Origin of the sequence: Pseudomonas putida, assembly GCF_028682395.1 — a bacterium.
GTDB lineage: Bacteria > Pseudomonadota > Gammaproteobacteria > Pseudomonadales > Pseudomonadaceae > Aquipseudomonas > Aquipseudomonas putida_AB.
Genome location: NZ_JANHLC010000011.1, coordinates 113,472 through 169,195, shown reverse-complemented (window position 1 = coordinate 169,195; position 55,724 = coordinate 113,472). Strand labels below are relative to the sequence as shown.

The following is a 55,724-nucleotide window of genomic DNA, read 5'->3' as shown; positions in this document are numbered from 1 at the left end:
GTAGGTGCCACTATTCAGAAGGACAACCAGAACGGCTATGACTGGGGAGGCTTGAATACCCGCCGTGACGGCTCGTTCTATCCGCTTTCGCGTTCCACCAACCTCAACGGCCAGTGGGCCCATCTGGATCGCAACAACTACACGCTGTTCAGCGATGTTACGCACAGCTTCGACAATGGGTGGAAGTTGACCCTGGCCATGAATGCGATCTGGTCGGACGCCGACTTCCTCTCCGCGTATCCGAATCGGGTATCGGGTGACAACTATCGCATGACCGTCTCCCAGGCGGACTACGAAGATACCCAGTTCGCGCTGGACCTCTATGCTACCGGTCCCTTCGAGCTGTTTGGCCGCAAGCACCAGTTGATGCTCGGGGCCAACAGTCGCAAGGACGAGTTCGACGCGGTGATCAAGAGCGCCACCAACAACCCGACGATCAACATCACCGACTTCGACCACAGCGCTCTGCCCAACCCCATCCTCAATGCAATTGGCTCGGACTATAACTACACGCGCAAGGAGCGTGGCCTGTATGGCGCCTCGCGCTTCAGCCTTACGGATGACCTGAGCCTGATCGTCGGTACGCGGGTGAGTTGGTCGGACTACAAAGTGGCCAGCCCCTTCACCAATGATCAATATCGCGAGAATGGCCGGCTGGTGCCGTATGCCGGGCTGGTATTGGACCTGGACAAGCATCACACCTGGTACGCCAGCTACACCGAGATCTACAAGACCCAGAGTTACTACGGGGTCGGCAATACCCTGCTTGACCCAATTGAAGGCGAAAACTACGAAACGGGCATCAAGGGGGAGTACTTCGATGGCCGCCTAAACACCTCGCTGGCCATTTTTCAGACCAACCTGGAGAACATGCCTGAGGCATTGTCGGTGTTGCCCACCTGTGGCGTGACCGGGACAAGCAAGTGCTATGAAACCGGCGCGAAAGTGCGTAACCGCGGCTTTGAACTGGAGATTTCCGGAGAGCCGTTGGAGAACTGGAACGTCAGCGCTGGCTACACCTACAGCGATCCCGAGTATGTGGCCGGCAGTAGCAAAGGCTCGGACTACTACCGCAAGATCCCGCGTCGCCTGCTCAAGGTGTCGACGGACTACCGCTTGCCCGGTGTCCTCGACCAATGGCGTGTGGGTGGCGACGTATATGCCCAGAGCCGCACTGCTGCCGATGTGACTGGATACGCTATCGAACAAGGTGGCTACGCGTTGCTCAACCTGCATGCCAATTATCAAATCAACCAACAGTTCAGCGTGCAGTACAACCTCAATAACGTCCTGGATAAGGTCTACTACCAGTCCTTGCCAACGTCCAACAACTTCGGTGGCCTGTACTATGGCGATCCGCGCAATTTTGCGCTCACGTTACGCTACCAGTACTGATGCAAGGGCCAGGGGGTGACGCCTCGGGGATATCCCGCTCGTGTGACCTTGCCCGGCCAGCGTGTGCCAGAAGCCTTCATTCGCTTCCAGATCAAGAGGCCGTGAGTCGGTAGAAGTACCGACCAGCCGCGCAATGACCGTTCAAATGCTCGGCAAGAAACCAGCGCACGTGCTCGGTTCGCCTGGTCCAGGGGGGGGGCGCAAGGTTTGAGATGGCTTTTCAAGCGCGCATTAAAAAGCCGGCTTGTGGCCGGCTTCTCGGGGACTGGCTTGGCTTATTTTTGGTAAGCCGCGCCAGCCTTCAAAACGTACATCCAGATTCTGGCGTCTGGCTGCGGGACTTGGCAGGCAGTGGCTTGCGTCGTCGGGGCGATCCGGCCTGCGCTGGGCAGGGGGAGGCCAAATGTGCCGCGCAGCATACGGGATTTGACTTCGCTTGCCCAGTAAAAAGGCCTGCCAAAGCCCCTTTTTGGGGCGTCGACGCTTAGATAAACGGCACTGGCGGGCGTCGTCGGTTGAGTGTCGACCACCAGAACACCCACCCCAATATCCGTACCCGTTGCCTGTCCAGCTGTTCGGCGCTGCAGATTTCGTCGGGGTACTCGGCGCTGTTGTGGCTGCGCAACCGTAGTCCCGAACCGGGTAGGCGATAGAGGTATTTCACCCGGAGCATGCCGTCCTGTTCGAGGGCGTAGATTTCGCCGTCCACAATCTGGGTCAGGCTGCGATCCAGGGCAATGGTGGAGCCGTCCTGGATTTTCTCCGCCATGCTGTTGCCGACCATGGGCGCGCAAATGGCCTGGTCGGGCTCGACGCCCATGACCTGCAGTACGCGCAAGGGCAGGCGTACACGCGCATGGGGGGCGGTGCTGATGCGGGTCTGCCTGGCGTCGGCACTGATAGCGACTTCCTGGAGCAGTTGTACTTCGACGTCGTTGCTATCGGCGCTGGTCGGAAGATAGTGCTGGCGGGGAGTCATGATCTTGTAGCTGTGAGAGGGGGTGGAGGGATCGGCTGGCTGCTGGGTGCTACCTGGGTGTTTCGCACCCTCGCCAGTGCGCAGCCACCGGCTGTTGACGCTCAACAGTTCGGCAATTTCATCCAGGCGTGCCATGGGGATGCCGCGCTTGAACCAGTTATTGACATGCTGAGGCGTAACGCGCCGATTGGCAGCGAAGTCCGAAGCGGATAATTGGCACTCCCTTAGAAGCGCTCTTAAGCGGTCACCAGATGTTTTCATGGCGAAACAGTCTACTGAGGCATCATCGCCGTTTAAATAAACGATGCGTTCAATATTCATGGCTATTCGACTAATTTTCTTTGTATTTCGGACCACTTGCCTACAAAGTTCAGGATGACGATCCGCTTTTAGCCGAAGTAAACATGAGGTTTATTTCTGGCGCTTGGCCATGAAAAAGCCCCGAGAGATCGGGGCTTTTTATGTTGCAAGTGTTTGCAGGCTATTGCGATCAGCCTTTGTAAGCAGCAACCGACTTCATGATCTCGGCGCGAGCCGCTTCAGCGTCGCCCCAACCGTCGATCTTCACCCATTTGCCTTTTTCGAGATCCTTGTAGTTCTCGAAGAAGTGCTTGATCTGTTCCAGCAGCAGGGCTGGCAGGTCGGTGTACTCTTTGACGTCGACATACAGCTGGGACAGCTTGTCATGCGGAACCGCGATCACTTTGGCATCGCCGCCGCCGTCATCGGTCATGTTCAGGATGCCGACCGGGCGAGCGCGGATAACCGAGCCTGGTGCTACCGGGTACGGGGTCACCACCAGCACGTCGAGGGGGTCGCCATCGTCGGCCAGAGTGTTGGGGATAAAACCGTAGTTAGCCGGGTAGAACATCGGGGTGGCCATGAAACGGTCAACGAACAGGCAGTCGCTGTCTTTATCGATTTCGTACTTGATCGGCGCGTGGTTGGCCGGAATCTCGATTGCGACGTAGATGTCGTTTGGCAGGTCTTTGCCAGCCGGAATCTTGCTGTAGCTCATTGGGCGGTGCCCCCGTAGTTGACCAAATAAATTGGCCGGATTGGCCGAAAAGTGGGCGCGATTATAGGCACATTCGGACAACGATGCTACGTGCCACCCGGAGGATAGACCTTAGTCGGATACCTGGTAGGCCGGGTGGCTCGCCTGTAATCGCTGCAGCCTGGCCAGCGGGTCCTGGCGATAGAACTGCTGCAGTTGTCGATAAACCTGCGGGAAGGTTTCGTAGAGTAAATCGGGGGCACTAAAGAAGTATTCGCTGGTGACAGCAAAGAATTCCGCCGGGTTTTCCGCGGCATAGGGATCGATGGTGGTCTGGGCGTCAGGGTTGGCGTCCAGTTGACGGTTCATCTCATCATAGGCGCTCTGCATCACCTGGGCCCATTCGCTGACGCGCATATCGCTGTGCAGGGGCGGCAGGCCATTGGCGTCACCATTGAGCATGTCGAGTTTATGCGCCAGTTCGTGAATCACCAGGTTGTAGCCATCCCAGCCGCCGCTGGCGAGTACGCCGGGCCAGGCCAGGATAACCGGACCTTGTTGCCAGGCTTCGCCACTGTGTTCGCCACTCCATTCATGCTCCACACCAGTGGCATCGCGATGGCGCTGGGGGCTGATGAAATCGTCGGGGTACAGCACGATTTCATGGAAGCCCTGGTACCAGTTCAGGTCACCCAAATGCAGCAGCGGTAGTTGTGCCTGGGCGGCCAGCAGCAAGCGTTCCTCCTGGTGCAGTTCAACACCGGGCAGGGGGCTCAGGTACTTGCTGTCGAGAAACAACACGCTGCTTTCGCGCAGCCACTGGTCTTCGTCTGCGCTCAGCCCGTCCAGAAAGCTCAGGCGATGGCGTACGCGCGCCCAGGTCTCATCGCAAACCGGATGGCGCGCCAGGATTCGGCGCCGGCGCCAGGCGCTCAGTGACCACATGATCGAAGGCCGCTCGACTCAGGCTTTGCTGGCCGATCGTCCGAGCCGGCTACGCACGAGCCCGACAATCATCGGTACCAGCGACAACAGGATGATGCCGACCACCAGCAATGACAGGTTCTTTTTGATAAAGGGGACGTTGCCGAAGTAGTAGCCGAGGGTCACCAGGCCGCCCACCCAGAGAATGGTGCCGAACACGCTGAACATGAAGAAGCGCGGGTAGGGCATTTTCGCAATACCGGCCACAAAGGGGGCAAAGGTCCGCAGGATGGGCAGGAAACGCGCCATGGTCACGGTCTTGCCACCATGACGATCATAGAAATCATGGGTCTGCTGCAGGTAGTCGCGGCGGAAGATCTTCGAGTTGGGATTGCTGAACAATCGCTCGCCGGCTGTTCGTCCGATCACATAGTTGGTGCTGTCGCCAAGAATGGCCGCGATCATCAGCAGGCCGCCCAGCAGCACCGGGTCCATGCCGCCACCGGCGGCTACGGCGCCGGCAATGAACAGCAGGGAATCACCGGGCAGGAACGGCATGATCACCAAGCCGGTCTCGCAAAAAATCACCAGAAACAGAATGGCGTAGATCCATGGCCCGTAATTGGTTACCAGCAAATCGAGGTACACATCGAGATGCAGGATCAGATCTAGCGGGTTGAAATCCATGTATGGCACCTGTGTCGGCGACCCGGCTCGGCAGGCCTGTGCAGAAGGGAATAGACAAAAAGCTGGCAAATAATTGCGAACTTTCTTATAGATTTTCAGAGCTTGGCATTATACGGGGCGGAGCCGGGTGTGTTTGCAGAGTTTGTAGCGAGGGATTTCGAATAGGCGCGTGCGCGGCCTGCATGTGCAGACCGGCCGGGTAACGGGTTTACTCGTCGCTGATGGGCAGTACGTAGTTCTTGAATTCGCTGTCTTCGCGAAAACCTATGGATTCATAGGTTTTCTGGGCGACCAGATTATCGCTGCTGGTGGAAACGCGCATGCGCACCGCGTGGGTTTCACGAGCCATTTTCTTGGCCGTCTTGATCAGATGGTCGGCAACGAGCATGCGCCGGGCATCTTCAGCCACGTAGATATCGTTGAGGATCCACACACGCTTGAGCGACAGCGAGGAAAAGCTCGGGTACAGCTGGCAGAAGCCCAAGATCCGGCTGTCGTCGTCATCCGGCAGGGCCAGATAGATCACCGACTCTTTGCGGCGCAGGCGCTTCTCCAGAAAGCTGCGGGATGAGTCCGGCAGTGGCAGCGCGCCATAGAACTCGCGGTATTTGATGAACAACGGGGTCAACAGGTCCAGGTGCTCCAGGGTCGCTTGAGTAATCCGCATCGATAAGCCTCAACTTCAAATGGATGTGACGGCAAGCGGTTCACTCTGGCAGCCGTGGGTCAGATGCTGCCTAAAGCGGCGAAAAAGCGCAATCATCATGGATTTCAATGATCCCTGGGGCCAAGCAGGAAGTTGCCGGCCGGTGAGTCCAGCGCAGCGCTTTCCAGGGTTTGCACTTGTGCCTCGTCCTTGAGGTTGACCCCGGACAGCTGGCGGCGACAGGCCTCGCGCATCAGGTAAAGCAGGCGGTGGGCGGCCATGCCGTAGCTCAGGCCTTCCAGGCGTACATTGGAAATACAGTTGCGATAGGCATCGGTCAGCCCGACCCGTGGCGTGTAGGTGAAATACAGGCCCAGGCTGTCCGGCGAGCTGAGCCCCGGGCGTTCACCAATCAGGATAACGGTCATTTTTGCCCCGAGTAGCTCGCCCACTTCATCGGCCACCGCGACCCGGCCCTGTTGCACCAGGATCACGGGTGAGCGGGTCCAGCCTTCGGCAGCGATCTGTTCCTCCAGGCGCCCGAGAAACGGCAGGGTATGCCGATTTACCGCCAATGCCGACAAACCATCGGCCACCACAATGGCGAGGTCGACGCCGCCGGGGTTGCTCCGGGCATGGGCGCGCAGTTGTTCGGCCGAGTCGTCACTGAGCCTGCGTCCCAGGTCGGGGCGTTGCAGATAGCTGTGCCGATCGCTGGCAGCGCTGTGCAGCAGCAGGCTGGCATGCCCGCGCTCGGCCAGTTGGCAACTGATGCCGGCGTGATCGAAGGGCAGGTGCACTGCATCGCGAGCCTGGGCGTGGGCGTACTGAAAATCCAGCTGGGCCTGGGTGGGCAGGCTGGTGCCGGTGCGCCCCAGGGCGATGCGTGCCGGGGTCAGGCGGCGTAGTTCCAGCCAAGGGTTGCTGCTGTCGGTGGGGGTCTTGTCCATTACCTGTCCCTTATCCCAGTTGCGCCAGGGCCTGGCGAAAAGCCGGCGGCAGATTGTCGCCAAACCGCACCCGGCCATCGGCCTGGGTGAAGATGCCGGTCCTGGCCAGCCATTGCTCGAACTCCGGCGCCGGCTTGAGCCCCAGGGTCTGGCGGGCATAAAGCGCGTCGTGGAAGGAGGTAGTCTGGTAGTTGAGCATGATGTCGTCGGAGCCGGGGATGCCCATGATGAAGTTGATTCCGGCCACGCCCAGCAGGGTCAGCAGGGTGTCCATGTCGTCCTGGTCGGCTTCGGCGTGGTTGGTGTAGCAGATGTCGCAGCCCATGGGCACGCCGAGCAATTTGCCGCAGAAGTGGTCTTCCAGACCGGCGCGGATGATCTGCTTGCCGTTGTAGAGGTATTCCGGGCCGATAAAGCCGACCACGGTGTTGACCAGAAACGGCTTGAAGTGGCGGGCGACCGCATAGGCACGGGTTTCGCAGGTTTGTTGGTCGACGCCGTGATGGGCGTTGGCCGACAGCGCGCTGCCCTGGCCGGTTTCGAAATACATCAGGTTCTGTCCAAGAGTGCCGCGGTTCAGGCTCAGGCCTGCGTCGTAGCCTTCTTGCAGGACATTGAGGTTGATGCCGAAACTGGCGTTTGCCGCTTCGGTGCCGGCAATCGACTGGAACACCAGGTCCAGGGGCACGCCACGGTTGATCGCTTCGATCGAGGTGGTGACATGGGTCAGCACGCAGGCCTGGGTCGGAATGTCATAGCGCTGGATAATCGCATCGAGCATTTCCAGCAAGGCGCAGATCGAGGAGAGGCTGTCGGTCGCCGGGTTGATGCCGATCATGGCATCGCCGTTGCCGTAGAGCAGGCCGTCGAGAATGCTGGCCGCAATACCCGCCGGCTCGTCCGTGGGGTGGTTGGGCTGCAGACGCGTGGACAGGCGACCGCGCTGGCCCAGGGTGCCGCGAAAACGGGTGATCACGCGGATCTTCTGGGCCACCAGCACCAGGTCCTGAACGCGCATGATTTTCGAGACCGCGGCGGCCATTTCCGGCGTCAGCCCTGGCGCCAGGGCGCGCAGGCTCTGTTCGTCGGCGGCGTCGCTGAGCAGCCAGTCACGAAAGCCGCCCACGGTCAGGTGGCTGACGGTGGCGAAGGCCTGGCGATCATGGGTGTCGATGATCAGTCGGGTGACTTCATCGGTTTCATAGGGGATCAGGGCTTCTTCGAGAAAGTGCTTGAGCGGGATATTGGCCAGGGCCATCTGGGCCGCGACCCGCTCGCCATCGTTGAGGGCGGCGACGCCGGCCAGAAAGTCACCCGAGCGGGCCGGGCTGGCCTTGGCCATGACGTCCTTGAGGTCGTCGAAGCGGTAGGTTTGCGCGCCGACGGTGTGTGCAAAACTTGCCATACAGATTCTCCGGAACGACGCGGGTCGGGCCCGCGTCGGGGTTTTCAGCGCTTAGTGCAAAGCCTCTTCGGCTTTCTGGATAGCCGCGAATTCTTCTTCCGGCGTGCCCGCTACCAAGTGATGCCGACTGTAGAAAGCAAAGTAAGCAATTAATACTCCATAGATGATCGCGGCGCCAATCACTACCCGCGGGTCCACCAGAAAGCCCGCCACGACAGCAATACAGGCCAGCACCAGGGCCACGCCGGAGGTCAGCACGCCGCCCGGGGTGCGATAGGGTCGCTCCATTTTGGGGCGGCGTACGCGCAGGGTGATATGCGCGGCCATCATCAGCACATAGGAGATGGTCGCGCCAAAGACCGCCACCAGAATCAGCAGGTCGCCCTGGCCCGTCAGCGACAGGCCGAAGCCGATGATGCCGGGAATGATCAGGGCCAGGACCGGCGCCTTGCTCTTGTTGGTCTGGGACAGTTTGCGCGGCAGGTAACCGGCCCGCGACAGCGCGAATATCTGCCGCGAATAGGCGTAGATGATCGAGAAAAAGCTGGCGATCAACCCGGCCAGGCCGACCAGGTTGACGAAGCTGCCCATCCAGGTCGAGCCGCCGTAGGTTTTGCTCAGCGCTTCGACCAGCGGGTTACCCGAGCTCATCAGGGCGTTGGCGCCCGCGCCACCCGGGCCGATCACCAGGATCAGCAGGGCAAAGCTGACCAGGACCAGCATGGCGCCGATCAGGCCGCGCGGCAGGTCCCGTTTGGGGTTCTTGGTTTCTTCGGCGGCCAGGGGCACGCCTTCGACTGCGAGGAAAAACCAGATGGCGTAAGGGATCGCGGCCCACACGCCGACATAGCCGAATGGCAGGAAGCTGCTGGCACCCTTGGCCTCGCTCACGGGGATGTCGAACAGATTGGCGACGCTGAAGTGCGGCACCATCGCCACCAGAAACACGCCGAGGGCAATGGCCGCGATAGCGGTGATGACGAACATCAGTTTCAGGGCTTCACCGACACCGAAGATATGGATGCCGATAAAGACAATGTAGAAGGCCAGGTAGATCATCCACCCACCTATGCCGAACAGCGACTCACAGTAGGCGCCGATAAACACCGCGATGGCGGCCGGTGCAATGGCGTACTCGATCAGGATCGCGGTGCCCGTCAGAAAACCGCCCCAGGGCCCGAAAGCGCTGCGCGCAAAGCCGTAGCCGCCACCGGCGGTGGGGATCATCGAGGACAGTTCGGCCAGGGAGAAACACATGCACAGGTACATGGTCGCCATCAGCAATGTGGCCAGGAACATCCCGCCCCAGCCACCCTGGGCCAGGCCGAAGTTCCAGCCGGCATAGTCACCGGAGATCACGTAGGCGACGCCGAGGCCGACCAGCAGCACCCAGCCGGCGGCGCCTTTTTTCAGTTCGCGTTGTTGGAAGTATTCGGAGCCGACTTTTTCGAAGTCGACCGAGGAGGCCGCTGACTCGAGGCCAGAGTGATCGCTTGGCATGGGTGTTCACCTGTTATGTTTTTTATTGTTTTTGGAACATTGAGGTGGAGCATCGCGAGCCACCTCGCTCCTACAGGTTGTGCATGTGCAGGAACGAGCTGGCTCACGATCAATCGCCGAGCCTTAGAAGAAGCCCAGCGGGTTGATGTCGTAGCTGACCAGCAGGTTTTTGGTCTGCTGATAATGGTTGAGCATCATTTTGTGGGTTTCACGGCCCACCCCGGACTTCTTGTAGCCACCGAACGCGGCATGTGCCGGGTACAGGTGGTAGCAGTTGGTCCAGACACGACCGGCCTTGATGGCGCGGCCCATGCGGTAGGCGCGGTTGATGTCGCGAGTCCACAGCCCGGCGCCCAGGCCGAACTCGGTGTCGTTGGCGATGGCCAGGGCTTCGGCTTCGTCCTTGAAGGTGGTGATGCTCACCACCGGCCCGAAGATTTCTTCCTGGAACACGCGCATTTTATTGGTGCCCTTGAGCAGGGTCGGCTGGATGTAATAGCCGCTGGCCAGGTCGCCCTGGAGCTTTTCCACCTTGCCGCCTGTCAGCAGCTGGGCGCCTTCGTTCTTGGCGATCTCCAGGTAGGACAGGATCTTGTCGAACTGCTGCTCGGAGGCCTGGGCGCCGACCATGGTGTCGGTGTCCAGCGGGTCGCCACGCTTGATCTGCTCGACCTTTTTCATCACCACTTTCATGAAGTCGTCGTAGATCGACTCCTCCACCAGGGCCCGGGACGGGCAGGTGCAGACCTCGCCCTGGTTGAAGAACGCCAGGACCAAACCTTCGGCCGCCTTTTCGATAAAGCTCGGTTCGGCCTTCATGATGTCGGCAAAAAAGATATTCGGCGATTTGCCGCCCAGCTCCACGGTTGACGGGATGATGTTCTCGGCGGCGCATTTCATGATGTGCGAGCCGACCGGGGTCGAGCCGGTAAAGGCGATCTTGGCGATACGCTTGCTGGTGGCCAGGGCTTCGCCGGCCTCCTTGCCGAAGCCTTGCACCACGTTCAGGACGCCGGGCGGTAGCAGGTCGCCGATCAATTCCATCAGCACGCTGATGCCCAGCGGCGTCTGCTCGGCCGGCTTGAGGACCACGCAGTTGCCGGCCGCCAGGGCTGGGGCGAGTTTCCAGGCGGCCATCAGCAGCGGGAAATTCCACGGGATGATCTGGCCGACCACGCCCAGCGGCTCATGGATGTGATACGCCACGGTGTTGCCGTCGATCTCTGCCGCACTGCCTTCCTGGGCGCGCAGGCATCCGGCGAAGTAGCGGAAGTGGTCGGCGGCGAGGGGAATGTCGGCGTTCAGGGTTTCGCGCACGGCTTTGCCGTTGTCCCAGGTTTCGGTGATCGCCAGGACTTCCAGGTTCTGTTCGATACGGTCGGCGATTTTCAGAAGCACCAGCGCGCGTGCCTGGGCCGACGTGCTGCCCCAGGCATCGGCCGCAGCATGGGCGGCGTCGAGGGCTTTTTCGATGTCTTCGGCGCTGGAGCGTGGGAATTCGGCGATGGGCTGGCCGTTGACCGGTGAGGTATTGGTGAAGTACTGGCCTTTGACCGGTGCCACGAACTCGCCGCCAATGTAGTTGCCATAGCGGTTCTTGAACGAAACGATGGCGCCTTCGGTACCAGGATGGGCGTAACGCATGGTGGGTATCTCCTTGGCTCTTGTGCTTGTGTGGAGGGGCGCTGTCGCGCCGGTACTAGCGTAGAGCAAAGGTCGGGCCAGTGCGTTGCAGCCCAGTCAAATCAAGGCCTTGGGCAAGCGTGAAGGAAGGCGGGGGCCGGGTGTGTGACAAGGCTGGCACAGGGCGGGGTGACAGTTTGTACCGTTCTCGATGCAGTCCGTGACCGGTGGGTCGCATCAGGATTGCAATGCTTCTTTGGCTGGAGGATGCTGGCTCGATTCGCTACTTAAGTAGTGGTTATCGCCAGGTTGCGCTCATCCGGTTCCGGTTTCGGACAGGCGCGTGACCCACGGGAGAAGAATAAGAATGCACAGCAATCATTTGAGCCGGCATGCCCAACAAGTGCTGACTGTGGCCCAGGGCAAGCCCCATCTGCACGGCCCGGGCAGCGATCCGTCGATTGCCCGCTCCTGGCTCCGCTGTCTGCAGGACTACCACTTGGACCCGGCGCTGGCCGTGGCACCGACGGTACTGGAGCACGACCGCTTGCTGGAAAGCCGCGAGCGGCTGCAGCAGGTGCTGCAGATTGCCGGCAATGAAATGAACAGTCTCCATCAGCAGCTCTGCGGCGCAGGCCATGCGGTACTGCTGACGGATGCACGGGGGGTGATCCTCAATTGCGTCACGGCGCCCAGCGAACGACAGATTTTCGAGCGGGCCGGGCTCTGGCTCGGGGCCGACTGGAGCGAGGCCTGCGAAGGTACCAACGGGATCGGCACCTGCCTGGTCGAGCGGCAATCGCTGACCATCCATCAGGATGAACATTTTCGCGGACGGCATACCGGGCTGACCTGTTCGGCCAGCCCGGTATTCGACCCCCACGGCGAGCTACTGGCGGTGCTGGATGTGTCTTCGGCACGCCAGGACGTTTCGCGCCAAAGCCAGTTCCACACCATGGCCCTGGTCAATCTGTCGGCGAAGATGATCGAGAGCTGCTACTTCCTGCGTCATTTCGAGCATCAATGGTTGCTGCGCTTTCATTTGCAGGCCGAGTCCGTGGGCCTGTTCAGCGAGGGCTTGCTGGCCTTCGACGGCGACGGTCGGGTGCGGGCCCTGAATCAAAGTGCCCTGAATCTGCTGGGGCTCAGGCGCGATGCCTTGCTCGGACAACCGGTCGACGCCTTGTTCGCCTGTTCCCTGGATGAGTTGCTGGCGCGCGCCAGCGCCCAGGCCACGGCCAGTTGGCCATTGCTGACACGTGAGGGGCGGCGCCTGTTTGCCGCGCTGCGCGGGCAGCCGCGCAGTGTGCCAGCGGTAGTGTTGCCGCCGCCGAGTGCGCCCGAGCCAAAGGTGCCGGGCATCTGCCTGCTCGACCCGGCCTTGCAGGCGGTTTTTCACAAGTCGCTGCGGGTGTTTGAGCGCGATGTACCGCTGCTGGTCAATGGCGAGACGGGCTCCGGCAAGGAGGCCTTTGCCCGGGCGGTGCACCTGGCGAGCCAGCGCTCGCGCAACGCCTTTGTCGCGCTCAATTGCGCGGCGATTCCTGAAAGCCTGATCGAAAGCGAGTTGTTCGGTTATCGCGGGGGCAGCTTTACCGGGGCGCGCAAGGAAGGCATGCGTGGCAAGTTGCAGCAGGCCGATGGTGGCACCCTGTTTCTCGATGAAATCGGTGACATGCCCCTGGCGTTGCAGACCCGCCTGCTGCGGGTGCTGGAGGATCGCCAAGTGGTGCCCATCGGCGGCGAAGCCCAGGCGGTGGATGTGCGCATCATTAGCGCGACGCACCGCAATCTGCTGGAGCGGGTCGCGGATGGCAGCTTTCGCGAGGACCTGTACTACCGCCTCAATGGCCTGGAAGTCGGTTTACCTGCGCTGCGCGAGCGCAGTGATAAAGCCCAGTTGCTGGATTTTCTGTTGAGTGAAGAGGCGCAGGGCCAGCCGTTGACGATCAGCCCTGACGCACGTACGGCATTGCTGGCGTTCAGTTGGCCGGGCAATGTCCGCCAATTGCGCACGATGTTGCGGACCCTGGCGGCGCTCTGCGAGAACGGGTTAATTGACCTTGAAGACCTGCCGTCGGTCGTCAACCGGGCCCGTCCGGTGCCGAGTCTCGACGAGGCTCCTCAGCATCCGCTCGACGATGCCGAGCGCCAGGCGTTGCTGGCCGTGCTGGAACAGCAGCGTTGGCATATAAGCCATGCGGCGGAGCAGTTGGGCATCAGCCGCAACACCCTCTATAGAAAGCTGCGCAAGCATGGTCTCAATCGCCAACCGGCCAGGGCTGGCGTGTAGCCGTCGCCGCCAGGCTGTCAGGCTGCTGCGACAGCTAAAGGGTGCGATTTTTTCTACCCTGGGCTAACCTGCGGCCATGTTTTACGAGGTCGACCATGCATATTCATATTCTCGGTATTTGCGGCACTTTTATGGGCTCCCTGGCGGTTCTGGCCAAGGAACTCGGCCATCGGGTGACTGGCTCCGATGCCAATGTCTATCCGCCCATGAGCACTCAGTTGGAGGCCCAGGGCATCGCGCTGACCCAGGGCTACGATCCCGCCCAGTTCGAGCCGACGCCGGATCTGGTGGTGATCGGCAATGCGCTGTCGCGCGGTAATCCGGCCGTCGAATACGTACTCAACAAGGGCCTGCCCTATGTGTCCGGCCCGCAGTGGTTGGCGGACCATGTGCTGCAAGGCCGCTGGGTGCTGGCCGTCGCCGGGACCCATGGCAAGACCACCACCAGCAGCATGCTGGCCTGGGTGCTGGAACATGCCGGCATGAGCCCGGGCTTCCTGATCGGTGGCGTGCCCCAGAACTTTGCAGTCTCGGCGCGCCTGGGTGACACGCCGTTTTTCGTGGTCGAGGCCGATGAGTACGACAGCGCGTTTTTCGACAAGCGTTCGAAGTTTGTCCACTACCGTCCACGCACTGCGATCCTGAATAACCTCGAGTTCGACCATGCGGATATCTTCCCCGATCTGCCGGCCATCGAACGGCAATTCCATCATCTGGTGCGTACCATTCCCAGCGAAGGCCTGGTGATTCACCCGACCACCGAGCCGGCCTTGCAGCGCGTGATTGAAATGGGCTGCTGGACGCCGGTGCAGACCACTGGTGCGGGCGGCCAATGGCAGGCCCGGCTGCTGAGCGACGATGGCTCGCGCTTTGAGGTGTCGTTCGAAGGCGTCGTGCAGGGCGTGGTTGACTGGGCGATGACCGGCCAGCATAACGTCGCCAATGCCCTGGCGACCCTGGCCGCTGCGCGTCATGTTGGCGTCGTGCCGGCTATGGGGATTACCGGGCTCAGTGCTTTTAAAAGTGTGAAGCGGCGGATGGAAAAAGTCGCCGAAGTGCGGGGCGTGACGATCTACGATGACTTTGCCCACCACCCCACAGCCATTGCCACGACCCTGGATGGTTTGCGCAAGAATGTTGGCGGCGCCCCGGTGATTGCGATTATCGAGCCGCGCTCCAACTCCATGAAGCTAGGTGCGCACCGTGACGGCTTGCCGCAAAGCGTGGTCCAGGCCGATCAGGTGATCTGGTATGCACCGGCCAACCTGGGCTGGGACTTGGCCGCCACGGCGGCCGAATGCTCGGTGCCAGCGCTGGTCTGCGATTCGCTGGACGCGATTATCGCTCGGGTCAAGGATCTGGCCACGCCGGGGACCCAGGTGGTGATCATGAGCAACGGCGGTTTTGGCGGCCTGCACGGCAAGCTGGCCGAGGCCCTGACATGAGCGGGCCACAACGCATCACCCTGGCGATGACGGGCGCTTCCGGCGCGCATTACGGTTTGCGCCTGCTCGACTGCTTGGTACGGGAAGATCGCGAGGTGCACTTCCTGATCTCCAAGGCTGCGCAGTTGGTGATGGCCACTGAAACCGATGTCAGCCTGCCGGCCAGATCCCAGGCGATGCAGACCTTCCTGACCGAATACACCGGTGCGGCGGCTGGGCAGATCAAGGTCTATGGCAAGGAAGACTGGATGTCCCCGGTTGCTTCGGGCTCGGGTTCGCCTGCGGCGATGGTGGTGGTGCCGTGTTCCACCGGCACCCTGTCGGCGATTGCCATGGGGCTCTGCAATAACCTGATCGAGCGGGCGGCGGATGTCACGCTCAAGGAGCGCCGGCAACTGATCCTGGTGCCGCGCGAAACGCCGTATTCGAGCATCCATCTGGAAAATATGCTGAAGCTGTCGAATATGGGTGTGACTATCCTGCCGGCCTCGCCGGGCTTTTATCACCAGCCACAAACCATCGACGACCTGGTCGACTTTGTCGTGGCCCGGATCCTCAATCTGCTGGATATCCCCCAGGACATGCTTCCCCGCTGGGGCGAGCATCATATCGGCGGCGATGAATAGGCTGCTGCTCGTTCTATGGCTGGCGCTGCAACTGGGCGGCTGTGCCAGCGTGCGCACTCTGGATGCGGCAAAGCCGGGTGCGCCGGTGGTATACGCCGGGACTCGGCTCGACTGGTATGCCTTGCAGGGCGGTTGCTGTGCGATGGATCGCTTCGGTGCCCTGGCGCCGCGCTATCCGGGGCTGGACCTGCCGGCCAGCGCGTTGCTCGACACCTTGCTGCTGCCGCTGTCCGCGCTGACCGTGCTCGGGGTGGGCTTTCAGGCCACCGGTGGCTTCTAGGGGTTACTTCCCCAGCCGGCGCAGTTCATCCGACTCGACAATCCGCACGCCATCCTGCTCTTCCAGGGCCAGGCGCCACAGGGCTCGCGCCAGGTGGCAGGCCTCGATACCGCGATATTTGCCGGGGATCAGCTTAGATAGGGGGCCCGCCAGTTGTTCACCCAGGCGCGGCTCGATACGCTCGCCCAGTAGCAACGAGGGGCGGGCGATGGTCAGTTGCGGCCAGCCTTGTTGCTTGAGCGACTCTTCCATCTCGCCCTTGACCCGGTTGTAGAACACCTTGGATTTGGGGTCGGCATCGATGGCGCTGACGACGATCAGGTGCCGGGCGCCCATTTCCCGGGCGCGCTTGGCAAAGGCCACGACCATATCGTGATCGACTGCGCGGAAGGCTTCCTGCGAGCCGGCCTGCTTGATGGTGGTGCCCAGGCAGCAATAGGCGATATCCACCCGGCCGCTCAGTTGCGGCAAAAACACCTGGGGATCGCCGACCGGGTTTTCCAGGTGCGGGTGTTCGGCCAGCGGCCGGCGTGAGGGTGCCAGTACGCGGCTGACAGTGGGCTCATTGAGCAGGCGGTCGAGCAGGTGCTCGCCGGTCAGGCCGGTGGCACCGGCTAGCAGGATGTGTTGGGGCGTCAAATACATAATGGCTCTCCCTCTCCCTTATTAGGCTCAAGCTTAGTCGCTTCTAACTGCCCTGCTGGACGAAGTCGCGCTTTCCAAAGCCTTTCGAGCCTGTTGCTGGCGTAATAGTTTCCAGCGCGCCAGAACGCCCTTGGGTGCCCAGATCTGCGGTTCGGACGCTTCGTAGTTATCGGCCAGTTCACGCTCGGCGACATGGGCCTTGGCGAGGTTGAAGGCGTGCGCCAGGTCGTCCGTTTCATTCAGCGCCTGGGCGAACAGGGCGTCGCCGAAGTAGGTGAAATCGGCTTCTTCGGAGCAGCCGAAGGAGACCCGGTCGGCCCGCGAGGCGGTCATGATCAGGGTTCGCTCGTCTTTGAGCGCTGGAATAAAACCGCCGGAGTAGCAGGCCGAGATCACGATGATTTTGTCGCGGTTCTTCAGGGGCGCGAGCACGATGGCCAGTTCATCGGCTGGCAGGTCAGCCAGTTCCAGGCGGGGTTGATCGAGCACCAGTTGGTGGTCGTGGCTGCCATGGCTGGTCAGGTAGATAAACAACAGGTCTTCCGGGCCGCTGCGCTCGGCCAGGGTCTGGGCGGCGCGGCGCAGGTTCTCGCGGGTGGCCATGGGGCGGTCGAGCAGGTGATCGCGATGGTTGACCAGGCCGATCTGGCCGTAGGCCCCAAAACGGCTGGCGAGCATAGTGTTCACATAGTCGGCCTCGCGCAGGAACACGCTCTGCTTGCCATCGCCAGCAAGCACCAGGCTGTACAGTTCGATGGCCGGGGTCGACGGTGCAATGGCCGCCAGGGCTTTTTCCAGCAGCGGGCCTTGCGCCAGCAGCCCCAGTTCCAGCGGGTCGGGCAACAATCTGCCATCAGCGTCGCGAACCCGCAGGCCATTGACCCAGTAGCCGCTTTGTACTTGGCCGTCGGGCAGGGTCAAGGTGCCATGCCCCTGGTAGATATCGGCTTCGAAGCCGCCGCTATAGACGCTGCCATCGCCCAGGCTCAGGCGGCCCTGGCCGTGGAAGCGCCAGTCGCTGAACTGGCCGCGGTAGTGGCTGCCATCGGCGCCGATCAGTTCGCCCGGGCCATTGAGTGCGCCTTCGCGGAATTGACCGATCCAGACGTCGCCGTCGGCGTTTTCATAGCGGCCCTTGCCATGCAGTTGGTTGTGCTTGAAGGCGCCCACGTATTGATCGCCTTCGGCGCTGACAAATAGCCCCTGGCCTTCAAGCTGGCCATTGACGAAATGGCCGCTGAACTGGTTGCCGCTGGCATCGCTGCGCTGGCCCTGGCCATTGGCTTTGCCATTGGCGAACGCGCCCTGATACTGGCTGCCATCGGCTTGTTCGAGGCGCCCGAGCCCGGCGTAGCGGTCGGCGTGGAAGCCGCCGCGGTAGGTCATGCCGCCTTCTTTCAGCGTGCCTTCACCTTCGCGCAGGCCTTTTTTGAAGCCACCGGTGTAGGTGCTGTCGCGGGTGGTCAGGGTGCCGCGGCCATCGAACAGGCCGTTCTCGAAGCCGCCGATATACACCTCGCCATTGCTGCCATGCCATTCGCCCTGGCCGTGCCACTGACCATTGGCAAACTGCCCGGCGTACCAACTGCCATTGGGGTAGTCGATGCGTCCGTGCCCTTGCAGTACGCCATTGACCAATTCGCCACGATAGCGGCCGCCATCGGGCAGGCGTGCATCCGGCGGCAACAGCGATTCGCCATCACCGCAGGCGGTCAGCAACAGGGTCAGCACTAGGGGGGCGAGTGGGCGCATGGCTAGATCCGGATCGAACAGGGTGCCGAGTATGCCGCAGCCATGTGTCGCTTATATAGAGTGGCGCGCCACGGCCGTAGCTGTTTTGCGCCAGGCAGGGCTCAGACGAAGCAGAGCGAGAGCGGTTCGGCGATATAGGCGGGCTTGTCCTGGCCTTCGATTTCCAGGGTTGCGGTGACCTTGAGCAGCCATTGGCCGGGTTTCTTTTCGTTGACCTCGGTGAGTGCGACCTTGAGCCGAACCCGTGAGTCGACTTTGACCGGCTGGATAAAACGCACGCTGTCCAGGCCGTAATTGACCACCATCTTCAGGCCTTCGGGCAGGACCAGGATGTCTTCCATCAGCTTGGGGATCAGCGACAGGGACAGGAAGCCATGGGCGATGGTGCCGCCAAAGGGGGTCTTTGCGGCTTTTACCGGGTCGACGTGGATGAACTGATAATCGCCTGTGGCTTCAGCGAACAGATTGATGCGGTCCTGATCGATGGTGAGCCATTCGGAACGTCCGAGTTCCTTGCCGACATAATCATTGAGCTGCGCTACGGGTACATAGGGCATGGGTACTCTCCTGGGTTCATCGCTGTTGTCGTTGTTGTTATGCACAGCCGGGCCAAGGGCCTGGTCCGGGAACCGGCCTAGGCGCTGCACTGAATGTCTCTGCGTATCGGTGCGCGTGCGAATGGGCTGCAAGCGTGTGAGGCACAATAGGCCTCGCGCTCGCGGTGTAGCTTCGCTTTGCCGAACCGTCGCTGGAAAACATTGCGTACAGAGCCTAGATCACCATGGCCGCAGGTAAAGGGTCAAGCTCGCATGGTTGTGGCGAATGCCCGCCCATAGGCCTGGGCGTGTTTATAATGGCCGCGCCAATTTGGAGGGGACGTCTGATGTTGCTTCGCGGCTTGACCTGGCTGGTGCTGTTTCAATTACTCGGCACGGCCATCAATCATCTGTTTCTGGCGATATTGCCGGGGCCGATCATCGGCCTGGTGCTCTTGCTGGGCTTTCTGATTCTGCGCGGCGAGGTCGGCGCGCCCCTGAGCGAAGCCGCCAGCAGCCTGTTGCGTTACCTGCCGTTGCTGCTGGTGCCGCCGGCGGTAGGGGTGATGGTCTACGCGGCCGATATCGCCGCCGATTTCTGGGCGATTGCCGGGGCGCTGGTGCTGTCGTTGCTGTTGTCCATGGCTTTTGTCGGGTTGCTGATGGAGAGAATGATGCGGCGCCAGGCCCGGCGGGAGCCCAAGCCATGACGTTCGATTGGCAAGGCGCCTGGACGGCGGTTATTCACCATCCCTTGTTTGGCATCGGGATCACCCTGGGTGCCTATCAACTGGTGCTCGCGGCATTCGAAAAGACCCGCTGGATCTTCCTGCAGCCGGTACTGGTTTCGATGTTGCTGGTGATTGGCGTGCTGCTCGGCTGCGGCCTGACCTATGGGGAGTACCGCAAGAGCACGGAGATCCTGAGTATCCTGCTCGGCCCGGCCACGGTCGCCTTGGCCGTGCCGCTGTACCTGAACCTGCGGCGGATTCGGCAATTGTTCTGGCCGATCTTTACTACGCTGGTGGTGGGTGGGGTGGTGGCCACCGGGCTGTGTGTCCTGCTCGGCTGGTGGTTCGGTGCCGAACACAGGATGCTGATGACCATGGCGCCCAAGTCGGTGACTTCGCCGATCGCCATGCTGGTCGCCGAGCAGATTGGCGGCGTGGCGGCGCTGGCGGCGGTCTTTGTATTGATCACCGGGGTGATCGGGGCCATTTTCGGCCCAGGCCTGCTGCGGCGTCTCGGGGTGCACAGCCCGGAGGCGCGCGGCATGGCCCTGGGCATGACCGCCCATGCGGTGGGTACTTCGGTGGCCCTGCAGGAAAGCGAGGAGTGCGGTGCGTTTGCAGCCCTGGCCATGAGCCTGATGGGGGTGGGTACCGCTGTTTTGTTGCCGTTGGCCGTGACGTTGCTGGTTTAAGGAAGGCTTTATGACCCTGGCGTTGTTTCCCCTGAATGCGGTGCTGTTTCCCGGTTGTACCCTGGACCTGCAGATTTTCGAGGCACGCTATCTGGATATGATCAGCCGTTGCATGAAGCAGGATTGCGGTTTTGGCGTGGTCTGTATTTTCGACGGCGAGGAGGTCGGTGTGGCGCCTGATGGCTACGCGTTGATTGGCTGCGAGGCGCTGATCCGTGATTTCCAGCAGCAGGAAAACGGTCTGTTGGGGATTCGGGTCCAGGGCGGTCGGCGTTTTCGGGTCATCAATGCCGAGGCGCAGCGCGACCAACTGCTGATGGCCGACGTCGAGTGGCTGGATGACCTGCCCGAACTGCCATTGCAGGAAGAGGATGCCGACCTGGTCGCCTTGCTCAAGGCATTGGCCGAGCACCCGATGGTCGCGGCGCTTGATATGGACACCGAAGCCAATAGCCAGCAGGCGCTGGCCCATCAATTGGCCTACCTGTTGCCCTTTGCCGAGGAAGACAAGGTCGAGTTGCTGCAACTGGACGATCCGCAGGAATGCCTGGATGCGATCCAGGCCTTGCTCGATGAACTGCAGGGCGAGCCCGGCCTGCCCTGATGCCCGCGGATGCGGCGCGCCTACCTAGTAGGCGTACCGCAGCAAGTGGTGAGGCAGGTGATGCAGGGCGAAGTAGGCGTAAAGCGCAATGCACGCCGGCAGAATCAACCACCAGACCTTGGCCGGTAGCGGTTCGAGCGGCATAAAGCGGTGGCTCAGGGTCAGGCTGATGGCCAGAATACCGATGGCCAGAAGTGCGCCAGCCAGGATATCAGTGGGCCAATGGGCGCCAAGGTAGACCCGCGACAGGGCAATCGCCGCCGCCGGCAGGCAGCCGAACAGCAGCCAGGTCAGGCGCATCCGTGGCGGTTGGCCGCGCCCAGCCAGCACCGCGAGCATCAGGCAAAACGCAAAAGCCCCCGAACTGTGCCCGCTGGGCATGCTGAAGCTGGTCAGCGGGTCGCTCAGGACTTCGGGGCGAACCCGGGCAAAGAGCATCTTCGTCAGGGTATTGGCCACTGCCGTACCCGCCAACGTGGTGCCGACAAACACCGCGTGGCGCCACAGCCGGCAAAGAAACAGCAGGCAGGTCAGCAGCAGGGCAACGCAAAACTGCGTACGAAACTCGCCCAGGCTGGTAATGACGACTGCCGCATAGTCCATGCTCGGGCTGCGATGTTCCTGGACCAGGGCCATGACCCCCTGATCGAACTGCTTGAGGTAGGGGTAGCCGATAAACAGGGCAACCAGCAGCGCCAGGCTGAGCCCGGCGATCAGTTGGGTGGTGCGTGGGTGACGACGCAGGCCGCTATTGATACTCAGGCCCAGCAGCGCAGCCAGGCCGATGGCCACGATGGCGGCTTGGGGCCAGAATCCCTCCGGTAACGGCAGGCGCAAGGCGGCTCCCGTTGCCCAGCCCGGCAGCAGATACGCCACCGACCAGCCGGCCCCGGCGAGAAGACTGACCGCGAGAAAGCGTGGAAATGGCATGTCGCACATGCCCGCTACCATCGGCAGCATGGGGCGTAAAGGGCCGATAAAACGACCGATCAGCAGGCTGACAATGCCGTAGCGCTGGAAATAGGCCTCGGCCCCGGCCATCCATTGCGGATGGCTGCGCAGGCCAGGCAATCGTCGGATGCCTTGGTGGAAGCGTCGGCCCAGGCCGTAGGAAATCAGATCGCCGAGCAAGCCGCCGAGCATGCCCAGCAGCAGCGTCTCGCCCAGGGGCAGGGCGCCGCTGCCGGCCATTACCGCAATGGCAAACAGCAGAATGGTGCCCGGTACGATGATTCCGGCTATGGCCATGCATTCGACGCAGGCCACGATAAATACGGCGAGGCCCAGCCATTGTGGGTTGGCTGTCAGCCAGCCGGTCACGCTATCGAGCCAGGGGCCCATATGTCGATGTCCTTGCTTGGTTCAATGGGGGGCGCCGGCGTCTGTTGTGTGTACGGCGCTGGCAGGTAACGGGGGTATCTGACCTGTCCGGGGGACATTTGTCGTCAATAAGTGCGCTGTTCTCTAGAGAGAAATCGCGCGTTCTTGTTTCAAGATGTTAGAAGGTAATCACGTCCTTCGACCTGACCCCGGCGCAGCGGATTGCGAGTGCAGTACGGTGCGTAGTCGGCATCGACAAAGCGGTACATCAGGTGTTCATCGCGCCCGCTCGGAATGCCCAGGCGGGTGGTCTGGATGATCTGAGACGGCGAGGGGCCGATATCCTCGACCAGGAGCCGGTCCGGGTCGAAGCGCTGGGCATCCCAGTCCGGTACTTTCAAGCCGAGCGCCTTGCACAGCAGGGTCTGGCCGGCGCACAGCCGCTGCTGCGGGCGCGGCGTGCCGTCGGCAGCGGGGTTGTTCAGGGTCATTCTGGCCAGGCTGGCCGGCCCGGATAGCGCATCGATCCAGGGGTAGGCCGACTTGATCAGGACCGCATTGCCCGGGCCCTGGGCACTGAAGTTCAGCGAATCGCCGCCGCGGGCGTAGTACATGTAGATATGCCCGCCGTCGAGAAACAGTGCCCGGCGCTTGTGTGTGTAGCCCAATGACGCATGGCTGCCTTTCTCTTCGCAGTAATAGGCCTCGGTCTCGATGATCCGTGCGGCCAGCCACAGGTCGCCGACCCGATGCCGGATCACCTTGCCCAGCAGTTCGCGCGCCAGCTGTTGGGCATCACGGTCGAAAAAGTGACAGGGCAGGGCGATGGGCGGGGCGGCTGGCAGGATGTCGGGCATGGGCGCGGTGGCTAAAAGCGGCTGAGCGGGCGGCGATCATACCAACAAGCACCTTAATCGTGACTGAACGCCGACTATTTGCGGCCGATTTCGACCATCCGCCTGCCACCGCTGTGCGCGGGCGGGCGTCACGGCTATAATCGGCCGCTTTCCCCTCCGCCAAGACCACTGAGACCATGACTGAGTCCGTTCTTGACTACATGACCCGCCTGGGTCGCGCTGCTCGCGACGCGTCCCGCGTGATCGGCCGCGCCAGCACCGCGCAGAAAAACCGCGCCCTGCATGCCGCCGCCGACGCCCTGGATAGCGCCCGCGCCGAATTGACCGCTGCCAATGAGCTGGACCTGGCCGCTGCCCGGGCCAATGGCTTGGAGCCGGCCATGGTCGAGCGCCTGGCGCTGACCCCGGCTCGTATCGACGGCATGATCGTCGGTCTGCGTCAGGTGGCGACCCTGCCGGACCCGGTGGGCGCCATTCGCGACATGAGCTATCGGCCGTCGGGTATCCAGATCGGCAAGATGCGCGTGCCGCTGGGCGTGGTGGGGATCATCTACGAGTCGCGGCCCAATGTGACCATCGATGCTGCGAGCCTGTGCCTGAAGTCCGGCAATGCGACCATCCTGCGCGGTGGTTCCGAGGCCATTCATTCCAACCGGGCCATTGCCACCTGTATCCAGCGTGGCCTGGCCGAGGCAGGTCTGCCGCCCGCCGTGGTGCAGGTGGTGGAAGTCACCGACCGTGCCGCCGTCGGCGCGTTGATCACCATGCCCGAGTATGTCGATGTCATCGTGCCGCGCGGCGGCAAGGGCCTGATCGAACGGGTCAGTCGCGATGCGCGGGTGCCGGTGATCAAGCATCTGGACGGCATCTGCCACGTCTATGTCAGCGCCCATGCGGACCTGGCCAAGGCCCGGAGCATTGCCTTCAATGCCAAGACCTATCGTTATGGCATCTGTGGGGCCATGGAGACCTTGCTGGTCGACCAGGCCGTCGCGGCAGCGTTCCTGCCGGCCATGGTCGAACAGTTTCGCGCCAAGGGTGTCGAATTGCGTGGCTGTGAGCGTACCCAGGCCCTCGTCGAGGTGTTGGCGGCCAGCGAAGAAGACTGGCAGACCGAGTATCTGGCACCGATCTTGTCGATTCGCGTGGTCGACGGGCTGGAGCAGGCGGTCGAGCATATCAACCACTACGGCTCGCACCACACCGACGCGATTGTGACGCAGGACCTGGGTGAGTCGCGCACATTCACCATCGATGTCGACTCCAGTTCGGTCATGGTCAATGCGCCGACCTGCTTCGCCGATGGATTTGAATACGGATTGGGTGCCGAGATCGGCATTTCTACTGATAAGCTGCACGCCCGCGGACCGGTCGGCCTGGAAGGCCTGACCTGCGAGAAATACGTGGTGATCGGCGATGGTCAGTTGCGCGGCCAGGAGCCGGCCTGACTTGAGCGAGCAACGTCTGTCTGCCGCTGTGGCCCCTGGCGCTGTTCCACCTCGACGCATTGGCGTTCTGGGTGGGACCTTCGACCCGGTGCATATCGGCCATTTGCGCGGGGCGCTGGAAGTTGCGGAATTGATGGGCCTCGATGAGCTGCGCCTGACACCCAGTGCCAGGCCGCCGCATCGGGAAGCGCCGCAGGTATCGGCTGTCGACCGTCTGGCGATGGTCGAATGCGCGGTGGCGGGGGTCGTGCCGTTGGTGGTGGACGATCGCGAGCTGCAACGGGACAAGCCGTCCTACACTATCGACACTCTGGAACTGATGCGGGCCGAGTTGGCCGCCGAGGACCGGTTGTTTCTGTTATTGGGCTGGGACGCATTTTGCGGCCTGCCAACATGGCACCGCTGGGAAGAGCTGCTCCAGCATTGTCATATCCTGGTGCTGCAACGCCCGGATGCCGACAGCGAGCCGCCGGATGCCTTGCGCAACCTGCTGGCCGCACGGTCGGTCAGTGATCCGCTCGCCCTGCAGGGGCCGGGCGGGCAGATTACATTTGTCTGGCAGACGCCCCTCGCGGTGTCGGCTACCCAGATCCGCAACCTGCTGGCCAGCGGGAAGTCGGTGCGTTTTCTGGTGCCGGACGCAGTACTGGCCTACATCGATGCGCACGGGCTTTACCGTGCGTCGAACTGAAGGAATGCATCAGGCCCAGGCCTGGAAGCGCTCCAAACATACGAGTTGAACGAGTTTTATATGAAGAACCAAGTAATGAAGGGCGAAGATCTGGTCAAAGTGGCGGTAGCCGCTCTGGAAGACGTCAAGGCCCAGGACGTCCTGGTTATCGACGTGCGTGACAAGCAAAGCATCACCGATTACATGATCATCGCGACCGGTACCTCGAACCGCCAGATCAGCGCGATGCTGGAAAAGGTCCGTGAGATGGTCAAGGCCCAGGGCGTTCGCCCGTTGGGTGAAGAAGGTAAAGGCGACAGCGATTGGGTTCTGCTGGACCTGGACGACGTGATCGTTCACATGATGACGGCCTCGGCTCGTCAGTTCTACGACCTTGAGCGTCTGTGGCAGGGTGCCGAGCAGAGCCGCGCCGAAAGCGCTGCGCACCACAGCCCGGAAAATAGCCATGCGCATTTCGACAAGCTCAACAAAGACCAGCAGTAAGAGGTCGTTGTGCGTCTGCGCCTGATCGCTGTGGGTTCGCGTATGCCCAAGTGGGTGGAAGAAGGCTGGCATGAATATGCCAAGCGTCTGCCCGCCGAGCTGGCATTGGAACTGGTGGAAATTCCGCTCAATACCCGTGGCAAGAACGCCGACGTAGCGCGCTTTATCCGTCAGGAAGGCGAGGCGATGCTGGCCAAGGTGGGCCCCGGCGAGCGGATCGTCACGCTCGAGGTCCATGGCAAGCCGTGGAGTACCGAGCAGTTGGCGGTCGAGCTGGATCGCTGGCGGCTGGATTCGCGTACGGTCAACTTCATGGTCGGTGGCCCCGAGGGGCTGGCGCCGGAAGTGTGCGCGCGCGCTGAGCAGCGCTGGTCGCTGTCACCGTTGACGCTGCCGCATCCGCTGGTGCGGATTCTGATCGGCGAGCAGCTGTATCGCGCCTGGACAGTGCTGTCCGGGCACCCTTACCACAAATAAGCCTGCCTGAATGACCCAGCCGATTCGCCTCAAGGACCACGAGAAAGACGCACGTCTGGTGCGCAGCCGGGTCGTGGTCGGGGCATGCGTGGTGGTGGCCCTTATTGGCGTGCTGATCGCACGGCTCTACTATCTGCAGGTGATCCAGTACGAGTACCACTCGACGCTGTCGGAAAACAATCGGGTCCATGTGCAATCGATTCCACCGACGCGCGGCTTGATTTTCGACCGCAATGGCGTGGTGATTGCCGATAACCGCCCAAGTTTCAGTCTGAGCATGACGCGTGAGCGTTCCGGTGACTGGCAGCAGGTGCTCGACGTGATCGTCGAGGTGCTGCAACTGACGCCCGAAGACCGTGCCTTGTTCGAGAAACGCATGCGCCAGGGGCGGCGCCCCTTCGAGCCGGTACCGATCCTGTTCGAGCTGAGCGAGGAGCAGATTGCCCGGATTGCGGTCAATCAGTTCCGCCTGCCAGGCGTGGAGGTGGTGGCCCAGTTGGTACGTCACTACCCCCAGGGCGCGCATTTCGCGCACTCGGTGGGGTATATGGGGCGGATCAACGAAAAGGAAAAGCAGACCCTCGACCCGGTCAATTACAGCGGTACCCACCATATCGGCAAGACCGGCATCGAACGCTTCTATGAGGCGGAATTGCACGGCAAGGTCGGTTACGAAGAAGTGGAGACCAACGCGCGGGGCCGGGTGCTGCGGGTGCTCAAACGCACCGATCCGACGCCGGGCAAGGATATTGTCCTCAGCCTCGATATCAAGTTGCAGGAAGCGGCCGAACTGGCGCTGGGCGGGCGTCGTGGCGCCGTGGTGGCGTTGAATCCGAAGACCGGTGAAGTGCTGGCGATGGTCAGCCAGCCGAGCTTCGACCCCAACCTGTTTGTGACCGGCATCAGCTTCAAGGCCTATGCCGAGCTACGTGACTCCATCGATCGGCCGCTGTTCAACCGGGTCTTGCGCGGCCTCTATCCGCCCGGCTCGACCATCAAACCGGCGGTGGCGATTGCCGGTCTCGATGCGGGCGTGGTAACGGCCAGCAGCCGGGTCTTCGACCCCGGTTACTACATGCTGCCCAACTATGACCATAAGTATCGTAACTGGAACCGTACCGGGGACGGTTATGTCGATCTGGACACGGCGATCATGCGGTCCAACGACACCTATTTCTACGACCTGGCGCACAAGCTGGGGATCGACCGGCTGTCCAGCTACATGAACAAGTTCGGCCTGGGGCAGAAGGTCTCCCTGGACATGTTCGAAGAGTCACCGGGGCTGATGCCATCACGCGAGTGGAAGCGGGCCACGCGCAAGCAGGCCTGGTACCCCGGCGAGACGCTGATCCTCGGGATCGGTCAGGGCTATATGCAAGCTACGCCGCTGCAACTGGCCCAGGCTACGGCGCTGGTCGCCAACAAAGGGGTGTGGAACCGTCCGCACCTGGCCAAATCCATCGAAGGCGAGCAGCCGGTCGACGATAACCCGATTCCCAATATCGTCCTGCGCAACCCTGCCGACTGGAACCGCGTGACCCACGGCATGGAGCAGGTGATGCACGGTGCCCGTGGCACGGCGCGCAAAGCGGCCATTGGCGCGCAGTACCTGATTGCCGGCAAGAGCGGTACGGCCCAGGTGGTCGCGATCAAGCAGGGCGAGAAATATGACCGTTCCAAGGTTCAGGAGCGCCATCGCGACCACGCCCTGTTTGTCGGCTTCGCTCCGGCCGAGAACCCGCAAATCGTGGTCTCGGTGATGGTCGAGAACGGCGAGTCCGGTTCGGGTGTCGCCGCGCCGGTGGTTCGCCAGGTCATGGATGCCTGGCTGCTCGATGCCAATGGTCGCCTCAAGGCGGAATACGCCAGCCCAACCACCGTGGAGGCTACGCCTTGATCAGTAATTTCGACCGCATCCTGTCCAGCGAGGATGTGATGCGGCGCCGGGCCACCCTGTTGCAGCGCCTGCACATCGACGGCCCTTTGCTGGTCCTGCTGCTGATTCTGGCCGCAGGCAGCCTGTTCGTCCTGTACTCGGCCAGTGGCAAGAGCTGGGACCTGCTGCTCAAACAGGCGACTTCGTTCGGTATCGGCCTGGTTTCGATGGTGATCATTGCCCAGCTCGAACCCCGCTTTATGGCGCGCTGGGTGCCGCTGGCCTATGTGTGCGGGGTGATCCTGCTGGTGGTGGTGGACGTCATGGGGCACAACGCCATGGGGGCCACGCGCTGGATCAATATTCCCGGGGTCATTCGCTTTCAGCCCTCGGAATTCATGAAGATCATCATGCCGGCGACCATCGCCTGGTACCTGGCCAAGCGCACCCTGCCACCCCAGCTCAAGCATGTGGGAATCAGCCTGATGCTGATCGGCATCCCGTTTATCCTGATTGTGCGCCAGCCGGACCTGGGCACCGCGCTGCTGATCCTGGCCGGCGGCGCCTTCGTGCTGTTTATGGGCGGGCTGCGCTGGCGCTGGATCCTCAGTGTGCTGGCGGCGGCCGTGCCGGTCGCGGTGGCGATGTGGGTTTTCGTCATGCACGACTACCAGAAGCAGCGCGTGCTGACCTTCCTCGATCCGGAAAGTGATCCGTTGGGCACGGGTTGGAACATTATCCAATCCAAGGCCGCCATCGGTTCCGGCGGGGTTTTCGGCAAGGGCTGGCTGCTGGGCACCCAGTCGCACCTGGATTTCCTGCCGGAAAGCCATACCGACTTCATTATTGCGGTTATGGGCGAGGAGTTCGGCCTGGTGGGCATCTGCGCCCTGTTGCTGATCTATCTATTGCTGATCGGCCGCGGGCTGGTGATCACCGCCCAGGCTCAGACCCTGTTCGGCAAACTGCTGGCCGGTGCGCTGACCATGACGTTTTTTGTTTATGTTTTCGTCAACATCGGTATGGTCAGTGGCCTGCTGCCGGTGGTGGGCGTGCCATTGCCATTCATTAGCTATGGCGGAACTTCGCTGGTGACGCTGCTGTCAGCGTTTGGGGTTTTGATGTCGATCCATACCCATCGTAAGTGGATCGCACAGGTTTGATTAAGGTGAACAATTCAATGCAGGTTATGCGTGGCTGGGCGGCCCGATATGTCCCCTGGGTCGGTCTGGTAGGCATCCTCGGCTCGGCCCAACAGGCCCTGGGCGGTGATTACGATGGCTCGCCCCAGGTGGCCGAGTTCGTCGGGGAAATGACCCGCGACTATGGTTTCGCCGGGGAACAGTTGATGGGCGTGTTCCGTGAGGCCCAGCGCAAGCAGGCGATTCTCGACGCCATCTCGCGTCCGGCCGAACGGGTCAAACCCTGGAAGGACTATCGCCCGATCTTTATCAGCGACGCGCGCATTGCCCGCGGCGTGGATTTCTGGCGTCAGCACGAAGCGGTGCTGGCCCGTGCCGAGCAGGAATACGGTGTGCCGGCTCAGGTGATCGTCTCGATCATTGGCGTCGAAACCTTTTACGGGCGTAATACTGGCAACTATCGGGTGATCGACGCCTTATCGACCCTGGGTTTCGATTACCCGCCACGGGCCGAGTTCTTCCGCAAGGAGTTGCGCGAGTTCCTCCTGCTGGCGCGTGAAGAGCAGGTCGATCCGCTGACGCTCAAGGGGTCCTACGCCGGGGCGATGGGCCTGCCGCAATTTATGCCGAGCAGCTTTCGCGCCTATGCCGTGGACTTCGACGGTGATGGCCACATCAATATCTGGAACAATGCCGACGATGCGATCGGCAGCGTTGCCAGCTACTTCAAGCGCCATGGCTGGGTGGCCGGCGAGCCGGTCGTCAGCCTGGCCAGCATCCGTGGTGATCGAGTCGACGAAGGGCTGAGCCCGGGAATCGAGCCGGTCAAGACCGTCGGGGAGTTGCGGGCGCTGGGCTGGTCGAGTCATGATGCGCTGCGCGATGATCTGCCGGTTACGGCGTTTCGCCTGGAAGGCGAAAATGGCCCCGAGTACTGGCTGGGCTTGAAGAACTTCTATGCGATCACGCGATATAACCGCAGCGTGATGTACGCCATGGCGGTACATCAACTGTCCGATCTGCTGGTTCAAGCACGGGGCGCCAAGTAATGCGGGCTTTACCGATTCACCCAACATTCAAGCTGCTGGCCTATGGCGCCCTGGCGCTACTGGTGGTCAGTTGCTCCACCAGCCGTGCGCCGCAGTCGTCCAACACGGTACGCAGCACGCCGGGCCTGGATATCAACCGGGCCCACAAGGATGGCGCGCCCTGGTGGGACGTCGATGTCTCGCGTATCCCGGACGCCACGCCGACCCTGCACACTGGCCCCTACAAGGCCAACCCCTACACCGTGCTGGGCAAGACCTATTTCCCGATCCAGGAATCCAAGCGCTATGTCGCCTCTGGCACAGCGTCTTGGTATGGCACCAAGTTCCACGGGCAGAACACCGCCAACGGCGAAGTCTATGACCTGTACGGCATGAGTGCTGCGCACAAGACCCTGCCGTTGCCCAGCTATGTGCGGGTAACCAATCTGGACAACAACCGCAGCGTGATTCTGCGGGTCAACGACCGTGGTCCGTTCTATTCCGATCGAATCATCGACCTTTCCTACGCGGCGGCCAAGAAGCTTGGTTACGCTGAGACTGGCACCGCCCGGGTCAAGGTCGAGGGGATCGATCCACAGGAGTGGTGGGCCCAGCGTGGTCGTCCGGCGCCGCTGATGCTCAATGAGCCGAAAGTGGCCCAGACCGCTCCGGTCATTACGGCGTCCGCCGGCACCGTCGAGCAATGGACGCCACCACCGCAGCAACACGCTGCGGCCGTCGTGCCGACGCAGTTCGAGGCAAAAAAAAACGCTTCTGCACCAGCATCTGGCCAGTATCTCCAGGTGGGCGCGTTCGCCAACCCGGACGCTGCGGAGCTGTTGAGATCGAAGTTGAGCGGTATGGTGAGCGCGCCGGTCTTTATCAGCTCGATCGTACGCAATCAGCAGACGCTGCATCGGGTCCGCCTGGGGCCGATCGGCACGCCGGGTGAGATCCAGCAAGTGCAGGACAGCGTACGTCTGGCCAATCTGGGCCAGCCGAGCGTGGTGTCTGCCGAGTAAAGGGATAGACGGCCGGTCGCGTACGCGCGGCGGGCCTGGGTTGCTGGCTTGTCAAAGAACAAGAGCCCGGTCAAGGGCGTGGGGCGAGCAACTGCATGCGCGACAGTCTGGCGACGGACTGTCAGATTAGTTTTGCCCGCGAGGGCAAGTTTCCATTAGCAACTTCGAGAGACGGATGAACATCACCACTTTTGCCAAACGCCTGTGCCTGCTTGTCCCCCTGCTCATTGCGCCTGCCGCCTGGGCCGCCGAAATGATGCCGTCGCCGCCGCAATTGGCCGCCAAGTCCTATGTATTGATGGACGCCAGCAGTGGCAACATTCTGGTCGAAAACAATGGTGACCAGCGCTTGCCACCGGCCAGCCTGACCAAACTGATGACCGCCTACATCGCGACCCTGGAAATCCGTCGCGGCCAGATTGGCGAGAACGACCCGGTGACCGTCAGTGAAAACGCCTGGCGTACCGGTGGTTCGCGGATGTTCATCAAGGTCGGCACCCAGGTCAGCGTCAGTGACCTGCTGCACGGGATCATCATCCAGTCCGGCAACGATGCCAGCGTAGCCATCGCGGAACACATCGCCGGCAGCGAAGATGCCTTCGCCGACATGATGAACAAGACCGCTGGCGAACTGGGCATGGGCAACAGCCACTTCATGAACCCGACCGGCCTGCCGAATCCGGAACACTACTCGTCGGCTCACGATATGGCGGTACTGGCTCGCGCGATCATTCACGAAGATCCAGCCCACTATGCGATCTACTCGCAGAAGGAGTTCTTCTGGAACGGCATCAAGCAACCTAACCGCAACCTGCTGTTGTGGCGCGACAAGACCGTCGATGGTCTGAAAACCGGCCACACCGACGAAGCCGGCTACTGCATGGTGTCCTCGGCCGTACGTGATGGCATGCGCCTGATCGCGGTGGTCTTCGGTACCGTCAGTGAACAGGCGCGCGCCGCCGAAACCCAGAAGCTGCTGACCTACGGTTTCCGCTTCTTCGAAACCCAGACCTTCTATCAGAAAGGTGCCGAACTGGCTCAGGCTCAGGTCTGGAAAGGTTCGACCCATCAAGTCAAGGCCGGCCTGGCTGAAGACCTGACCATGACCCTGCCGAAGGGCCAGCTCAAGAAGCTCGCTGCCAGCATGACCATGAACCCGCAACTGGTCGCGCCTATCGCCAAGGGCGACGTGATCGGCAAGGTGGAAGTCAAACTGGACGACAAGGTGGTGCACAGCGCTGACCTGATCGCCCTGGAAACCGTTGAAGAAGGTGGTTTCCTGCGCCGTGCGTGGGATAGCATCCGCCTGTTCTTCTTCGGCCTGTTCAACTGATATTTCGACCGCTACGCTCTGGGCTTGTACATCGAGCCCGGGGCGTATCCCGTCGCCACGGCTTACGAGGCCGTTACCGCCATGACAGATACTGACGTTAAGTCGCACAAGATTGAATTTCCCGTCGATGACTACCCGATCAAGGTCATCGGCAATACCGGTGTCGGCTTCAAGGACACGGTTATCGAGATCATTGCCAAGTACGCCACGCTGGATATCAGCACGCTGGCCGAGCGCTTGAGCAGCAATGGCAAGTACACCACGGTGCAACTGCACATCACGGCCACCGGCGAAGACCAACTGCGCGATATCAACAGTGCCCTGCGTGCGACCGGTATCGTGCACATGGTGCTCTGATGCCAGGCGTGCTCGGTTTTCGCGAGCTTGGCCTGCAGGCCTATGAGCCTGTCTGGCAAGCCATGCAGCGCTTTACCGACACGCGCGGGCGCGAGGCTGGCGACGAGGTCTGGCTGGTGCAGCACCCGCCGGTGTTTACCCAGGGGCAGGCCGGTAAAGCCGAGCATCTACTACTTCCGGGTGATATTGCGGTGGTCAAGGTCGATCGCGGTGGCCAAGTGACTTATCATGGCCCCGGTCAACTGGTCGCTTATCTGCTGCTGGACGTGCGTCGTCTAGGCTTTGGCGTTCGCGACCTGGTTACCCGCATGGAGCACTGCCTGATCGAGCTGCTGGCCGAGTATGGCGTCAGTGCCGCGGCCAAGGCCGATGCGCCGGGGGTTTATGTGGATGGCGCGAAGATCGCCTCCCTGGGGCTGCGGATTCGCAATGGCTGCTCCTTCCACGGCCTGGCCCTGAATGTCGACATGGACCTGGAACCGTTCCGACGGATTAACCCCTGCGGCTATGCCGGGCTGGCAATGACCCAGCTGAGCGACCATACAGGGCCGATTGAATTTGCCGAGGTAAGTGCCCGACTGCGTGCGCAGCTCGTCAAACACCTCGACTATGCTGAGCAGACGACCCTTACGGGCGGAATCGATTGATATGACTACTGCGCAAGACGCTGTGCAAACCCTGATCCCGACGCTCGATATTTCCGAGCGCGTGGCCGCCGCCCAGGCTCGTCCCAAAGTCGAAGCCGGCGTGAAGCTGCGTGGCGCCGAGAAGGTCGCGCGGATCCCGGTGAAGATCATCCCGACCACCGAGCTGCCGAAGAAACCCGACTGGATTCGCGTGCGTATCCCGGTTTCGCCGGAAGTCGACCGTATCAAGCAACTGCTGCGCAAGCACAAGCTGCACAGCGTCTGCGAAGAGGCCTCCTGCCCGAACCTGGGCGAGTGCTTCTCCGGCGGTACTGCCACGTTCATGATCATGGGTGATATCTGCACCCGTCGCTGCCCGTTCTGCGATGTGGGCCATGGTCGTCCGAAGCCTCTGGATATCAACGAACCCAAGAGCCTGGCCGTCGCCATTGCCGACCTGCGCCTCAAGTACGTGGTCATCACCTCGGTGGACCGCGACGACCTGCGTGATGGCGGTGCCCAGCATTTTGCCGACTGCATCCGCGAAATCCGCCTGTTGTCGCCGAATGTCCAACTCGAAACCCTGGTGCCCGACTATCGTGGCCGGATGGATATCGCGTTGGAAATCACCGCTGCCGAGCCGCCGGATGTGTTCAACCACAACCTGGAAACCGTGCCGCGCCTGTACAAGGCCGCGCGTCCGGGTTCGGATTACCAGTGGTCGCTGACCTTGCTGCAACGCTTCAAGCAGATGATGCCTCACATACCGACCAAGTCCGGGCTCATGCTCGGCCTGGGCGAGACCGACGAGGAAGTCATCGAAGTGATGAAGCGCATGCGTGAGCACGATATCGACATGCTGACCTTGGGCCAGTACCTGCAACCTTCGCGCAATCACTTGCCGGTGCAGCGTTTTGTCCATCCGGACACCTTCGCCTGGTTCGCCGAGGAAGGCTACAAGATGGGCTTCAAGAACGTCGCCTCCGGCCCGCTGGTACGTTCCTCGTACCATGCCGACGAGCAGGCGAAGCTGGCCAAGGCAGGCCTGGTCGGTGCGTGAGGCATTGCGTCCTCCGTATTCAGGCTTCACCTATCAATCGCCAGTCGCGCCACTTCCGTCCGCGGGCGGGGTGATCGGTCTGATCGCCCCGGCTGGCCCGGCCGACCTGGACCTTGCCAGGGCGCATCAATGGATGGGCGAGCGTGGCCTGACGTTGCGCGTCTTCCCAGGGGTCAGCCAGCGCGACGGTTATCTGGCAGGCAGCGATGCCATTCGCCTGGCCGATCTGCATGCGGCCTTTGCCGACCCTGCCATTGACGCCATTTTCTGCCTTCGCGGCGGTTATGGCTGTCCGCGATTGCTGGATGGCATCGATTTCGAGCTGCTCAAAGCCAACCCGAAACCCTTTGTCGGCTACAGCGATATCACGGCGTTGCACCTGGCGATCAGCCGTTACGCAGGGTTTGTGACCTTCCATGGGCCGCTGCTCAATGCGGACTTGCTGGGTGACAAGCTAGCCCCCACCGAGTCGTCTTTGCTGAGCCTGCTGACCGGCCAGGCCGACGCTGACGCGATACTGCACCATCCCCAGGCTTACCGTTTGACTACATTGGCCCCGGGCAGTGCCAGCGGGCGTCTGTTGGGCGGCAACCTGGCGCTGATCTGCGCGCTGCTTGGCACACCCTATGCGCTGGACAGCGAAGGCACGATCCTGTTTATCGAGGACGTCAACGAGCCGCTCTATCGAGTGGACCGACTGTTGACACAGTTGCGCCTGGCAGGCGCCTTGACGGGCCTGAGGGGCGTGCTGATAGGGGATTTTGCCGGTATCGAGACAGATGCGCTGATGCGGCTGATGAAGCAGGAACTGGCGCCTCTGGGCATTCCGGTTCTGGCGGGCTGGCGCAGCGGGCATTGCGACCCGAACCTGAGCCTGCCCTTGGGGGCTCAGGTTGAGCTCGATGCCGACCGTCAGCAATTGCGCCTTAAGCAAGCCATCACGCACCCTGTTCTGTAAGCGCGAGCTTAAGCGATTCGGATGTCGCCCAAGCCCGCGCCTACCGGCGCGCCTGAGTGATTTAGCGGTCGCGCAGGCTCTGCAGCAGTTTCTGCGTAGGGTAACCGTCTGCCGGCCAGCCCTGGGCTTGCTGGGCGCTGCGAATCGCCTTGCGGGTATTGGCGCCAATGATCCCGTCGGGATTGCCGGCGTCGTAATTGCGCGCGCTAAGCAGGGTTTGCAATTCGATGCGTTCGGAACGGCTCAGGGGTAGTTCATCCTTCGGCCAACTGCCGCGGATCAGGCCGGCGCCGCCAAAACGCTCGGACAGCAAGCCGATGGCCAGGGCATAGGACGACGAATTGTTGTACTTGAGAATCGCCCGGAAATTGTCCAGCAGTAGAAATGCCGGGCCGCGGTAACCCGCGGGCAGCAGCAGGGTCGCTGACTGTTGCTCGACGCCGGTGGGCAGGCGTACGCCAGCCGGTAGCGTAACGCCGCTCTGTAGCCATTCGGCCACGCTTTTGCGGGTGGCGCCATCAGCCAGGGCATAGTCGAAGTTCGCCGGGAGGCGGGCCTCAAAGCCCCAGGGTTGGCCTTTCTGCCAGCCCGAACTCTTCAGGTAATGGGCCGTGGAGGCGAGGGCGTCGGGTGCGCTGTTCCAGATATCACGTCGGCCATCGCCGTCAAAATCCACGGCATGGGTGTTATAGGTCGTCGGGATAAACTGCGTCTGACCCATGGCGCCCGCCCAGGAGCCGAGCATTTTCTCGGGTTCGATATCTCCGTGCTGAAGAATTTCCAGCGCGGCCAGCAATTGGCTGTGCGCAAAGGCTGGACGGCGGCCTTCGTAGGCCAGGGTTGCCAGTGAGCGGATAACCGATTTATCACCTTGGAACTGACCGAACGCACTTTCCATGCCCCAGACGGCGACCAGGGTCTGGCGGTCGACGCCATACCGCTGTTCGATCTGTTGCAGGGTGCCCTCGTACTGGTTGAGTAGCGCCTGACCCTTGCGCACGCGCAAGGCGGACAGCGCGCCATCGAGGTACTCCCAGACCGGACGGCTGAATTCGGGTTGGCTGCGGTCGGCCTTGATCACGCCCATATCCGGGATGACACCCGCGAATGCGCGGTCGAACAGGGCGGGCTGAATACCGGCTTTCAAGGCTTCAGTGCGAAAGGCGGCGCGCCATTGTTCGAAGCTCTGTTCAGGTTGGGTATCGACGGTAACCGGGGTTGGCAGCGGGCTGGCGGCAGGCGCGGCCTGGGGGATCGTCGGGAGGCCAACGGCGTCGGCGGCGGTAGGTTTCTCGGCGCAGGCAACGAGCAGGATAAAGCTTGCGGCGGCGGACAGTCGGCGCAGGTGCCAACGGTCGGAAAGGCTAAAAAGCATGCTTGGGTCCAGGTAATGCAAATCAGGAGCAGACCTTATCATGCCTGGGGACAAAGGTCGTGATAGCGCGGTTAAGCGGCCTGAAAGTAAGAAGCCTCCCAGCTTTTAGACTGGAAGGCTTCGCGACGATAACTGCCTTTGCCCTTGCTCGGTCGTTCCTGGCGGCTGCGGAACAACGGTTGGGCGACAATGGATTTGGCCTTATTGGGGCCATGCTTGGATGGCTTGCTCATGACAATGCACTCGCTGGGGTGGATGTGCGCGCATCATCGGGCAGCCATCTGCGCTTGTCCAGTACTGGCCCGGACCGTTGGGCGCGTATCGCGCTTATTCGGGCGGCAGTGCGAGTCGCTGGCCGGCCATCAATAGCGCCAGGCGGCTCAGGCTGCTCCATGGCGATCCGCTGGCCTGGCCCTTGATCTGTGCATCAACTCGCTGCGCTTCGAGCAGCAGCTGCGCCCAGCGTTGCGCGGTGTAACGTTGCAGGGCCTTGCTCATCAGGGGTTTGCGCTTGTCCCAGACCGGTGGCCGGGCCTGGCTGAACGCCTTGTCCAGCGGCACCCCCTGGCTGTACTGCAGTGCCAGGTTGGCCAGCAGGCGCAGTTCACGGGCCAGGGCCCAAAGAATCACCGGTGGCTCGACCCCTTCGCCCCGTAGCCCGTCGAGCATCCGTAGGGCGTGGGCGGCTTCGCCGTTGAGGACGGCATCGACCAGGCCAAAGACATCGAAGCGAGCACTGTCGGCCACGGCCGCCTGGACGGTTTCGACACTGATCTGGCCGTCCTCAGCCATCAGCTTGAGTTTTTCGATTTCCTGGGCCGCCGCCAACAGGTTGCCTTCGACCCGTGCCGCGATCAGTTCGACGGCGTCCGGGCTGGCTGACATGCCGGCCTGGGACAGGCGCTGGCGAATCCACTGCGGCAGCTGGCTGGCATCTACCGGCCAAATCTGTACGAACTGGGTGTGCGGCCCTTCGACCAGTGCCTTGCCCCACTTGGTTTTCTGCGCGCTGCCGTCGAGCTTGGGCAGGCTGATCAGCAACAGGGTGTCTTCGGCGGGGCGCGAGCAGTATTCGATCAGTGCCGCGGCACCCTTGTCGCCAGGCTTGCCGGAAGGCAGGCGCAGCTCCAGTAGGCGCTTTTGCGCAAACAGCGACATGCTGGCCCCGGCCTGGAGCAGGCTGCCCCAGTCGAAGTTGGCATCGGCACTGAACACCTGGCGCTCGTCAAAGCCTTGCTGGCGAGCCGTGGCACGGATGGCGTCGGCCGCCTCCTGGCACAACAGCGGGTCGTCGCCGCTGATGATATAGACAGGCGCAAGCGAGCCTTGCAGGTGTTTGGCGAGTTGGGCGGGGGCGAGTTTCATCGGCAGGCAAGAGCGGGGCGCCAGGGCGCCCCGGGATGATTACTGGTTAGGCAGTTGCAGAGGCGACTGTTGCGGCGTCGACTCTTCGAGCTGGCGCGCGGCTTCCAGTGCATCGGCCTCGGCTTTGGCCTTGGCATCTGCAGCTTGCTGCAACTGGTCAAGCTTGGTCGGCGTCAGCAGTTGCAGGCGCATGACCATCTGCTGGACCAGATCGCGGCGCATTTCGGTGCGCAGCTGCTCGGCTTCCTGGTCGCCACCGGTCAGGTTGTTGCCGTCGTGCAGGTAGTACTTCACCAGCTCAACCCTGTCGCCCAGCAGCACCAGGTTGCGTGCATCGCGGATTTCATAGTTGATGCTGCTCTTGATCTCGTACTCGGCACTGCGTCCCGAGCCCGAATAGGTCGCCGCGCGCTGACTGTTCTGCTCATCGGTCAGAATCAGCTTATAGGGTGCGCCGTCAAAGACCTTGACGCCGCTGCGCTCGAGAACCTGGCTCAGTTGCTTGACGGTATCGCCGTAGGTATTGCGGGCGGTAACCGCCAGTTCCTTGATCGTCAGCTCGGAGTCACCGGTACCGCGCAGCTGGAAACCGCAGGCGCTCAGCATGACGGCGAGGCCCATCACCAGCAGATTGCGTTTGATCATCTTGTTGCTCCCCTTGAAACCATGTGGGCCGACTGTGGGCCCTGAAGGTTTTGAAGGCCCCGGTTCAGTGAACCGGGGCCTGATCCAATTAGCTGGCGACGATATTGACCAGTTTGCCGGGCACGACAATCACTTTGCGGATCGTCAGGCCTTCGGTGAAACGCAGTACGTTCTCGTTGCTACGCGCCGCCGCTTCGACTTCCTCGCGGCTGGCGCTGGCGGGCATGTCGATCTGGCCGCGCAGCTTGCCATTGACCTGGATAACCAACTGCAGGCTGTCTTGAACCAACGCGCTGGCGTCCACGACCGGCCAGCCGGCATCGATGACCGGATCTTCATGACCCAGTTGCTTCCAAAGTTCATGGCTGATGTGCGGTGTGATCGGTGCCAGCAGCAAGGTCACGGCTTCGAGGCCTTCGTGCATCAGTGCGCGATCCTGATCGCTCACCTGGGCGGCTTTCTCCAGCACGTTCATCAAGGTCATGACCTGGGCGATGGCCGTGTTGAACTTGTGGTTTTGCCCCACGTCCTGGCTTGCCTGACGGATGGCGAGGTGGATCGAACGGCGGACGGCTTTCTGCTCGTCGCTCAGGCTGGCCAGGTCCGGCTTGCCGGCCAGACCCTGGTTGATGTAGCCCTGGGCCAGGCGCCAGACACGCTTGAGGAAGCGGTGGGAGCCTTCCACGCCGGAGTCGGACCATTCCAGGTTCATGTCCGGCGGCGAGGCGAACATCATGAACAGGCGGCAGGTATCGGCGCCGAACTGCTCGATCATGTACTGCGGGTCGATGCCGTTGTTTTTCGACTTGGCCATTTTTTCGGTGCCACCGATCTCGACCGGCAGGCCGTCGCTGATCAGTTTGGCGCCAATCACCTTGGCCTTGCTGTCACGCTCCAGCTCGACGTCGGCCGGGTTGTACCAGGTGTAACTGCCATTGGCCTCGCGGCGATAGTAGGTCTCGGCGACCACCATGCCCTGGGTCAGCAGGTTCTTGAATGGCTCGTTGGAGGTCACGAGGCCTTCGTCGCGCATCAGCTTGTGGAAGAAGCGCGCGTAGAGCAGGTGCAGGATCGCGTGTTCGATACCGCCGATGTATTGGTCTACCGGCAGCCAGTGGTTAGCTGCATCCAGGTCGACCAGGCCGCCTTCATAGTGGGGCGACGCATAGCGGGCGTAGTACCAGGACGATTCGACGAAGGTGTCCATGGTGTCGGTTTCACGCTTGGCCGGCGCACCGCATTTCGGGCAGTTGCACTCGTAGAACTCGGGCATGCGCGCCAGTGGCGAGCCGGCGCCGTCCGGTACCACGTCTTCGGGCAGGATGACGGGCAGCTGGTTTTCCGGGACTGGCACATCGCCGCAGGTGTCGCAGTGGATGATCGGGATCGGGCAGCCCCAGTAGCGCTGGCGGCTGATGCCCCAGTCGCGCAGGCGGAACTGAGTGCGCGAAGCGCCGAGGCCTTTCTTGATCAGGGCGACTTCCATGGCGTCGAACGCGCCGTCGAAGTCCAGGCCGTCGAACTCGCCGGAATTGATCAGTTGGCCATGCTCGCCATAGGCGTCGCTCCACTCGCTTGGAATGGCGTCGCCAGCGCTGGTACGGACCACGGCCTTGAGCGGCAGTTTGTATTTGGTGGCGAACTCGAAATCACGTTCATCGTGGGCAGGCACAGCCATTACTGCGCCATCACCGTAGTGCATCAAGACGTAGTTGGCGACCCAGACTGGCAGCTTCTCGCCGGTCAGTGGGTGCTCGACGAACAGGGCCGTTGGCAGGCCTTTCTTTTCCTGGGTCGCGACGTCGGCTTCGGCAACGCTGCCGGCCTTGCACTCAGCGATAAACGCCTGCAGCTCGGGGTTATTCTGCGCAGCGAGGGTCGCCAGCGGGTGCTCGGCGGCCACGGCGACATAGGTCGCGCCCATCAGGGTATCCGGACGGGTGGTAAAGACTTTCAGGGTGCCCGCTTCGCCGATCGAGGCTTGATCGTAGGGGAACTGGATTTCCATGCCGCGCGACTTGCCGATCCAGTTGCGCTGCATGGTCTTGACCTGCTCGGGCCAGCCCGGCAGTTCGTCAAGACTCTCCAGCAGCTCATCGGCATAGGCGGTGATCTTGAAGTAGTACATCGGGATTTCGCGCTTTTCGATCAGCGCGCCGGAGCGCCAGCCACGGCCATCGATGACTTGCTCGTTGGCCAGTACGGTCTGGTCCAGCGGGTCCCAGTTGACGGTACCGTTCTTGCGGTAGATCACACCCTTTTCGAACAGGCGAGTGAACAGCCATTGTTCCCAGCGGTAGTAATCCGGTTTGCAGGTGGTGATTTCACGAGACCAGTCGACCGCCAGGCCCAGGCTGCGCAGCTGGGTCTTCATGTAGGCGATGTTTTCGTAGGTCCACTTGGCGGGCGCGACGTTGTTCTTCATCGCGGCGTTTTCCGCCGGCATGCCAAAGGCATCCCAGCCCATCGGTTGCAGGACGTTCTTGCCTTGCATGCGCTGGTAGCGCGAGATCACGTCGCCGATGGTGTAGTTACGCACGTGCCCCATGTGTAGCTTGCCGCTGGGGTAAGGGAACATCGATAGGCAGTAGAAGGTTTCCTTGCCTGGCTGTTCACTGACTTCAAAGGACTTTTGAGTGTCCCAGAAGGATTGGGCGGCGGCTTCGATTTCACGGGGTTGATATTGTTCGTGCATGGCTACTTGTACTGGATAAGGGTGGCCTAATCCTCTTCAGTGCAACGTTTTGGCATAAAGCCAACGCAGTTACAGGAAGTGGAATTACAGGAAGCGCCGTAGCATACATGACCCCACTCTATCGAGGGAAACGCTGATTGCGCTGGTGTTCTCGGGGGCTTGGCCGTTGGTCGCAGCAACAGACCGGTTTCATCTGCGGCGCTAAGCTGGTGAGTGGGGGCTGGGTCTTATTTTCAATGAGGTGAACGGATGGCCGGGTCACAGCGAAACGCAACACAATCCGAGGTGTATGAACGTTTGATCGATCGTCTGGGGATGGCCCTGGACGCGGCAAGAACCGCAGGTCGTTTGCGTGATGAGCGTCCCGCCGAGTTGGAGTTGCGGGGCTTGAGTGCGGCTGAGATCGAGTTGATCAACGCCTATCTGGATCGTAATGGCCGTGATGCCCGCGACCGTTCGTCCATGACGCTGTCCGAGGCGACCGAATCCTCGAGCGGTGCCAGGATTATCTGGTTGAAAGACAAGCTGGCTGGCCCGCAGTTGGCCAAGGCCGGGTCCCGAGGTTTCAAGTAACGGTACAGCGATCGCACACCCTTATCGTTGGTTGTCTATTTAGTTATCTCTGGTGGTTGTCGCGTTTTATCAATCCACATAGGCTTCGGGCATCTCGGGAGATGCTTGATGCCTATTCGCTACATCCTCAAACAACTTGTGCTGCCCCCTGGCATTCTTTTGCTGCTGCTGGCGCTTGGCTGGTGGTTGCGTAATCGGCGCCCGCGCCTGGCCCGCTTGTGCTTTGGTTTGGGGTTTGTGGGGTTCTGGTTGATGAGCCTGCCGATTGCGGTCCAGACGCTGGCCGGGGCCCTGGAGCGTGATCCGCCACTGCCGATTGCCGATTGGCGTGCATTGGCCCGCGACGCTGACGCCATTGTGGTACTGGGCGCGGGACGTGAGCGCGGTGACCCGGCCTGGGGCAGCGACCAGCCGACGGGCCTGGCGCTGGAGCGCGAGCGTTATGCCGCGCGATTGGCCAAAGCTTCCGGCTTGCCGGTATTGACCACGGGAGGCCTGCATTTCGGCCTGCCGCCCAGCGAAGCGGCGGTAATGGCGCAGTCGCTGCAGGATGATTTCGGGGTGACGGTGCGCTGGCAGGAAGGGCAAAGTCGCACGACCTGGGAGAACGCACTGTTCACTGCGCAGATATTGCAGCCCCAGGGCATCAAGCGTGTTGTGGTGGTCACCCAGGCCTGGCATATGCCGCGTTCGCGCTGGAGTTTCGAGCAGGCGGGCTTCGAGGTGGTGGCCGCGCCGGTGGGCTTTATGGGGACTGCCCGGGATCGGCCGTTCCATGGCTGGTTGCCCGAGGTGCGGGCGATTTGGCAGAGCGGGCAACTGCTCAATGAAGTGGCCGGGCTGATTGGCTATCGGCTGTTTTATCGCTGACGGGGCGACGTGGAGGATGGGCTCGCAAGCTCGCTCCTTCAGGTCGCCCTGGCGGCTAAACGGTCTTGGCCATTCTTCCAGCCAGCAATGCCCAGCCGAACAGCAGGCCGCAGACCATCACCAGCGGCCATGAGCGCCAGCGAAGATACGGCGTCAGTTGGTGCATCGGCACGACATCACCATAGAGGATGCCGCGCTCGAACTGCGGGATCTGTGCGGTAATCCGGCCAAAGGGGTCGATCAGCCCGGTCACGCCATTGTTGGTCGCGCGGATCATCCAGCGGCCGGCCTCGAGGGCGCGCATCTGGGCCATCTGCAGGTGTTGCAGTGGACCGATCGAAGTGCCGAACCAGGTGTCGTTGCTGATGGTCAGTAGCAGATCGCTGCGGGCGGACAAGCTGGCGGCAAACTCTGGATAGACCACCTCGTAGCAGATAAACGGCGCAATCTGATAACCCTTCGCCTGCAGCATGGGCTGGTCGGCGGGGCCGCGTGCGAAGTCGGACATGGGCAGATCAAAGAATGCGATCAGACCGCGCAGCAGGTCCTGCAGCGGGACGTACTCACCAAACGGCACCAGCTTCTGCTTGAGATAAGTACCGTCGCCTTCGCCGACCACGGTGATGCCGTTGAAGTAGCGTTTCTCGTGGTGGACTTCCTGGCGTATCGGCACCCCGGTAATGAGGGCCGAGCGGCGATCTGCGGCAAAGTTGCCGAGCATGTTCAGATAGCCTTCGGCCTGATCCTTGAGCACCGGGATCGCAGTTTCCGGCCAGATGATCAAGTCGACCCGCTTGCTGCTGAACGTCAGGTCGCGATACAGCGCCAACTGCGCGTTGAGTTGGGCTGGGTCCCACTTCAGGCTTTGTTCGATATTACCCTGCACGGCCGCGACACTCAGCGGCTCGCCAGAAGGCTCGGTCCAGGCGTGATGTTTCAGCGCCAGCCCCAGCGCCCAGGGGGCAACCAGTAAGACGGCCCCCACTGCGATAAACAGCTTGCGAGCATTTTTCAGCAGGCGTGGGGCATTGCACAGCAGCGCCGCAGTGAGGGCCAGCGCGAAGGAAATCAGCCAGGTCCCGCCCAGTGGTGCAAGTCCGGCCAGGGGGCCGTCGAGCTGGCTGTAGCCGGAGTAAAGCCAGGGGAAACCCGTCAGGAACCAGCCCCGGAACGCTTCCTGGCCGACCCACAGTGCTGCGAACGCCATGGCATCGGCCAATGGCGCCTCGTTACGACGGATCCAGCGTGCCCAGAGCCAGGCGGGTAGGGCAAAGAACAGGGCGATGGCCGCGATAAACGCCAGCATCAACAAGCCGGCCAGCAGAGCCGAGGCGCCGCCATAGGTGTGGATGCTGACGTAGATCCAGCTGGTGCCGGCGCCGAACAGGCCGAAACCGTAGCACCAGCCGCGACCGGCGGCCTGGCGCGGGCTTAGCTCGCGCAGGCCTCGGTAGAAGATCGCCAGGATCAGGAGCGACAGCGGCCAGATATCGAACGGCGCCAGGGTCAGGGTAGTCAGTGCGCCGGCCGCCATGGCCAGCAGGTTACCGGGCCAGCCGGGGCGGTTGAGGCGCAACATGTCAGTCCTTAACGGGCGATGGGGGTCAGGCGAATCAGGTGAATACGGCGACTGTCGGCATTCAGGATGCGGAAGCGGTAGGCGCCGATTTCAGTGATTTCATTGCGCTTGGGCAGGTGGCCGAACGCACTCATGACCAGGCCGCCCACGGTATCGAATTCATCGTCGGAGAATTCGCTGTCGAAGAACTCGTTGAAGTTCTCGATAGGGGTCAGTGCCTTGATCAGGAAGTCGCCGCTAGGCAGAGGCTTGATGTAGCTGTCTTCCTCGACGTCGTGCTCGTCTTCGATATCGCCGACAATCTGTTCCAGCACGTCCTCGATGGTCACCAGGCCGGCCACGCCGCCGTACTCGTCGATCACAATGGCCATGTGATTGTGGTTGGCGCGAAACTCGCGCAATAGCACATTCAGGCGTTTGGATTCAGGGACGAAGGTCGCTGGGCGCAGTAGATCCTTGATGCTGAAGCTGTCGCCGTTTTCCTGCAGGATCAGTGGCAGCAGGTCTTTGGCCAGCAGGACGCCCATGACGTCGTCGTGGCTTTCGCCGATCACTGGGTAGCGCGAGTGCGCTGCGTCGATGATCGCCGGGAGGAATTCGCGCGGGGTTTGCGTCGCCTTGATGCTGATCATCTGCGAGCGCGGGACCATGATGTCCCGGACCTGCAGGTCAGCGACCTGGATCGCGCCTTCGACAATGGCCAGCGCTTCGCTGTCCAACAGTTTGTTCTGGTGTGCTTCGCGCAGCAGCTCGAGGAGCTCCTGGCGGTTTTTCGGCTCATGGGCAAAAGCCTGGGTCAGTTTACCCAGCCAGGACTTTTGCCCGTTGCTCGATCGGTCTTCGCTCATAGCGATTTACTCGTATCCCTTGGTTGTTTCAGGTGGTCAGTGATCAATTTTCGTCGTCAGCGTATGGATCCGGATGACCCAGTTCGGCTAGCAAAGTCCGTTCCAGGGCTTCCATCTCATCGGCTTCTTCATCATCTATATGGTCGTAACCCAGCAGATGCAAGCAGCCATGGATTACCAGGTGCGCCCAGTGGGCCTCCAGTGCCTTGCCCTGTTCGGCAGCTTCGCGCTCCACGACCGGTACACAGATCACCAGGTCGCCCAGCAACGGGATGTCGAGCAGTTCATCCGGCACGTCGGCCGGGAAGGACAGGACGTTGGTCGCGTAGTCCTTCTGGCGCCAGGTGCGGTTGAGTTCGCGGCCTTCAGGCTCATCCACCAGACGAATGGTCAGCTCGGAATCGGCGCTGCGCTGGCGCAGGGCCAGTTCACACCAGCGGCGGAAATCGGTTTCGCCGGGGGCGTTTGCGTCAGTGGCCAGTTGCAGGTCGAGCTCAATCATTGCGGCGGGCGTCCTGGGGTGCGGGCTCGCTCGCTGGGCGATTTTCGTAGCGCTCGTAGGCTTCGACGATCCGCTGCACCAGCGGGTGGCGCACGACGTCCTTGGGCAGGAAGTGGGTGAAGCTGATCCCCGGCACGCCATTGAGCACGTCGATCACGTGGGCCAGCCCGGACTTGGTGCCCTTGGGCAGGTCGACCTGGGTCACGTCGCCGGTGATAACGGCGGTAGAGCCAAAGCCGATCCGGGTCAGGAACATTTTCATCTGCTCGACCGTGGTGTTCTGGCTTTCATCCAGGATGATAAAGCTGTTGTTCAGAGTGCGACCGCGCATATAGGCCAGCGGGGCGATTTCGATGACCTGGCGTTCGATCAGTTTGGTCACGTACTCAAAGCCGAGCATTTCGTACAGCGCATCGTAGAGCGGGCGCAGGTACGGATCGATTTTTTGCGCCAGATCGCCGGGCAGGAAGCCGAGCTTCTCGCCGGCTTCGACCGCCGGACGCACCAACAGGATGCGCCGTACCTGCTCGCGTTCCAGCGCATCTACTGCACAGGCTACGGCCAGATAGGTCTTGCCGGTGCCCGCCGGGCCAATGCCGAAGTTGATGTCATTGGCCAGCACTTCCTTGACGTAGCGCTGCTGATTGATCCCGCGCGGGCGAATCATGCCCTTCTTCGTGCGCAGGGCCACGCTGGCTTCGGCGACCGGGTTGCTGTCCAGGTCCTCCACGGCGGACTCCTGCAGGAACAGGTGGACCATATCCGGCGACAGCTCAGTACCCTTGGTTTCCCGGTACAGGCGGCGCAGCAGATTTTCCGCGGAGGTGGTGTGTTTGAGTTCGCCGATCAATTCGAATTGATTGCCGCGATTGCGGATTTCGATGGTCAGGCGCTGTTCGATCAAGCGCAAATGCTCGTCGAACTGCCCGCACAGATTGGCGAAGCGGCGAGCCTCAAAGGGCTCGAGGATGAAACGATGAGGTTCTATGGGAGCGTTCAAGGTCGTTTTAAGCCGCCCGACGGCAATTAAGATGGATTCAAGGATAACGCTAGCAGCCAGGGTGCGAAAGCACTTAAACAGCGAAGGGCTTTTCCTCAAGTAGATGCTGCTTTGAGGAAAGGCCTGGTTGGAAATCGCTCCTGGCGTTGCGTGTGATCATTCTTCCTTACTGGAGCAGCGAACCACGCAGCGAATGGGGTTGTGCGGCATCGATATGGACATCGGCAAACTGGCCGATCAATTGGGCATTGTCGCAGCGGAAGTTGACGATCCGGTTGTTCTCGGTGCGCCCCTGTAGTTCCCCCGGGTCTTTTTTCGAGTAGTCGGTCACTAGAATGCGCTGGGTCGAGCCGACCATCTGTCGGCTGATCTCGAAGCCCTGCTGGTTCAGCCGGTGTTGCAGGGCGTTGAGACGCTCCTTCTTGAGTTCTTCCGGCGTGTCATCGGGCAGGTCGGCCGCGGGTGTGCCGGGGCGCTGGCTGTAGACGAACGAGTAGGAAAAGTCGAAGCCGACGTCCTCGATCAATTTCATGGTCTGCTGGAAATCCTTCTCGGTTTCGCCGGGGAAGCCGACGATAAAGTCCGAGCTGATGCAGATGCCTGGCACCGCTGCGCGCAGTTTGCGCAGCTTGGATTTGTACTCCAGTGCGGTGTGGTTGCGCTTCATGGCGGCAAGGACACGGTCCGAGCCCGATTGCACAGGCAGGTGCAGGTGCTTGACCAGTTCCGGGACTTCCGCGTGGGCCTGGATCAGGCTGTCGGAGAATTCCAGCGGGTGGGAGGTCGTGTAGCGAATGCGCTCGATGCCATCGATGGCGGCCACGACGCGGATCAATTCGGCCAGGTCGGCCAGTCGACCGTCGTGGGTCTGGCCACGATAGCCGTTGACGTTCTGGCCCAACAGGGTCACTTCGCGCACGCCGTTCTCGGCCAGGTGGATGACTTCGCCGATCACATCGTCGAACGGTCGGCTGACTTCTTCGCCGCGGGTATAGGGCACCACACAGAAGGTGCAGTACTTGCTGCAGCCTTCCATGACCGACACGTAGGCGCTGGGGCCGTCGATGCGCGGTTCGGGCAGGTGGTCGAACTTCTCGATCTCGGGGAACGATACGTCTACCTGGGGCAGCTTGCTGATGCGCGCTGCGTCGATCATTTCCGGCAGGCGGTGCAGGGTTTGCGGGCCGAAAACCACGTCGACGTAGGGTGCGCGATCGCGAATGGCCGCGCCTTCCTGGCTGGCGACGCAGCCGCCGACGGCAATCACCATGTCCGGGTTGGCGAGCTTCAATTCACGCCAGCGGCCCAGCTGGGAGTAGACCCGGTCCTGGGCCCGCTCGCGAATCGAGCAGGTGTTGAGCAGGATGACATCCGCGTCTTCGGCGCGTGCGGTGACTTCCAGGGCCTGATGTTCACCCAGCAGATCGACCATGCGCGAGCTGTCGTACTCGTTCATCTGGCAACCGTGGGTTTCGATGTAAAGCTTCTTGGCCATGGGCGTTCATCAAGTGATTCAAAGAACCGCGCATTATAGTGGTCATAGCCCTTGCTTCCTAGCATTGTGCGTCCGGTGGCTATGCTATAGTTCGCGCCCTCATTTTTATCCCCCGATGTGTTCCCCGTCCGCCATGACCAAACGCGAAGCTCCAATCTACAAGGTGATTTTCCTCAACCAGGGCCAGGTGTTCGAAATGTACGCCAAGCAGATCTATCAAAGTGATCTGTGGGGCTTTCTGGAAGTCGAGGAGTTTGTCTTTGGCGAGCGCACGCAACTGGTGGTCGACCCGGGCGAAGAGAAGCTCAAGGCACAGTTCGAAGGGGTGGTGCGCAGCTTTGTCCCGATGCATTCGATTGTGCGCATCGACGAGGTTGAACGCCTTGGCACGCCAAAGATCAGCGAAGCCCGCGGTATGAGCAATGTCATGCCCTTTCCGGTACCGATGCCGGAAAAATAAGGCTACTCGGCAGGCTCGACTCTCAGGTCTGACGTCTCAGGCGTGAGCGAAGGTGTGTATCAGGGCAGCGGCGCGAACGGTGTCCGCCCATCGACCGTCTGCAACTCCAGCAGGTACTTGCGGAAGATCTGCCCAAGCACCTGGGTCGCCATTTCCAGCTCACTGCGTTGCATCTGCTCGGCCACCAGGTCGGCAGTGTCCAGCGCCTCTTCGGCGCCATTGACTGCCGCCATTTTCAGCACGATATAAGCCTGCACGTTATTGGCGGGCACGCCTTCGCCGTGGAAGAACATGGTGCCCAGTTGGAATTGCGCCTGGGCATGGCCCTGCAGGGACGCCTGTTCGAAATAGCTGAGGGCTTTGTCGAGATCGCGGGCCGTGCTTTTTCCGGTGTAGTAGAACTCGCCCAGCTCGTATTGCGCCTGCGCATCCCCGTCTTTCGCGGCGAGTTGGCAGGCGGCAAGCGCTTCAGCCTGGTCCTGGGGCTGGGTATCGAGGGTGCAGCGACCCAGCGCCGGGACCAGCAACGAGTTGCCTCCTGCCTGAGCCAGCAGAGGCAAAAGGAGCAACAGGCAGCCCAAGGCAAGGGTGCGGCCGGTGCGGTTCATGGGAATCGACGTACCTCTGAAGGGCGGGCGGACCCGACCAGGGGGTGGGTATGGCGCGCATTATGAAATAAGCAGGGCCAACCTTACAAAGTCTTTACTCGTTTTTCTGCCGCATGACCGCCCAGGCCGCTGCTGGCGGGGAAGAAAGGGCGGTTAAGGGCGGAAAACCGACAGGCGGTAGAGCGAAAGGCTGACACCAACCCGGGTCGGTGTCAGCCAGTGGCTTACTTGAGTGCGGCGAACGCGCGCTCGGCGGCATCCAGGGTCAGTTGCAGCTCGGTGTCACCATGGGCGATCGAGGTGAAACCGGCTTCGAAGGCGCTCGGAGCCAGGTAGACGCCACCGTCGAGCATCAGGTGGAAGAAGCGCTTGAAGCGCTCGGCGTCGCTGCTCATCACGTCGTCGAAGGTGACGATATCGTCGGCGCCGCTGAAGTACAGGCCAAACATCCCGCCCGCCTGGGTGGTGACGAATGGGATGCCGGCAGCATCCGCACGTTGTTGCAGGCCGTCGAGCAGGCGACTGGTGTAGTCGCTCAGTTCGGCGTGGAAGCCCGGCCGGCTGATCAGGCGCAGGGTGGTCAGGCCGGCGGCCATGGCCAGCGGGTTGCCCGACAGCGTGCCGGCCTGGTAGACCGGGCCCAGCGGGGCGATATGTTGCATGATCTCGCGCTTGCCGCCGAAGCAGCCAACCGGCATGCCGCCACCGATGATCTTGCCAAAGGTGCTCAGGTCTGGCGTCACGCCGTAGTGCGCCTGGGCGCCGCCGAGGGCGACCCGGAAGCCGGTCATCACTTCGTCGAAAATCAGCACGACGCCGTGCTGGTCGCACAGGCTGCGCAGGCCTTCAAGGAAGCCCGGTGCCGGTGGTACGCAATTCATGTTGCCGGCCACGGGCTCGACAATGATGCACGCCACTTCCTGGCCGGATTGCGCGAGCATCTTCGCCACGGCGTCGATATCGTTGAACGGCAGGGTGAGGGTGTGTTTGGCGAAAGCTGCCGGTACGCCCGCCGAACTGGGCACGCCCTGGGTCAGCAGGCCGGAGCCTGCCTTGACCAGCAGGCTGTCGGAGTGGCCGTGGTAGCAGCCTTCGAACTTGATGATGCTGTCGCGGCCGGTAAAACCACGGGCCAGGCGAATCGCACTCATGGTCGCTTCGGTACCGGAGCTGACCATGCGCACCATTTCCATGGACGGCACGATGGCGCACACCAGGTCAGCCATTTCGGTTTCCATGGCGGTCGGCGCACCGTACGACAGGCCGTGCTCCAGTTGCTTGCGAACCGCTTCGAGCACGTCCGGATGGCTGTGGCCGAGAATCATCGGGCCCCAGGAACCGACGTAGTCGACATAACGCTTGTCGTCTTCGTCGGTCACATAGGCGCCGGCGGCGTGCTTGAAGAACAGCGGCGTGCCGCCGACGCTCTTGAACGCGCGAACGGGCGAGTTCACGCCACCTGGGATGTGTTTTTGGGCATTGGCAAACAGGGTTTCGGAACGAGACATGGTCGGGCTCTCTACATCAGGATTCGAATAGGGCATTGAACGCGCGTGCGCGGCGGGTCACTTCCCGGGTGTTTTCGGCGCCGAACAGGCCGTGCACTACGGCCAGCAGATCTGCGCCATGGGCGACCAGCGGCGCGGCGTTATCCAGGCTGATGCCACCGATCACGGCAATGGGCAGCTGCAGTCTGGGGCGGGCCAGGTCGAGCAGGGCCAGGTCGGCGGCCGGCGCGCCGGGTTTGGTCGTGGAGTTGAAAAAGCGCCCGAAGGCGATATAGCTGGCGCCTTCATGGGTTGCCTGCTCGGCCAGGTCGAGGCTGGCATGGCACGTCGAGCCGATGATCGCCTGGCGACCGAGCAGGGCCCGGGCCGGGGTCAATGGGCCATCGGTCTGGCCCAGGTGGACGCCGACGCCCAGGCGCGCGGCCAGTTCGGCATCGTCATTGATGATCAGTTGAGTCTGGTAGCGTTCGCACAGCTCGCGCAGGGCCTGGGCCTCGCGCAGACGCTGGGTCTCGTCGCTGCTTTTGTCGCGGTACTGCAGCAGCCGGACGCCGCCGTCGAGCGCCGCCTCGACATAGCTGAGGAACTTGCCCGCGAGCAGTTGACTGTCGGTGATGGCATACAGGCCACGCAGCTTCATTGATCCAACCTCATGGTCTTACGAACAGAAATCCAGCGGCAGGCGACGCGGTACGAACTGGCCCTGGCCGAGCTGTTCGGCATCGCGCAGGGTGCGCCAGGTGTAGTTCAGCGCGGTCTGGACGGCACTGACCAGGTTTTCGCCCTGGGCCAGGCGTCCGGCGAGGGCGCTGGCCAGGGTGCAGCCCGAACCGTGGTAGCTGCCGGGCAGGCGCTGGCATTTGAACGTATGGCGGGTGCCGTCGCGACTATAGAGGCGGTTGTGGATTTCATCTTCATCGCCATGACCGCCGGTGATCAGCAGGTTCCGGCAGAACGGCAGCAGTTTTTGCGCACACTCGTCTGCCGTGCCTTCGGGCAGTTCGGCGAGGATGCGTGCTTCGGGCAGGTTGGGTGTGGCGATGGTTGCCAGCGGCAGAAGCTGTTCACGCATGGCATAGCCGACTTCATCCTTGCCCAGGCGACCACCGCCGCCGGCGCGCAGGACCGGATCGCAGACCAGCGGCAGGTGCGGGTGCGCCTGCAGCAGTTCGACCACGGTGGCGACCATTTCCAGGGAGCCGAGCATGCCCAGCTTGACCGCCGCGACGGGCGAGTCACTGAGCACGGCATTGGCTTGGGCCATTACCCACTCGCGGTCGAGCACGCGAAAGTCACTGACATCCACCGTGTTCTGCACGGTCAGTGCGGTGACCGTCGGTGCGGCGTGGCAACCCTGGGCTAGCAAGGCTTCGATATCTGCCTGAAGGCCGGCGCCACCACTGGGGTCGTGGCCGGAGAGACAGAGGACAACGGGGCGTGAGCTGTAGATATTCATGGTGCGCGAGCTTACCACCAAACCGCGGGCTCGGAACGGCCCCGCGAAACGTGAATTTCGCCGCGCCAGCAGCCGTTGCCAGCGCGCCGTACGAGGCCGGATAAAAGGCATGAATTGCCCTGAAAGGCCTGTTCTAGAGCCGTGTAACAAAAAATATAAATGGTGTGCTTTAGCCATCAATGGCTATGCTAGAGTGGATCCAAACCAATAACAGGTGTTGCCGATGTTTGTCGTCTCAAACGGAATGGGGGCTTCCTGACACAATCGGACGGGCCACGCTGGGGCTGTATGCGCTATTTGTTGATGTTGCTGTTGAGCTGGCTGCCGGTATGGGCCGGCGCAGTCGAGTTCGATCAGAACACCCGTAGTTTGCCCCTGGGGCGGGTGTTGCAGGTCTTCGAGGATGTGCGTGGCGACGCCTCGATTGACGAGGTCAGCGCGCCCGCCATGGCCAGCCGGTTTGTGCCGCACGAGCAGGCGGCGCTGAATGCCGGTTACTCGCGCTCGGTCTTCTGGTTGAAAGTCGACCTGCAGTACCGTCCCAAGGGCGTGGCCCGCCAGCAGGATTGGCTGCTGGAGTTGGCCTATCCGCCGCTCGATCATCTTGATCTGTATCTGCCCGACAGCAGCGGTCATTACTACTTGGCCCAGCGTACCGGCGATGCCTTGCCGTTTTCCAGCCGCCAGGTTCGTCAGAACAATTACCTCTTCAATCTGGACTTCACCCCGGGGGAGCGCCAGGTCCTCTATTTGCGCCTGCAAAGCGAGGGCTCGATCCAGGCGCCGCTGACGCTCTGGTCGAGCCAGGCCTATCTGGAAGCGCAGCCCGTGCGTTTCTATGTGTTGGGGATGATCTATGGCGTGTTGCTGGGGATGTTGGTCTACAACCTGTTTATCTACCTCAGCGTGCGCGACACCAGCTACCTCTATTACATCTTCTATATCGCCGCGTTCGGCCTTTACCAATTGTCGGTCAATGGCGCGGCGGTCCAGTATTTCTGGCCGAACAATCCATGGTGGGCGAATGCGTCCACACCGTTTCTGATCGGTGCGGCGGCCTTTTTCGGCAGCTTGTTTTCGCGCAGCATTTTGCAGACCGCCCGGCGCAATCGCTGGCTTGATCGCTTGCTACTGGTGCTGATCGGCTGCAGTGCGCTGGTCATGTTGCTGTCGCTGGTCAGCGAATATGCCCTTGCGCTGCGCCTGGCCACGGCCCTGGCGCTGGCCTTTATCCTCTCGATCTTTGCCGCCGGTATCGTGACCTGGGCGGGCGGGTTGCGGGTCGCCCGTTATTTTGTCATCGCCTGGTCGGCGTTTCTGCTCGGCGGCCTGATCAATACGCTGATGGTGCTGGGCTACCTGCCGCATATGTTCCTGACGATGTATGCCAGCCAGATCGGCTCGGCGGTGGAGGTCTGCCTGTTGTCCCTGGCGCTGGCGGACCGGATCAATGCGATGCGCGAAGAACAGGCGAGCAACCTGTCGGAAGTCGGGCACAAGCTTGAGCAACTCAACCAGCAACTGGCCCGCAGCAACCGGCTCAAGGATGAATTCCTTGCAACCCTGACCCATGAGTTGCGTACGCCGATGAATGGCGTGATCGGTTCTCTGGAATTGATGAATACGGTCCAGCTCGACCCCGAACTGGAGCAGTACCAGCAGACCGCTGCCGGCTCGGCGCGGGACATGATGCGCATGGTCAATGGCATCCTCACGCTCACCGAACTGCAGGCCGGCCGGCTCAAGCCCGATGAGCAGGTGTTCAGCCTGCACAAACTGCTGGGCACGGTGCACCGCCAGTTTGCCGTGCAGGCCTACAGCAAGGGGCTGAGCTTTACGCTGGAGGGGCTTGAGGCTTTGCCGGATCGCCTGTGTGGCGACGGGCCGCGCCTGGCCCAGTGCCTGGAATGCCTGCTCGACAATGCGCTCAAGTTCACCCGTGCCGGTGCCGTGATCCTGCGGGTTCGTGGCCAGAAGTTGGCGAGCGGCGAGGTGGGCCTGACGTTTGTGGTGATCGATACCGGCATTGGTTTTGCCCGGCTGGAAGATGCGCGTCTGTATCAGCGTTTTTTCCAGCTCGACGGTTCGATGACGCGACAATACGGCGGCCTGGGTATTGGCCTGGCGATTTGCCGGCAGTTGGTCGAGGTACTGGGTGGGCAGATGACCCATGAATCCGAGCCCGGCTGTGGCAGCCGTTTCCAGATCGACTTGCAGATGCACCCGGTACCGGGTGGCCCGCCGTGCCCGCTGGTCGTGCGCCGTCGCCCCCAGGAGTGCCGGGTGCTGGTGGTGGATGACAACAGCGTCAGCCAACTGGTGGTACGGGGGATGTTGCTCAAGCTCGGTTATCAGGTGCGTACGGCCGACAGCGGCGAGGCGGCATGCCTGGCGGTACAGCGCGAGCGCACGGATGCTGTGCTGCTCGATGGGCGGGTGGACATGGCCCAGGGCCAGCCATTGTGCGAGCGCTTGTGCGCCCTGCCGGAAGGCGCGGGGTTGGCCATTGTTGTCCTGTCGGTCGAGCCCCCCTTGTATGACGGGGCCAGCCCAGGCGCGGGGGTGGTGGAACACCTGGTCAGGCCGGTGCGTTTCGACGACCTGCAGCGTGTGCTCTACCAGCGCGTGCTCTGTGAAGGGCAGGGGGAAAGCGCCGGTCATTAGGCGTATATGCCACTTTTTAGGTGGCTGGACGCGTGCTTCACTGGGCCCATTCGCCGCCCACCAGGAGAGCGCGTCATGACCTTGCATCAATTTGCCGAGACTCACGAAGTCACCAATCAGCCGCCGTCGCTCGATGGGCGCAACCTCTATCGACTCGACCTGCCGCTGCAGGAGTGGACCCGGCGTTTCGATGCGGGATGGGCCGAGGCGCGCCTCGATCGCTACGGTGAACTGGCCGGCGGACCCTTGATGGCGGCGGGCTTTCTGGCCAACCAGAACAAGCCGGTATTTGTCAGCCATGATCGTTTTGGCCATCGTCTCGATCTGGTGGAGTTTCATCCGGCCTACCACGAGTTGATGCGCACGGCGGTCGAGCATGGCCTGCCATCCCTGCCCTGGACCGATACGCGCAGCGGCGCCCATGTCGCCCGCGCGGGGCTGACCTATCTGCACAGCCAGGCCGAAGCCGGTACGGGCTGCCCACTGACGATGACCTTTGCCTGCGTACCGGCGCTGCGCTTGCAGCCGGACCTGGCCGAGCAATGGCTGCCGAAGATTCTGGCCCGCGAATACGACCCGCGTAATGTCGGCATCGCTCACAAGGCCGGGGTGACCATTGGCATGGCGATGACCGAGAAGCAGGGCGGCACCGATGTGCGGGCCAATACCACCCGGGCGTACCCGGTGGGCGCC

At 61.9% G+C, this 55,724-nt stretch carries 53 protein-coding genes and 1 pseudogene (2 of these 54 cut by a window edge); 26 read left to right on the top strand and 28 right to left on the bottom strand.

The window, feature by feature from the left end; translation table 11 throughout:
* On the top strand, window positions 1-1,395 hold the 3' portion of the coding sequence (locus NPS46_RS22370) for a TonB-dependent siderophore receptor (RefSeq protein WP_425312778.1). The gene continues 963 nt to the left of window position 1, outside the view; only the last 1,395 of its 2,358 coding nucleotides appear in the window; its start codon lies off the left edge, out of view; the stop codon is at window positions 1,393-1,395.
* Window positions 1,396-1,879: 484 nt separating this feature from the next.
* Here the strand turns inward: NPS46_RS22370 and NPS46_RS22365 are convergent, their stop codons facing one another.
* From NPS46_RS22365 to exaC, 9 genes are all read right to left on the bottom strand, one after another.
* Window positions 1,880-2,635 (bottom strand): LexA family transcriptional regulator, encoded by a 756-nt coding sequence (locus NPS46_RS22365; protein ID WP_274111084.1) that lies wholly within the window; start codon window positions 2,633-2,635, stop codon window positions 1,880-1,882.
* Window positions 2,636-2,864: 229 nt separating this feature from the next.
* The gene (gene ppa / locus NPS46_RS22360; protein ID WP_027617732.1) at window positions 2,865-3,392 is read right to left on the bottom strand and encodes an inorganic diphosphatase; all 528 of its coding nucleotides are present in this window, start codon (window positions 3,390-3,392) and stop codon (window positions 2,865-2,867) included.
* Window positions 3,393-3,503: 111 nt separating this feature from the next.
* A complete protein-coding gene (locus tag NPS46_RS22355; RefSeq protein WP_274111082.1) occupies window positions 3,504-4,316 on the bottom strand; it encodes a zinc-dependent peptidase in 813 nt (270 codons plus the stop codon).
* Between the two features lie 18 nt (window positions 4,317-4,334).
* A complete protein-coding gene (locus NPS46_RS22350) occupies window positions 4,335-4,982 on the bottom strand; it encodes a DedA family protein (protein ID WP_274111080.1) in 648 nt (215 codons plus the stop codon).
* 208 nt (window positions 4,983-5,190) lie between these two features.
* Window positions 5,191-5,649 carry a GNAT family N-acetyltransferase gene (locus NPS46_RS22345; RefSeq protein WP_274111078.1) on the bottom strand — a complete coding sequence of 153 codons (459 nt, stop codon included), beginning with the start codon at window positions 5,647-5,649 and terminating at the stop codon, window positions 5,191-5,193.
* Window positions 5,650-5,753: 104 nt separating this feature from the next.
* Window positions 5,754-6,578 (bottom strand): ethanolamine ammonia-lyase subunit EutC, encoded by an 825-nt coding sequence (eutC, locus tag NPS46_RS22340; protein ID WP_274111076.1) that lies wholly within the window; start codon window positions 6,576-6,578, stop codon window positions 5,754-5,756.
* A gap of 10 nt (window positions 6,579-6,588) precedes the next feature.
* Entirely contained in the window at window positions 6,589-7,983 is a 1,395-nt protein-coding gene (locus NPS46_RS22335; protein ID WP_274111074.1) for an ethanolamine ammonia-lyase subunit EutB, read from the bottom strand.
* A 51-nt stretch (window positions 7,984-8,034) separates the two neighbouring features.
* Window positions 8,035-9,483 carry an ethanolamine permease gene (gene eat / locus NPS46_RS22330; protein ID WP_274111072.1) on the bottom strand — a complete coding sequence of 483 codons (1,449 nt, stop codon included), beginning with the start codon at window positions 9,481-9,483 and terminating at the stop codon, window positions 8,035-8,037.
* A gap of 123 nt (window positions 9,484-9,606) precedes the next feature.
* Entirely contained in the window at window positions 9,607-11,127 is a 1,521-nt protein-coding gene (gene exaC, locus NPS46_RS22325) for an acetaldehyde dehydrogenase ExaC (RefSeq protein WP_274111070.1), read from the bottom strand.
* Window positions 11,128-11,473: 346 nt separating this feature from the next.
* On the opposite strand from exaC, the gene NPS46_RS22320 reads away from it, so the two are divergent.
* The 4 genes from NPS46_RS22320 (at window position 11,474) to NPS46_RS22305 (ending at window position 15,750) form a co-directional block, all read left to right on the top strand.
* Window positions 11,474-13,399: a sigma-54-dependent Fis family transcriptional regulator gene (locus NPS46_RS22320; RefSeq protein WP_274111068.1), complete on the top strand. Its 1,926-nt coding sequence runs from the start codon at window positions 11,474-11,476 to the stop codon at window positions 13,397-13,399.
* Between the two features lie 95 nt (window positions 13,400-13,494).
* The gene (mpl, locus tag NPS46_RS22315) at window positions 13,495-14,844 is read left to right on the top strand and encodes a UDP-N-acetylmuramate:L-alanyl-gamma-D-glutamyl-meso-diaminopimelate ligase (protein WP_274111066.1); all 1,350 of its coding nucleotides are present in this window, start codon (window positions 13,495-13,497) and stop codon (window positions 14,842-14,844) included.
* Window positions 14,841-15,470, top strand: a complete 630-nt coding sequence (gene ubiX / locus NPS46_RS22310) for a flavin prenyltransferase UbiX (protein WP_274111064.1) — start codon at window positions 14,841-14,843, stop codon at window positions 15,468-15,470. Before mpl ends, ubiX begins: the two co-directional genes overlap by 4 nt.
* The gene (locus NPS46_RS22305) at window positions 15,463-15,750 is read left to right on the top strand and encodes a YceK/YidQ family lipoprotein (protein WP_274111063.1); all 288 of its coding nucleotides are present in this window, start codon (window positions 15,463-15,465) and stop codon (window positions 15,748-15,750) included. Before ubiX ends, NPS46_RS22305 begins: the two co-directional genes overlap by 8 nt.
* A 3-nt stretch (window positions 15,751-15,753) precedes the next feature.
* On the opposite strand, the gene NPS46_RS22300 is transcribed toward NPS46_RS22305, so the two are convergent.
* From NPS46_RS22300 to NPS46_RS22290, 3 genes are all read right to left on the bottom strand, one after another.
* Window positions 15,754-16,395, bottom strand: a complete 642-nt coding sequence (locus NPS46_RS22300) for an oxidoreductase (RefSeq protein ID WP_274111062.1) — start codon at window positions 16,393-16,395, stop codon at window positions 15,754-15,756.
* 33 nt (window positions 16,396-16,428) lie between these two features.
* Window positions 16,429-18,147 carry a C13 family peptidase gene (locus tag NPS46_RS22295; protein WP_274111061.1) on the bottom strand — a complete coding sequence of 573 codons (1,719 nt, stop codon included), beginning with the start codon at window positions 18,145-18,147 and terminating at the stop codon, window positions 16,429-16,431.
* 101 nt (window positions 18,148-18,248) lie between these two features.
* Entirely contained in the window at window positions 18,249-18,704 is a 456-nt protein-coding gene (locus NPS46_RS22290; protein WP_274111059.1) for a MaoC family dehydratase, read from the bottom strand.
* Between the two features lie 326 nt (window positions 18,705-19,030).
* Between NPS46_RS22290 and NPS46_RS22285 the strand changes: the two genes are divergently transcribed.
* The 3 genes from NPS46_RS22285 to NPS46_RS22275 are packed head-to-tail and all read left to right on the top strand — an operon-like array spanning window position 19,031 to window position 20,710.
* Entirely contained in the window at window positions 19,031-19,393 is a 363-nt protein-coding gene (locus NPS46_RS22285) for a CidA/LrgA family protein (protein ID WP_274111058.1), read from the top strand.
* Window positions 19,390-20,106: an LrgB family protein gene (locus tag NPS46_RS22280; RefSeq protein WP_274111056.1), complete on the top strand. Its 717-nt coding sequence runs from the start codon at window positions 19,390-19,392 to the stop codon at window positions 20,104-20,106. Before NPS46_RS22285 ends, NPS46_RS22280 begins: the two co-directional genes overlap by 4 nt.
* Window positions 20,107-20,116: 10 nt before the next feature.
* A complete protein-coding gene (locus tag NPS46_RS22275; RefSeq protein WP_274111054.1) occupies window positions 20,117-20,710 on the top strand; it encodes an LON peptidase substrate-binding domain-containing protein in 594 nt (197 codons plus the stop codon).
* A gap of 24 nt (window positions 20,711-20,734) precedes the next feature.
* Here NPS46_RS22275 and NPS46_RS22270 read toward each other — a convergent pair whose 3' ends face one another.
* Window positions 20,735-22,051 carry a bifunctional DedA family/phosphatase PAP2 family protein gene (locus NPS46_RS22270; protein WP_274111052.1) on the bottom strand — a complete coding sequence of 439 codons (1,317 nt, stop codon included), beginning with the start codon at window positions 22,049-22,051 and terminating at the stop codon, window positions 20,735-20,737.
* A gap of 149 nt (window positions 22,052-22,200) precedes the next feature.
* Window positions 22,201-22,887, bottom strand: a complete 687-nt coding sequence (locus NPS46_RS22265) for a DNA-3-methyladenine glycosylase (RefSeq protein ID WP_274111050.1) — start codon at window positions 22,885-22,887, stop codon at window positions 22,201-22,203.
* Between the two features lie 176 nt (window positions 22,888-23,063).
* On the opposite strand from NPS46_RS22265, the gene NPS46_RS22260 reads away from it, so the two are divergent.
* The 13 genes and pseudogenes from NPS46_RS22260 (at window position 23,064) to NPS46_RS22200 (ending at window position 35,388) form a co-directional block, all read left to right on the top strand.
* Entirely contained in the window at window positions 23,064-24,335 is a 1,272-nt protein-coding gene (locus tag NPS46_RS22260; protein ID WP_274111048.1) for a glutamate-5-semialdehyde dehydrogenase, read from the top strand.
* Complete coding sequence (nadD, locus tag NPS46_RS22255) at window positions 24,304-25,026, top strand: nicotinate-nucleotide adenylyltransferase (protein WP_274111047.1); 723 nt, start codon at window positions 24,304-24,306, stop codon at window positions 25,024-25,026. Before NPS46_RS22260 ends, nadD begins: the two co-directional genes overlap by 32 nt.
* 78 nt (window positions 25,027-25,104) lie before the next feature.
* Window positions 25,105-25,509 (top strand): annotated as a pseudogene (gene rsfS / locus NPS46_RS22250) (ribosome silencing factor); the annotation flags it as partial.
* A 9-nt stretch (window positions 25,510-25,518) separates the two neighbouring features.
* Window positions 25,519-25,986, top strand: a complete 468-nt coding sequence (rlmH, locus tag NPS46_RS22245) for a 23S rRNA (pseudouridine(1915)-N(3))-methyltransferase RlmH (RefSeq protein ID WP_274111043.1) — start codon at window positions 25,519-25,521, stop codon at window positions 25,984-25,986.
* 10 nt (window positions 25,987-25,996) lie between these two features.
* Window positions 25,997-27,883, top strand: coding sequence for a penicillin-binding protein 2 (gene mrdA, locus NPS46_RS22240; RefSeq protein ID WP_274111041.1), 1,887 nt, complete (start codon window positions 25,997-25,999; stop codon window positions 27,881-27,883).
* A gap of 38 nt (window positions 27,884-27,921) precedes the next feature.
* The gene (gene rodA / locus NPS46_RS22235; RefSeq protein ID WP_274111113.1) at window positions 27,922-29,025 is read left to right on the top strand and encodes a rod shape-determining protein RodA; all 1,104 of its coding nucleotides are present in this window, start codon (window positions 27,922-27,924) and stop codon (window positions 29,023-29,025) included.
* A gap of 17 nt (window positions 29,026-29,042) precedes the next feature.
* Window positions 29,043-30,053 carry a lytic murein transglycosylase B gene (gene mltB, locus NPS46_RS22230; protein WP_274111039.1) on the top strand — a complete coding sequence of 337 codons (1,011 nt, stop codon included), beginning with the start codon at window positions 29,043-29,045 and terminating at the stop codon, window positions 30,051-30,053.
* A complete protein-coding gene (locus NPS46_RS22225) occupies window positions 30,053-31,054 on the top strand; it encodes a septal ring lytic transglycosylase RlpA family protein (protein WP_274111037.1) in 1,002 nt (333 codons plus the stop codon). The genes mltB and NPS46_RS22225 overlap by 1 nt, the downstream gene beginning before the upstream one ends.
* A gap of 175 nt (window positions 31,055-31,229) precedes the next feature.
* Entirely contained in the window at window positions 31,230-32,387 is a 1,158-nt protein-coding gene (locus NPS46_RS22220) for a D-alanyl-D-alanine carboxypeptidase family protein (protein ID WP_274111035.1), read from the top strand.
* 81 nt (window positions 32,388-32,468) lie between these two features.
* Window positions 32,469-32,744, top strand: coding sequence for a DUF493 domain-containing protein (locus NPS46_RS22215; RefSeq protein WP_274111033.1), 276 nt, complete (start codon window positions 32,469-32,471; stop codon window positions 32,742-32,744).
* Window positions 32,744-33,391, top strand: a complete 648-nt coding sequence (gene lipB, locus NPS46_RS22210; RefSeq protein WP_274111031.1) for a lipoyl(octanoyl) transferase LipB — start codon at window positions 32,744-32,746, stop codon at window positions 33,389-33,391. Before NPS46_RS22215 ends, lipB begins: the two co-directional genes overlap by 1 nt.
* 1 nt (window position 33,392) lies before the next feature.
* A complete protein-coding gene (gene lipA, locus NPS46_RS22205) occupies window positions 33,393-34,430 on the top strand; it encodes a lipoyl synthase (RefSeq protein ID WP_274111029.1) in 1,038 nt (345 codons plus the stop codon).
* The gene (locus NPS46_RS22200; protein ID WP_274111028.1) at window positions 34,423-35,388 is read left to right on the top strand and encodes a S66 peptidase family protein; all 966 of its coding nucleotides are present in this window, start codon (window positions 34,423-34,425) and stop codon (window positions 35,386-35,388) included. The genes lipA and NPS46_RS22200 overlap by 8 nt, the downstream gene beginning before the upstream one ends.
* Window positions 35,389-35,449: 61 nt before the next feature.
* On the opposite strand, the gene NPS46_RS22195 is transcribed toward NPS46_RS22200, so the two are convergent.
* From NPS46_RS22195 to leuS, 5 genes are all read right to left on the bottom strand, one after another.
* Window positions 35,450-36,763: a lytic murein transglycosylase gene (locus NPS46_RS22195; protein ID WP_274111027.1), complete on the bottom strand. Its 1,314-nt coding sequence runs from the start codon at window positions 36,761-36,763 to the stop codon at window positions 35,450-35,452.
* Window positions 36,764-36,834: 71 nt separating this feature from the next.
* On the bottom strand, window positions 36,835-36,996 hold the full coding sequence (gene arfA, locus NPS46_RS22190) for an alternative ribosome rescue factor ArfA (RefSeq protein WP_274111025.1): 162 nt from the start codon (window positions 36,994-36,996) through the stop codon (window positions 36,835-36,837).
* Window positions 36,997-37,090: 94 nt separating this feature from the next.
* Complete coding sequence (gene holA, locus NPS46_RS22185) at window positions 37,091-38,128, bottom strand: DNA polymerase III subunit delta (RefSeq protein WP_274111023.1); 1,038 nt, start codon at window positions 38,126-38,128, stop codon at window positions 37,091-37,093.
* A gap of 39 nt (window positions 38,129-38,167) precedes the next feature.
* Complete coding sequence (lptE, locus tag NPS46_RS22180; RefSeq protein ID WP_274111021.1) at window positions 38,168-38,773, bottom strand: LPS assembly lipoprotein LptE; 606 nt, start codon at window positions 38,771-38,773, stop codon at window positions 38,168-38,170.
* Between the two features lie 88 nt (window positions 38,774-38,861).
* Window positions 38,862-41,468: a leucine--tRNA ligase gene (gene leuS / locus NPS46_RS22175; RefSeq protein WP_274111019.1), complete on the bottom strand. Its 2,607-nt coding sequence runs from the start codon at window positions 41,466-41,468 to the stop codon at window positions 38,862-38,864.
* 249 nt (window positions 41,469-41,717) lie between these two features.
* Here leuS and NPS46_RS22170 point away from each other — a divergent pair, with 249 nt between their 5' ends.
* Both NPS46_RS22170 and NPS46_RS22165 read left to right on the top strand, forming a co-directional pair.
* Window positions 41,718-42,041, top strand: coding sequence for a hypothetical protein (locus NPS46_RS22170; RefSeq protein ID WP_274111018.1), 324 nt, complete (start codon window positions 41,718-41,720; stop codon window positions 42,039-42,041).
* Window positions 42,042-42,149: 108 nt separating this feature from the next.
* Complete coding sequence (locus tag NPS46_RS22165) at window positions 42,150-42,911, top strand: YdcF family protein (protein WP_274111016.1); 762 nt, start codon at window positions 42,150-42,152, stop codon at window positions 42,909-42,911.
* Window positions 42,912-42,966: 55 nt separating this feature from the next.
* On the opposite strand, the gene lnt is transcribed toward NPS46_RS22165, so the two are convergent.
* The 5 genes from lnt to miaB all read right to left on the bottom strand — a co-directional run bounded on the left by lnt (window position 42,967) and on the right by miaB (window position 48,335).
* Window positions 42,967-44,490, bottom strand: a complete 1,524-nt coding sequence (lnt, locus tag NPS46_RS22160) for an apolipoprotein N-acyltransferase (protein WP_274111014.1) — start codon at window positions 44,488-44,490, stop codon at window positions 42,967-42,969.
* 8 nt (window positions 44,491-44,498) lie between these two features.
* The gene (locus tag NPS46_RS22155) at window positions 44,499-45,338 is read right to left on the bottom strand and encodes an HlyC/CorC family transporter (RefSeq protein WP_274111012.1); all 840 of its coding nucleotides are present in this window, start codon (window positions 45,336-45,338) and stop codon (window positions 44,499-44,501) included.
* 43 nt (window positions 45,339-45,381) lie between these two features.
* A complete protein-coding gene (gene ybeY, locus NPS46_RS22150; protein ID WP_274111010.1) occupies window positions 45,382-45,840 on the bottom strand; it encodes an rRNA maturation RNase YbeY in 459 nt (152 codons plus the stop codon).
* Window positions 45,833-46,840, bottom strand: coding sequence for a PhoH family protein (locus NPS46_RS22145; protein WP_274111008.1), 1,008 nt, complete (start codon window positions 46,838-46,840; stop codon window positions 45,833-45,835). Before NPS46_RS22145 ends, ybeY begins: the two co-directional genes overlap by 8 nt.
* 166 nt (window positions 46,841-47,006) lie before the next feature.
* A complete protein-coding gene (gene miaB, locus NPS46_RS22140; RefSeq protein WP_274111006.1) occupies window positions 47,007-48,335 on the bottom strand; it encodes a tRNA (N6-isopentenyl adenosine(37)-C2)-methylthiotransferase MiaB in 1,329 nt (442 codons plus the stop codon).
* 133 nt (window positions 48,336-48,468) lie between these two features.
* Here miaB and NPS46_RS22135 point away from each other — a divergent pair, with 133 nt between their 5' ends.
* Complete coding sequence (locus tag NPS46_RS22135) at window positions 48,469-48,795, top strand: DUF1820 family protein (RefSeq protein WP_274111004.1); 327 nt, start codon at window positions 48,469-48,471, stop codon at window positions 48,793-48,795.
* A gap of 59 nt (window positions 48,796-48,854) precedes the next feature.
* Here the strand turns inward: NPS46_RS22135 and NPS46_RS22130 are convergent, their stop codons facing one another.
* The 4 genes from NPS46_RS22130 to NPS46_RS22115 all read right to left on the bottom strand — a co-directional run bounded on the left by NPS46_RS22130 (window position 48,855) and on the right by NPS46_RS22115 (window position 52,367).
* Entirely contained in the window at window positions 48,855-49,403 is a 549-nt protein-coding gene (locus NPS46_RS22130) for a tetratricopeptide repeat protein (protein WP_274111002.1), read from the bottom strand.
* A gap of 224 nt (window positions 49,404-49,627) precedes the next feature.
* Window positions 49,628-50,911 (bottom strand): glutamate-1-semialdehyde 2,1-aminomutase, encoded by a 1,284-nt coding sequence (gene hemL / locus NPS46_RS22125; protein ID WP_274111000.1) that lies wholly within the window; start codon window positions 50,909-50,911, stop codon window positions 49,628-49,630.
* A gap of 16 nt (window positions 50,912-50,927) precedes the next feature.
* The gene (gene thiE / locus NPS46_RS22120) at window positions 50,928-51,551 is read right to left on the bottom strand and encodes a thiamine phosphate synthase (RefSeq protein ID WP_274110998.1); all 624 of its coding nucleotides are present in this window, start codon (window positions 51,549-51,551) and stop codon (window positions 50,928-50,930) included.
* A gap of 18 nt (window positions 51,552-51,569) precedes the next feature.
* Window positions 51,570-52,367 carry a hydroxymethylpyrimidine/phosphomethylpyrimidine kinase gene (locus NPS46_RS22115; protein WP_274110996.1) on the bottom strand — a complete coding sequence of 266 codons (798 nt, stop codon included), beginning with the start codon at window positions 52,365-52,367 and terminating at the stop codon, window positions 51,570-51,572.
* Window positions 52,368-52,655: 288 nt separating this feature from the next.
* Here NPS46_RS22115 and NPS46_RS22110 point away from each other — a divergent pair, with 288 nt between their 5' ends.
* The gene (locus tag NPS46_RS22110; RefSeq protein ID WP_274110994.1) at window positions 52,656-55,031 is read left to right on the top strand and encodes a hybrid sensor histidine kinase/response regulator; all 2,376 of its coding nucleotides are present in this window, start codon (window positions 52,656-52,658) and stop codon (window positions 55,029-55,031) included.
* Window positions 55,032-55,106: 75 nt separating this feature from the next.
* A protein-coding gene (locus tag NPS46_RS22105) for an acyl-CoA dehydrogenase family protein (protein WP_274110992.1) crosses the window boundary here: on the top strand, window positions 55,107-55,724 show its start. 1,026 nt of this gene lie beyond the right edge of the window; the window shows 618 of its 1,644 coding nt (coding positions 1-618); its start codon is at window positions 55,107-55,109; the stop codon falls past the right edge of the window.

What these genes read in the sequence shown, in the direction of transcription:
- NPS46_RS22365 (WP_274111084.1), bottom strand. Translation starts at nt 2,635, where the DNA reads ATGAAAACATCTGGTGACCGCTTAAGAGCGCTTCTAAGGGAGTGCCAA.
- ppa (WP_027617732.1), bottom strand. Translation starts at nt 3,392, where the DNA reads ATGAGCTACAGCAAGATTCCGGCTGGCAAAGACCTGCCAAACGACATC.
- NPS46_RS22355 (WP_274111082.1), bottom strand. Translation starts at nt 4,316, where the DNA reads ATGTGGTCACTGAGCGCCTGGCGCCGGCGCCGAATCCTGGCGCGCCAT.
- NPS46_RS22350 (WP_274111080.1), bottom strand. Translation starts at nt 4,982, where the DNA reads ATGGATTTCAACCCGCTAGATCTGATCCTGCATCTCGATGTGTACCTC.
- NPS46_RS22345 (WP_274111078.1), bottom strand. Translation starts at nt 5,649, where the DNA reads ATGCGGATTACTCAAGCGACCCTGGAGCACCTGGACCTGTTGACCCCG.
- eutC (WP_274111076.1), bottom strand. Translation starts at nt 6,578, where the DNA reads ATGGACAAGACCCCCACCGACAGCAGCAACCCTTGGCTGGAACTACGC.
- NPS46_RS22335 (WP_274111074.1), bottom strand. Translation starts at nt 7,983, where the DNA reads ATGGCAAGTTTTGCACACACCGTCGGCGCGCAAACCTACCGCTTCGAC.
- eat (WP_274111072.1), bottom strand. Translation starts at nt 9,483, where the DNA reads ATGCCAAGCGATCACTCTGGCCTCGAGTCAGCGGCCTCCTCGGTCGAC.
- exaC (WP_274111070.1), bottom strand. Translation starts at nt 11,127, where the DNA reads ATGCGTTACGCCCATCCTGGTACCGAAGGCGCCATCGTTTCGTTCAAG.
- NPS46_RS22320 (WP_274111068.1), top strand. Translation starts at nt 11,474, where the DNA reads ATGCACAGCAATCATTTGAGCCGGCATGCCCAACAAGTGCTGACTGTG.
- mpl (WP_274111066.1), top strand. Translation starts at nt 13,495, where the DNA reads ATGCATATTCATATTCTCGGTATTTGCGGCACTTTTATGGGCTCCCTG.
- ubiX (WP_274111064.1), top strand. Translation starts at nt 14,841, where the DNA reads ATGAGCGGGCCACAACGCATCACCCTGGCGATGACGGGCGCTTCCGGC.
- NPS46_RS22305 (WP_274111063.1), top strand. Translation starts at nt 15,463, where the DNA reads ATGAATAGGCTGCTGCTCGTTCTATGGCTGGCGCTGCAACTGGGCGGC.
- NPS46_RS22300 (WP_274111062.1), bottom strand. Translation starts at nt 16,395, where the DNA reads ATGTATTTGACGCCCCAACACATCCTGCTAGCCGGTGCCACCGGCCTG.
- NPS46_RS22295 (WP_274111061.1), bottom strand. Translation starts at nt 18,147, where the DNA reads ATGCGCCCACTCGCCCCCCTAGTGCTGACCCTGTTGCTGACCGCCTGC.
- NPS46_RS22290 (WP_274111059.1), bottom strand. Translation starts at nt 18,704, where the DNA reads ATGCCCTATGTACCCGTAGCGCAGCTCAATGATTATGTCGGCAAGGAA.
- NPS46_RS22285 (WP_274111058.1), top strand. Translation starts at nt 19,031, where the DNA reads ATGTTGCTTCGCGGCTTGACCTGGCTGGTGCTGTTTCAATTACTCGGC.
- NPS46_RS22280 (WP_274111056.1), top strand. Translation starts at nt 19,390, where the DNA reads ATGACGTTCGATTGGCAAGGCGCCTGGACGGCGGTTATTCACCATCCC.
- NPS46_RS22275 (WP_274111054.1), top strand. Translation starts at nt 20,117, where the DNA reads ATGACCCTGGCGTTGTTTCCCCTGAATGCGGTGCTGTTTCCCGGTTGT.
- NPS46_RS22270 (WP_274111052.1), bottom strand. Translation starts at nt 22,051, where the DNA reads ATGGGCCCCTGGCTCGATAGCGTGACCGGCTGGCTGACAGCCAACCCA.
- NPS46_RS22265 (WP_274111050.1), bottom strand. Translation starts at nt 22,887, where the DNA reads ATGCCCGACATCCTGCCAGCCGCCCCGCCCATCGCCCTGCCCTGTCAC.
- NPS46_RS22260 (WP_274111048.1), top strand. Translation starts at nt 23,064, where the DNA reads ATGACTGAGTCCGTTCTTGACTACATGACCCGCCTGGGTCGCGCTGCT.
- nadD (WP_274111047.1), top strand. Translation starts at nt 24,304, where the DNA reads ATGGTCAGTTGCGCGGCCAGGAGCCGGCCTGACTTGAGCGAGCAACGT.
- mrdA (WP_274111041.1), top strand. Translation starts at nt 25,997, where the DNA reads ATGACCCAGCCGATTCGCCTCAAGGACCACGAGAAAGACGCACGTCTG.
- rodA (WP_274111113.1), top strand. Translation starts at nt 27,922, where the DNA reads ATGCGGCGCCGGGCCACCCTGTTGCAGCGCCTGCACATCGACGGCCCT.
- mltB (WP_274111039.1), top strand. Translation starts at nt 29,043, where the DNA reads ATGCAGGTTATGCGTGGCTGGGCGGCCCGATATGTCCCCTGGGTCGGT.
- NPS46_RS22225 (WP_274111037.1), top strand. Translation starts at nt 30,053, where the DNA reads ATGCGGGCTTTACCGATTCACCCAACATTCAAGCTGCTGGCCTATGGC.
- NPS46_RS22220 (WP_274111035.1), top strand. Translation starts at nt 31,230, where the DNA reads ATGAACATCACCACTTTTGCCAAACGCCTGTGCCTGCTTGTCCCCCTG.
- NPS46_RS22215 (WP_274111033.1), top strand. Translation starts at nt 32,469, where the DNA reads ATGACAGATACTGACGTTAAGTCGCACAAGATTGAATTTCCCGTCGAT.
- lipB (WP_274111031.1), top strand. Translation starts at nt 32,744, where the DNA reads ATGCCAGGCGTGCTCGGTTTTCGCGAGCTTGGCCTGCAGGCCTATGAG.
- lipA (WP_274111029.1), top strand. Translation starts at nt 33,393, where the DNA reads ATGACTACTGCGCAAGACGCTGTGCAAACCCTGATCCCGACGCTCGAT.
- NPS46_RS22195 (WP_274111027.1), bottom strand. Translation starts at nt 36,763, where the DNA reads ATGCTTTTTAGCCTTTCCGACCGTTGGCACCTGCGCCGACTGTCCGCC.
- arfA (WP_274111025.1), bottom strand. Translation starts at nt 36,996, where the DNA reads ATGAGCAAGCCATCCAAGCATGGCCCCAATAAGGCCAAATCCATTGTC.
- holA (WP_274111023.1), bottom strand. Translation starts at nt 38,128, where the DNA reads ATGAAACTCGCCCCCGCCCAACTCGCCAAACACCTGCAAGGCTCGCTT.
- lptE (WP_274111021.1), bottom strand. Translation starts at nt 38,773, where the DNA reads ATGATCAAACGCAATCTGCTGGTGATGGGCCTCGCCGTCATGCTGAGC.
- leuS (WP_274111019.1), bottom strand. Translation starts at nt 41,468, where the DNA reads ATGCACGAACAATATCAACCCCGTGAAATCGAAGCCGCCGCCCAATCC.
- NPS46_RS22170 (WP_274111018.1), top strand. Translation starts at nt 41,718, where the DNA reads ATGGCCGGGTCACAGCGAAACGCAACACAATCCGAGGTGTATGAACGT.
- NPS46_RS22165 (WP_274111016.1), top strand. Translation starts at nt 42,150, where the DNA reads ATGCCTATTCGCTACATCCTCAAACAACTTGTGCTGCCCCCTGGCATT.
- lnt (WP_274111014.1), bottom strand. Translation starts at nt 44,490, where the DNA reads ATGTTGCGCCTCAACCGCCCCGGCTGGCCCGGTAACCTGCTGGCCATG.
- NPS46_RS22155 (WP_274111012.1), bottom strand. Translation starts at nt 45,338, where the DNA reads ATGAGCGAAGACCGATCGAGCAACGGGCAAAAGTCCTGGCTGGGTAAA.
- ybeY (WP_274111010.1), bottom strand. Translation starts at nt 45,840, where the DNA reads ATGATTGAGCTCGACCTGCAACTGGCCACTGACGCAAACGCCCCCGGC.
- miaB (WP_274111006.1), bottom strand. Translation starts at nt 48,335, where the DNA reads ATGGCCAAGAAGCTTTACATCGAAACCCACGGTTGCCAGATGAACGAG.
- NPS46_RS22135 (WP_274111004.1), top strand. Translation starts at nt 48,469, where the DNA reads ATGACCAAACGCGAAGCTCCAATCTACAAGGTGATTTTCCTCAACCAG.
- NPS46_RS22130 (WP_274111002.1), bottom strand. Translation starts at nt 49,403, where the DNA reads ATGAACCGCACCGGCCGCACCCTTGCCTTGGGCTGCCTGTTGCTCCTT.
- hemL (WP_274111000.1), bottom strand. Translation starts at nt 50,911, where the DNA reads ATGTCTCGTTCCGAAACCCTGTTTGCCAATGCCCAAAAACACATCCCA.
- thiE (WP_274110998.1), bottom strand. Translation starts at nt 51,551, where the DNA reads ATGAAGCTGCGTGGCCTGTATGCCATCACCGACAGTCAACTGCTCGCG.
- NPS46_RS22115 (WP_274110996.1), bottom strand. Translation starts at nt 52,367, where the DNA reads ATGAATATCTACAGCTCACGCCCCGTTGTCCTCTGTCTCTCCGGCCAC.
- NPS46_RS22110 (WP_274110994.1), top strand. Translation starts at nt 52,656, where the DNA reads ATGCGCTATTTGTTGATGTTGCTGTTGAGCTGGCTGCCGGTATGGGCC.